Raw genomic sequence first — 57,671 nt, forward strand, 5'->3', positions numbered from 1 at the left:
CGAGGGCACTGATTTTCTTAAGGTTTTTCGTTTTTCTTTAACCTGGTAAAATCTTATAAAGATAAAAAAGCCAATTTCTGTCTATTATTAGAAAGAAATTGGCTTTATTTTTGTCTGAATCCCTTAATTTTGGACTATGTTGTCCATTTTCTTACTTTATTAACTTTAGAATTCGTTTTATATTTACCGCAAATATGGTGGTTGCCCCTTGAATTTGCATGCCAAATAAACCCGAGGATTTCGCTGTTTCATACTCGTGTGCATGTTTTAATTCGCTATTCTTAGCCTCAATCTTATATCGATTTCGAGATAGCTCTTTAAATTTAACCGTCTTTTGAAATGCTTCCTGATCTTTATGCTCTGTCGATTTTATTGTGACAGAATAGGATTTTGTTTTCGCTCCTTTTTTATAACAGCCCTCTTGTAAGGGACAAGTGTTGCATTTATTCGTATCAAATAAATATTTAATTCTTGGATTTCGATCTTGACCTTTTCTTTCTTCAAATTTCTTTTGGATCGCCAAATGGCCAGCCTTACACACATATATTCCTGCATCTTTATTAAACGTGAATTCGTCCTCTTTTTTTCGCGTACCATGCGTTACATGTGGATGCAATTTTGAAACAAGTTCCAAATTTTCTTCTTTTATATAACGAATATTTTCTTTCTCAGAATAGGCCGTATCTCCAATAACCGTTTTAATTTCCATTCCTGTTTTGATGCTTTTTTCAACTAATTCTTGAAGATATTTTCCATCACTTTTCTCTCCAGTTGTGATCACCGCTGCCGTAATAATCCGTTCGTTAGCCATTGCCAAATGTGTTTTGTATCCAAAAAAAGAGGAGTCTGCCGATTTATGTCCTACTTTGGCATCTGGATCCATGGAAAAACTCAACTGTTCTGTACAATCCTCAACGACTTCTTTTAATACATTTAACTTTTCTTTCACCGCAGGTAATTCTGAAATTCTTGGCTCTGATTCGATGGCGGTAATAAGATCTTCGCAGTACTGTAATTCATCTTCAACACTATTCGTTGTTGTTTTGGCCGGTAAATTCTCTTTCATCGATTCATCGATTTGGTAGACAGACCGACGTACATTCTTTGATTTTTCCTGTAAAAATTCTTTAACGGACTTTTGATTATAACGGGATTTTGTGTGAGTTGAGTCAACAATAATCGTTTTACTTTTAATGATGTCTTTCTCTAATGCGATTTCAACACTTTTATTTATAAGCATATCTAATAAATCCACATCTTTTAGACGAAGCCTACGAAACTTCGTTAGGGAACTGGGGTCAATAACAGGATCTTCTGGCGCCATTTCAAGGAAGTATTTAAAGGACATATCATACTTTGATCGTTCGACCACATCTACATCTGATAAATTAAAAATGGATTTAAGCAAGAGATATTTGAACATACGGATCGGGTGAACGGCATTACGACCGTTATCTAGACAGTACTTTGATTCTAACTCTTCTAGAATAAAGCTGAAGTCCACAAGATCATTGATTTGACGAAGCATATTATCTTGTGGAACAACAAGATCGTATATCTGTAAATAGGGGCTGAAACTAAGGGATTGTTGGTTGGAGATCATTTTATATACCACCTGCGATAAGTTAATACCTCTATTATAAAACAAAAAGCCAGTGAAACAGTAAATGTTTCACTGACTTAAATGGACTTTTTCAGTGCCCTCAGCGAAGGCGACGAGGAGGCTCAGCACCCGCCCCGCCGGAAAGCGAGTACCCTGGAGTGGAAATCATAAATGTAACAAAGTTTGCGAAAACACCGTTTAAAAGCCCAAACAAGTGAATAATCTGTTCTTAGCTCATGAAATAAGTGAAAATAGGGTAAAATGCTTTATTAGTAGCAATTCAAGGTGGTGAACGAGCCTTTTTTGTACTATACTAAAAAGGTTATCCAAGAAATATAAGCAAAGGAAGTGTAAGAATGGCGAATCTTCCTGCAGAGCAAATGCCGGTAAAAATAAACGTAAAGACGGTTATCCGAGACCGTGGCGAGAAGCAAACCTTTGATCTGACAGCCTTTGGCCGTTTTCATCAAAAAGGGGACGCTCACTTTCTTCAATATGATGAAAGCATGGAAGCTGGCACAGCAAAAACGATTATTAAAATGGGCGATCAAGATGGTGTCATTTTAAGAAGCGGTGCTGTCAAAATGCGCTTGCCATTTCGGCTTAACAAGAAAATGAGAGGCAGTTATGAACTGCCATATGGCACTCTCGAAATGCTAACTACAACGAAGAGATTTGACCATACATATAATGAAAGAACAAAGCAAGGCTCAATTGAGCTTCTATATGAGTTAAAAACACAAGGTGCGAATACAGGCACATACCATTTAAAGATTACGTTTGAGGAGGATGCAAAGTGAATATTGTCGAACAAGTTCAAAGCAAGCTAAAAGAAGAAATTGAAGCGGCGGTTGTGAAAGCAGGTCTGGCAGAAAAAGAGCAGATTCCCGCTGTTGTTTTAGAAATTCCAAAGGAAAAAGCTCATGGGGATTACTCCACGAATATGGCAATGCAGCTTGCACGTGTGGCCAAAAAAGCGCCTCGTGTGATCGCTGAAGAATTAATCAAAAGCTTTGATCAATCGAAGGCTTCTATTAAAAAAATGGAGATTGCGGGCCCTGGTTTTATTAATTTTTACATGGACAATAGCTATTTAACGAATCTCATTCCAACGGTTTTAGAAGCTGGAAGCAGCTATGGGGAAACAGCAACAGGCAATAGCCAGAAGGTTCAAGTCGAGTTCGTTTCTGCAAATCCGACGGGAGACCTGCACCTTGGACATGCCCGCGGTGCAGCAGTAGGTGACTCTCTATGCAACATCCTGCAAAAAGCAGGCTATGACGTATCAAGAGAATATTATATAAATGATGCCGGCAACCAAATCAACAACCTGGCACTATCTGTTGAAGCACGTTACTTCCAGGCTCTGGGCTTAGAAAAAGAAATGCCTGCGGATGGATATCACGGCGAAGACATCGTTGGCATTGGGAAAAAGCTTGCTGAAGAATACGGCGACAAATATGTTGAGGCCGATGAAAAAGAGCGTTTTGACTTCTTCCGCACATACGGCTTGAAATATGAGATGCAAAAATTAAAGAATGACCTTGAAGATTTCCGTGTTCCATTTGATGTTTGGTATTCAGAAACATCCTTATACCATAATGGAAAAATTGATGTTGGTCTGGATGCTCTGAAAGAGAACGGTCATATTTATGAAGAAGACGGTGCGACGTGGTTCCGCTCTACCACATTTGGTGACGATAAAGACCGCGTGTTAATTAAAAATGACGGCTCTTATACGTATTTAACACCAGATATTGCTTATCACAAAGACAAGCTTGAGCGCGGTTTTGAAAAGCTGATTAATATTTGGGGAGCAGACCACCATGGCTATATCCCTCGTATGAAAGCAGCGATCCAAGCATTAGGTTATGATAAAGATGCACTGGAAGTAGAAATCATTCAGCTTGTTCATTTATATAAAAACGGCGAAAAAATGAAAATGAGCAAACGTACAGGGAAGGCTGTTACAATGCGTGACCTGGTAGAAGAAGTTGGTTTAGATGCTACTCGTTACTTCTTTGCGATGAGAAGTGCTGATACTCATCTTGATTTTGATTTGGATCTTGCTGTATCACAATCAAATGAAAATCCAGTGTACTATGCGCAATATGCACACGCACGGATTTCAAGCATTTTGCGACAGGGCAGTGAGCAAGGTTTCGAATTCGATCGACAAGCTGACTTCTCATTAATTGAAGCGGAAAAAGAAATGGACGTATTGAAAAAGATCGGTGAATTCCCGCAAGCTGTTTCTGAGGCAGCGGTTAGACGCACACCGCACAGAATTACCAACTATATTTATGACTTAGCTTCTACTTTCCACAGCTTCTACAACGCTGAAAAAGTACTGGATCCTGAACAGCCGGAAAGAACAAAAGCTAGACTGGCTCTTATTAAAGCGGTCCAAACCACATTAAAAAATGCACTTGCATTAATCGGCGTTTCTGCACCGGAAAAAATGTAAGTACTGTCCCCCTGTGAGAGAGCAGGGGGATTTTTTTATGTACTAAAATAGCGATTTGATAGGAAAACCGTTTAGTTTGATAGGAAAATCATTGGATTTGATAGGAAAGCTGGAGAATTTAATAGGAAATTACTCAAATTTGATAGGAAAATCCTTATTTTTGATAGGAACACGATCCAGACCAAAAGGAGTATCTTCCGAAATCACTAAAATCAGGGGATTGATCGAAAAAACGGGCTAAATGGCCGAAAACAGGTTTGAAAAGACCGAAAAACAAACCAAATTGACCGAAAAACTGTGGGAAATGATCGAAAACCTCCGGGAAATGACCGACACCCCTGCCCATTTATGAAAAAAGGCAGATCTTAGTGAGACTTCATGTGCATAATGACCTCGTCTAAACCACTTAATAGTCATGCCAAGCATATCTAAGATTGTTACACCTCGCTGGCTCTTGTATAAAATCCCTCCATATATTATTTTCAATAAGGGAAATAATATCAAAAATGGTTGTTATTCGAGGAGGATACTGATGAAGATTGTTATTTTGGCTACACTTACTGGATTTTTAGTAGGATTTCTTTTTGCACTGTTAAAGCTGCCGATTCCAGCGCCGCCAGCTTTACCGGGTATCATGGGAATTGTCGGAATCTATTTAGGGTTTAAAGCGTTTGAAATGATTGCACCATGGTTTCAAGAGTTAATGAAATAGAAAAAGCGGCCCCAGGCCGCTTTTATTTCCATTCCACTGCTCCGCCTGATATTCTTTTTACCCCGCGAATTTTACTAATATCCTCAATGAGTTTTAATGCAGCCTGATCCTTCGCCTTTGCTTCAATCATAAAATCAACGTCAACGTTCAAATCATGCAAAACATTCAACAGCGGTTTTAAAAATTCCACATCAACAAAATCTGCATGAGAGCGAAAGGCTTTTTCATTTTTAGGAGAGGAAATATGGATCTTAGGAGGCTGTCCAGTATGTTCCCATGTAGCAAAGGTGCGCGGCAGGAATTCCTCCAGCTTCATTTCTCCGAGGTTGGCCATATGATGATGATAATCAAAGACAAACGGAACGCTTTCTTTCTCACAGGCCAGCAAAGTTTCATCTGTATTATAGGTTTTATCGTCATTTTCCAGGGTCATCTGCTTCTTAATGTGCAGAGGCAGCTCTTTAAGATTTTCATAAAAGCGGTCAATGGTTTTATCCTTGTCTCCATATGATCCGCCAATGTGAATATTGATATAGCTTTGCTGGGCCAATCCCATCGCTTCAAACATTTTATAATGATATTCCATGTCTTTGACCGCATTGGCTGTTACTTCTTCGCGCGGAGAAGTAAATAGCGTAAACTGGTTGGGGTGAAAGCTGACCCGCAATTGATGGTCCTTGACGAGCTGACCAATCTCTAACCAGCTGTCCCGAAAAGGCGTGGTAAAATCCCAAAGCACCTCAGGATGTGTAGCCAGCGGAACAATCGAACTGGACATTCGATATATTTCGAGCTGATGAGCAATATTATAATGCAGCATCCGTTTTGTATTGGCTAAATTGGCAGCCGTAACGGAAAGTAATTTTTCCTTCCGTTCTTCCTTGCCGAGCTGGGAGTAGCGGGCAAAGGTTAATGCCTTTGAAGGGGAAGAGTCCCAAAGACTAATGGCTGTTGATACATAGCCAAATCTTATTTTCATGATAAACACCTGCTTTTTCTATACAGCTATTGCCATGTGAACCATGGCCTCCGCTTTCTCTAAAGTAAACTGGCAACACTGCGTGCAATGGTCTCTTTAAATAGAGTAGCTGGATTGAGCGTATTAAGTTGTTTTAACGTTACCCGTTTTGAGTTGGCAATATCCTTCTTAAGGACTTCCTTCACCATTTTAATAAATGCTTCATCAAAAATATAGCAATTAATTTCTTCGTTTAGAAAGAGGCTTCTTCTATCCAAATTGGCAGTTCCAATATCACATATGCTCTCATCAACAACCATAACTTTTGCATGGTAAAAACCATGTAAATACTCGTAAACATAGGCGCCTTCTTTAATCAATTTTCGCAGATGCTGAAAAGAAGCTTCCTTTACAAGCAGATGATCTGTTTTTTTCGGAACAAGGATGTGAACATCGACGCCTCTTTTTAAAGCATGGCAAAGATCATCCATCAATCTTTTGCTCGGAATAAAATAAGGGGTGCCAATGATTATTGAAGATTGAGCTTTACGAATTAAAGCAGAAAAACTTCCTTCTAAATACACACCGTCTGTCGGAAGCAGCTGATGGCGAACCGATCCCTTAGATAATGGAGGAAAATAGATGGTATTGCTCAGTAAATTGGTTTTCGTTGCTTTATGCCAATCCTTTAGAAATCCTTGCTGCAGGTCCTGTACACCTTCATTTGTCATTTTCAGATGATAATCACGCCAAGGTGATAGCTTTGGATCATTGTTCATATATTCCTTGCCAATATTAAATCCGCCAATATAGCCTGTTTTTCCATCAATAACGGTAATTTTACGATGGTTGCGTGTTTGAGAAGAATAGAATAAGAAAGGAGGCTTAGGCGCGTTTGCGTAAGAAAACTGAATGCCTTGGCCTTTCAGCATAGGAATGATATTTTTACGAAGGGGGAAGCTGCCGACCCAGTCGAGTAGTACTCTGACCTCCACTCCCTCTTTCGCTTTGTCGCATAGTATTCCGAAGAACTCCTTGCTGATTTCATCATCCTTTACAATATAAAACATCACATGAATATGTTGCTTCGCCGTTCGCATTGCTGCAAAAAGATCACTGTAGAGATCAAGACCGGAAGTGAATAAAGTGATCTCACTTTCTCGTGTTACCGGTTCGAATCGCTTCGTCTTTTTTTTATGTGCTTTTTTACCGAGCTGAAAATCAATAACGATCCAGACGATTAAAACGAGGCAAACCAATAAAATCGTTTGAAGTATAGTCAATAGCATCAGCTCCTTAAGCGGTTTCTCCATAGTATCTCCGCAAATGACATTTCTATCATAGAGGAATTTTATAAAGAAAATCGTGTTTATGTATTGACTGAATGCTCATTCATTATATATGATAGAACTAAGTATAAATTCAGAAAATTATCTATTTTAGATGAAGAAAGGAAGGAGATTCACATCATGAACGGTTTGCTTTGGCTCAACTTAATTGCTTTTATTTTTGTAACCGCTTACGCTGTTGGGTTATTTGTGTATGTCATTCGCACAAGAATTCAGTACATCAAGCTCGGGAAAAAGGTAGAGTTCGACAACAATATAAAAGAGCGGATGAACAAGATCTGGGTCAATGTATTTGGCCAGAAAAAATTACTGAAGGATAAGAAGAGCGGCATCATCCATGTGATGTTTTTCTACGGGTTTATCCTTGTTCAATTCGGAGCCATTGATTTTATTATAAAAGGAATCAGCCCGGGTGCGCACTTGCCGCTTGGACCGCTTTATCCGGCTTTTACATTTTTCCAGGAGATCGTAACATTCATGATCCTGATTGCGGTTGTTTGGGCTTTTTACCGCAGATACATTGAAAAGCTTGTTCGTTTAAAAAGAGGGTTCAAGTCTGGGTTAGTGTTAATTTTTATTGGCGGACTGATGCTTTCGGTGCTATTAGGCAATGGGATGAGTTTGATCTGGCATGGACATGATCCGGCTTGGACAGAACCGCTTGCATCTTTATTTGCTATCGCGTTCTCATGGATAGGTGAAACTGCATCCATTGCTGTATTTTATGTTGCCTGGTGGGTTCACTTACTATTCTTGCTGGCATTCCTTGTATATGTGCCGCAATCTAAGCATGCCCATTTAATCGCAGGGCCTGCAAATGTTTATTTTAACCGTCTGGAAAACCCAGGAAAGCTGCAGAAAATTGATTTTGAAGATGAATCGCAAGAGAGTTTTGGCGTTGGGAAAATCGAGGATTTTACACAGCATCAAATGATTGATTTCTATGCCTGTGTAGAATGCGGACGCTGTACGAATATGTGTCCGGCCACCGGAACGGGAAAAATGCTGTCGCCGATGGATCTCATTTTAAAGCTGCGTGATCATCTGACAAATCACGGAGCAGCGGTTACGCAGAAGCAGCCGTGGGTGCCGACGTTTGCTTTTTCGAATACGAAAGGAAATCAGCTTGCACTTGCTGCAGCCGGACAAGGAGCAGAAGAAGCAGCGGCAGGCCTTGCATACAGCCCGAGCTTAATTGGCGAGGTTATTACAGAAGAAGAAATTTGGGCATGTACGACATGCCGCAACTGTGAAGATCAATGTCCTGTCATGAATGAGCACGTGGATAAGATCATTGATTTAAGACGCTATTTAGTATTAACTGAAGGAAAAATGGACGCAGATGCACAGCGTGCTATGACCAATATCGAACGCCAAGGCAATCCGTGGGGCTTAAACCGCAAGGAGAAAGAAGACTGGAGAGATGCGCGTGAGGATGTTCATGTGCCAACAGTCAAGGAAGTGAAAAAAGCGGGAGAAGAATTTGAATACTTATTCTGGGTTGGCTCGATGGGCTCGTATGACAACCGCAGTCAAAAAATTGCTCTATCATTTGCAAAGCTTTTAAACGAAGCTGGTGTGAAATTTGCCATTCTCGGCAACAAGGAAAAGAACTCTGGAGATACACCAAGAAGACTTGGAAATGAGTTTTTATTCCAAGAGATGGCTGTGAAAAATATAGAGGAATTTGAGAAAAATGAAGTGAAAAAAATTGTTACAATTGATCCGCATGCTTATAACATTTTTAAGAATGAATATCCGGATTTTGGTTTAGAGGCAGAGGTTTATCATCATACAGAACTGCTGGCAAAGCTTGTGGAAGAGGGAAGATTGCAGCCAATACATGAGGTGAATGAGACGATTACCTTCCATGATTCCTGCTACTTAGGACGATATAACGAGGTATACGATCCGCCGCGTGAGATCTTAAAAGCAATTCCTGGTGTTAAGCTCATTGAAATGGAAAGAAACCGTGATACTGGCATGTGCTGTGGAGCGGGCGGCGGTTTGATGTGGATGGAAGAGGAAACAGGCCATCGCGTCAATGTAGCCCGAACAGAACAGGCGCTTGCCGTAAATCCTTCCGTCATCAGCTCCGGGTGTCCTTATTGCCTGACGATGCTGTCTGACGGTACGAAAGCGAAGGAAGTAGAAGAGCAGGTTCACACATATGATGTGGCAGAGATTTTGGAGAAGGCTGTAATTGGTGAAAAGGAGAGTATTGCTTCATAAAAAATGTCTAAGCTATTCTGTGGTTCAAAATTAAGGATGTAAAGTGAAACGATCGGAATGGATTCCTGCATAAACCTTAATCGAAAATAAAGCTTATAAACAACTGTACAAAATTAAGCCCATTTTAGAACTGATAGAACAAGCACCCTGTCGTTCCTTCCTTGGTGGCATATTATGCCATCAAGGAGGTGAATACGCTATGAGTTTATGTCGTTGGTTAAAGCCGGACCCCGTTTGTAAAGGTTGTGTATGTAGCATTTTGGCAGATGCAAGACCGGGCTTCTATCGAATCCTTCAAAAAGGAGAGGATGATTTCCTGGAGCTCAATGGTGCAGAATATTTCTGGTTTGCTGGCTTTGTTGAAGATTGTTGTGCTTTATTCTATTTTTGGACAAGATCAGGGTGGCAAACAATTGTCTTAGACTGCAATTGTATTTGTGGGCTCCAAGCTTACTCTAGGTACTAGATTTTCCTCGATTGCAGCCATATCATATCCTCCGTATAGTTGTAGATATCAATAACTGACGGGAATATGAATGTATTTAAACATGGATATGATTCTGAATAATCCTTTCCTGCGAAAAACTATATTTCTTTTCAGCTCCAACAGGTAATGTTGGAGCTGAAAGGAATAAGGAAGTATGAAAGTTTTTTTAAGAGGCTGGGACATAAGTATTTAACACGACCATAGAACCGACTGGTTAGGAAGTGAATCTTTCTAATCATCGGTTTTTTATTTTTAAAAAAATAGATTTTTATAAACATAAGTGAAATGGAGCAAGGACACTCGACTCCTGTGGGCAATAGAGGAAAGTGCGAAACCCCTTAGGAGCAGCTTTGTTGCGACGAGGCTCAAGCTTCTGATCCCAGGAAAAAATAGGGTCCTCAGCGTAATGGAAGAGGCTGGTTTAAAACCAACCATGATTTTGAATTTTTGTGTTTTAGAATTATTAGTTTAGTTTTATCTCAGCCCCATTTATTTAGCTGGTAAAGAAACAAAACATTTTTAAGAAAATTAAGTAAAGTATTTCAATTCTAATAACTTTTAATGTAAAATAGAATAAAAATAAAGCGCTTTCAAAATTAAGGTTTTATCTTCTTAAAAAGGACAATGAGCATCCATTTTAGAAGAGATTTTTCAGTTAAAAATTGAGTGAGCGTTCAGTCATTGTGATGATTTGAGGAAACAGCCAAAATCAAATAAAAAAGGAGCGAACAAACATGGGGAAAACCGTTATTTTAGCAGGAGTTAGAACACCTTTTGGAAAGTTTGCCGGAGGTTTAAGCAGTTTAACGGCATCAGATTTAGGTGGAATTGCTGTCAGGGAGGCTCTTAAAAGGGCAGATGTGAGTCCAGCGGATGTCGGAGAAGTGATTCTTGGAACGGTGCTTCAAGGAGGACAGGGACAGATTCCTTCCCGCCAGGCTGCCAGAAAAGCCGGCTTGCCTTGGGATGTTAAGACGGAAACGATTAACAAGGTGTGCGCATCAGGTTTGAGAAGTGTGACACTCGGCGACCAGATCATTCGTGCTGGAGATGAGGAAGTTATCGTAGCTGGCGGAATGGAGTCCATGAGCAATGCGCCATACCTCCTCCCAAAAGCAAGATGGGGTTTACGAATGGGGGATGGAACTGTTCAGGATTCAATGATCAGTGACGGACTTAGCTGCAGTTTTACAGGTGCGCATATGGGCACGTATGGAAATAGTACAGCGGAAGAATTGGAAATCAGCCGTGAAGAGCAGGATCAGTGGGCTTTAAGAAGCCATGAGCGTGCGATCGAAGCGATATCATCAGGAAGACTTGCCGAGGAGATCGTTTCTGTTGAGGTACCGCAGCGTAAAGGCGAACCGGTTATGGTGGCAGAGGATGAATCGCCACGGAAGGATACTTCGATTGAACGGCTGTCTAAACTTGGATCTGCGTTTGGTCACGGAGGAACGATTACTGCTGGAAATGCACCGGGAGTCAATGACGGAGCAGCCGCTTTAGTGCTCATGAGCGAGGAAAGAGCACAAAAGGAAGGGAAAAAAATCGGCGCATACATTCTTGGACATACAGCATTGGCTGTTGAAGCAAAGGATTTTCCGCAAACACCAGGACTTGTAATCAATCAATTGCTTCAAAAGACAGGGCATAGTCTGGAAGATATTGATCTGTTTGAAATTAACGAGGCCTTTGCAGCCGTAGCATTGGCGAGCAAGAAGATAGCAGGTTTAGATGATAATAAGGTCAATGTCAACGGCGGAGCAGTTGCACTTGGACATCCGATTGGTGCGAGCGGGACGAGAATTATTTTAACACTCATGCATGAACTGCAGAGAAGAGGCGGCGGTATCGGGATCGCAGCCATTTGCAGCGGCGGCGGCCAAGGAGATGCCATCATGATCGAAGTTCCAAAATCGTAAAGATGGGGGAGTAAAGATGAAAATAGAAAAGATTATGGTCATTGGTGCAGGGCAAATGGGATCAGGTATTGCACAGGTGTGCGCTGCTGCTGGCTACGAGGTCATTTTAAATGATTTAACTGACGATCACTTAGACCGCGGCATGACAGGAATACAGAAGAATTTATCTCGTCAGGTCAGCAAAGGGAAACTGACCGAAGATGAATTGAACACCGTTTTAAACAAACTTACCGTTTCTACAGATATTGCAGATGCCAAGGAATGCCACCTGATTATTGAAGCGGCTGTTGAAAATATGGAGATTAAATCGCGTATTTTTAAACAGCTGGATGAATGGGCGCCACCACATGCTATATTAGCGAGCAATACATCCTCTTTGCCGATTACAGAAATTGCAGCAAGTACGAACCGCCCAGAAAAAGTTATTGGCATGCATTTTATGAATCCAGTGCCGGTCATGAAGCTGGTAGAAATTATCCGCGGATTGGCGACAGCTGACGAAGTATATGAAGAGATCGAAGCAGTAACACACAAGCTAAAAAAGGTGCCAGTTGAAGTAAATGACTTTCCAGGATTCGTCTCAAATCGTGTGCTTATGCCAATGATTAATGAAGCCATTTTTACACTTTACGAGGGAGTCGCTGAAAAAGAAGCTATTGATGAGGTGATGAAGCTCGGCATGAATCACCCGATGGGACCGCTCACACTCGCTGATTTTATCGGCTTAGATACTTGTCTTTATATTATGGAAACGCTTCATGAAGGCTTTGGAGACGGTAAATACCGGCCATGTCCGCTGCTGAGAAAATATGTGAAGGCGGGCTGGCTCGGCAAAAAAACGGGCCGCGGATTTTATGAGTACAATTAAATCAATGTAAGCACCTGGGAGGAACTATCAATGGATTTAAGATTCTCTGAAGAGCAAGAAATGATGAGAAAAATGGTGCGTGACTTTGCGCAAATGGAAATCGAACCGTTTATTGAGCAGATGGAGAGCGGAGTCTTTCCACGCAAGATCCTCAGTAAAATGGGTGAGCTGGGCTTAATGGGCATCCCCGTTCCTGAAAAATACGGCGGCTCCGAGATGGATTTTATTTCATATATAACGGCAATCCATGAAATCTCTAAGGTGAGCGCTACGGTTGGAGTTATTTTATCTGTTCATACGTCAGTAGGAACAAATCCAATCCTTTATTTTGGAACAGAAGAGCAGAAGCAAAAGTACGTCACAAAGCTAGCTGCCGGTCAATATTTAGGTGCGTTCTGTCTGACTGAGCCAAACGCAGGCTCTGATGCTGCTGCTTTGAAATCAAAAGCCGTTAAAAACGGAGATCATTATATCGTTAATGGTTCAAAAGTATTTATTACAAATGGCGGCGAAGCGGATGTCTATATTGTTTTCGCTTCTACAAACCCTGCACTCGGCAGTAAGGGCATATCGGCTTTTATTGTTGAAAAAAATACTCCAGGCTTTGTGATTGGCAAAGATGAGAAAAAAATGGGACTGCATGGTTCAAGGACCGTTCAAATAAGCTTTGAAGATATGAAAGTACCAGCGGAAAACCTGCTTGGCCTAGAAGGAGAAGGATTTAAAATCGCGCTTGCCAACCTCGATGCTGGCCGCATTGGAATTGCTGCGCAATCACTTGGTATTGCAGAAGCAGCCTTGGATGCTGCCACAGCATACGCCGCTGAACGCCAGCAATTCGGCAAACCTATTGCTGCACAGCAAGGGATTGGATTTAAGCTCGCCGATATGTCAACGAGTGTTGAAGCATCAAAACTATTAATCTATCGTGCTGCCCAGATGCGCCAAAATGGAGAAAAATGCGGGAAAGAAGCGTCCATGGCAAAGCTCTTCGCATCCAAAACAGCGATGGAAGTGACAACAGAGGCCATTCAAGTTTTTGGGGGCTATGGCTATACAGAGGACTATCCTGTTGAGCGTTACTTTCGGGATGCCAAAATAACAGAAATATATGAAGGGACTAGTGAGATTCAGCGGATTGTAATTAGTAAGAACCTTTAGAAAAAAGAAGGCAGGGGACAAGAATGAATTTCAAGTTATCAGAAGAGCATGAGATGATTCGAAAGATGGTTCGTGATTTTGCCCGCAATGAAGTGTCGCCTACCGCTGCTGAGCGTGATGAAGAGGAACGCTTTGATCGTGAGCTGTTCGATAAAATGGCTGAACTCGGATTAACGGGGATTCCTTGGCCGGAAGAGTATGGCGGCATCGGCAGTGATTACTTGGCCTATTGTATTGCAGTTGAGGAATTATCTCGAGTATGTGCTTCAACTGGCGTGACACTGTCCGCACACACGTCGCTTGCAGGCTGGCCGATTTATACATTTGGAAGTGAAGAGCAAAAGCAAAAATACTTAAAGCCAATGGCATTGGGAGAGAAAATCGGTGCCTACGGATTAACAGAGCCTGGCAGCGGGTCAGATGCAGGCGGAATGAAAACGACGGCCCGTTTAGAAGGAGATCATTATATATTAAATGGTTCTAAAATCTTTATTACAAACGGAGGAATTGCTGATACCTACGTGGTGTTTGCATTAACTAGTCCGGAGGACAAACAAAGGGGAACAACTGCATTCATTGTAGAGGCAGGATTTGAAGGCTTTTCTGTGGGCAAAAAGGAGAAGAAACTAGGTATACGCTCATCTCCAACAACTGAAATTATTTTTGAAGATTGCAAAGTGCCTATTGAGAATGTGTTAGGGCAAGTGGGAGAAGGTTTTAAGATTGCAATGAAAACCCTCGACGGAGGCAGAAATGGCATAGCAGCCCAAGCGGTCGGCATTGCTCAAGGCGCACTGGATGCGTCCAGTGATTATGCGAAAGAACGCCATCAATTCGGCAAGCCAATCTCAGCCCAGCAAGGCATCGGCTTTAAGCTGGCTGATATGGCAACAGCCACAGAGGCAGCTAGACTACTGACCTACCAGGCCGCATGGCTCGAATCAGCTGGGCTCCCGTATGGCAAAGAATCAGCCATGTCCAAACTATTTGCAGGAGACACTGCCATGAAAGTAACCACAGAAGCAGTCCAAATCTTCGGAGGCTATGGCTACACAAAAGACTATCCAGTCGAACGCTACATGCGCGACGCCAAAATCACCCAAATCTACGAAGGCACCCAAGAAATCCAACGCCTCGTCATCTCAAGAATGCTGGTGAAATAGAAAAGCGGAGGGCGCTTGCCCAGGGGCGACAAGCTTAAGACGAGCCAGGCGAAAGGTCGTACTTTGACCTTTGGACTGGATTGGCTTAAGACCTCGAGCCCCTAGCGCCCGCAGCTAGACAATAGAAAAGCGGAAACGGCTCGCCCAATCAAAGAACGCAGACTAAGTTCGCCACGTCCTGTGGCAACGTCTGCATGACCCACATCCTGTGGGCCGCAAGCTTAAGGCGAGCCGGCTGGAAGGTTGTACTTTAACCTTCTGGACGGATTGACTTAAGACCTCGAGCGGCTAGCCGTTGGAGCTGGACAATAGAAAAGCGGAGGGCGCTTGCTCAGGGGCGACAAGCTTAAGACGAGCCAGGCGAAAGGTCGTACTTTGACCTTTGGACTGGATTGGCTTTAGACCTCGAGCCCCTAGCGCTCGCAGCTGGACAATAGAAAAGCGGAAACGGCTCGCCCAATCAAAGAACGCAGACTAAGTTCGCCACGTCCTGTGGCAACGTCTGCATGACCCACATCCTGTGGGCCGCAAGCTTAAGGCGAGCCGGCTGGAAGGTTGTACTTTAACCTTCTGGACGGATTGACTTAAGACCTCGAGCGGCTAGCCGTTGGAGCTGGACAATAGAAAAGCGGAGGGCGCTTGCTCAGGGGCGACAAGCTTAAGACGAGCCAGGCGAAAGGTCGTACTTTGACCTTTGGACTGGATTGGCTTTAGACCTCGAGCCCCTAGCGCTCGCAGCTGGACAATAGAAAAGCGGAAACGGCTCGCCCAATCAAAGAACGCAGACTAAGTTCGCCACGTCCTGTGGCAACGTCTGCATGACCCACATCCTGTGGGCCGCAAGCTTAAGGCGAGCCGGCTGGAAGGTTGTACTTTAACCTTCTGGACGGATTGACTTAAGACCTCGAGCGGCTAGCCGTTGGAGCTGGACAATAGAAAAGCGGAGGGCGCTTGCTCAGGGGCGACAAGCTTAAGACGAGCCAGGCGAAAGGTCGTACTTTGACCTTTGGACTGGATTGGCTTTAGACCTCGAGCCCCTAGCGCTCGCAGCTGGACAATAGAAAAGCGGAAACGGCTCGCCCAATCAAAGAACGCAGACTAAGTTCGCCACGTCCTGTGGCAACGTCTGCATGACCCACATCCTGTGGGCCGCAAGCTTAAGGCGAGCCGGCTGGAAGGTTGTACTTTAACCTTCTGGACGGATTGACTTAAGACCTCGAGCGGCTAGCCGTTGGAGCTGGACAATAGAAAAGCGGAGGGCGCTTGCTCAGGGGCGACAAGCTTAAGACGAGCCAGGCGAAAGGTCGTACTTTGACCTTTGGACTGGATTGGCTTTAGACCTCGAGCCCCTAGCGCTCGCAGCTGGACAATAGAAAAGCGGAAACGGCTCGCCCAATCAAAGAACGCAGACTAAGTTCGCCACGTCCTGTGGCAACGTCTGCATGACCCACATCCTGTGGGCCGCAAGCTTAAGGCGAGCCGGCTGGAAGGTTGTACTTTAACCTTCTGGACGGATTGACTTAAGACCTCGAGCGGCTAGCCGTTGGAGCTGGACAATAGAAAAGCGGAGGGCGCTTGCTCAGGGGCGACAAGCTTAAGACGAGCCAGGCGAAAGGTCGTACTTTGACCTTTGGACTGGATTGGCTTTAGACCTCGAGCCCCTAGCGCTCGCAGCTGGACAATAGAAAAGCGGAAACGGCTCGCCCAATCAAAGAACGCAGACTAAGTTCGCCACGTCCTGTGGCAACGTCTGCATGACCCACATCCTGTGGGCCGCAAGCTTAAGGCGAGCCGGCTGGAAGGTTGTACTTTAACCTTCTGGACGGATTGACTTAAGACCTCGAGCGGCTAGCCGTTGGAGCTGGACAATAGAAAAGCGGAGGGCGCTTGCTCAGGGGCGACAAGCTTAAGACGAGCCAGGCGAAAGGTCGTACTTTGACCTTTGGACTGGATTGGCTTTAGACCTCGAGCCCCTAGCGCTCGCAGCTGGACAATAGAAAAGCGGAAACGGCTCGCCCAATCAAAGAACGCAGACTAAGTTCGCCACGTCCTGTGGCAACGTCTGCATGACCCACATCCTGTGGGCCGCAAGCTTAAGGCGAGCCGGCTGGAAGGTTGTACTTTAACCTTCTGGACGGATTGACTTAAGACCTCGAGCGGCTAGCCGTTGGAGCTGGACAATAGAAAAGCGGAGGGCGCTTGCTCAGGGGCGACAAGCTTAAGACGAGCCAGGCGAAAGGTCGTACTTTGACCTTTGGACTGGATTGGCTTTAGACCTCGAGCCCCTAGCGCTCGGAGCTGGACAATAGAAAAGCGGAAACGGCTCGCCCAATCAAAGAACGCAGACTAAGTTCGCCACGTCCTGTGGCAACGTCTGCATGACCCACATCCTGTGGGCCGCAAGCTTAAGGCGAGCCGGCTGGAAGGTTGTACTTTAACCTTCTGGACGGATTGACTTAAGACCTCGAGCGGCTAGCCGTTGGAGCTGGACAATAGAAAAGCGGAGGGCGCTTGCTCAGGGGCGACAAGCTTAAGACGAGCCAGGCGAAAGGTCGTACTTTGACCTTTGGACTGGATTGGCTTTAGACCTCGAGCCCCTAGCGCTCGGAGCTGGACAATAGAAAAGCGGAAACGGCTCGCCCAATCAAAGAACGCAGACTAAGTTCGCCACGTCCTGTGGCAACGTCTGCATGACCCACATCCTGTGGGCCGCAAGCTTAAGGCGAGCCGGCTGGAAGGTTGTACTTTAACCTTCTGGACGGATTGACTTAAGACCTCGAGCGGCTAGCCGTTGGAGCTGGACAATAGAAAAGCGGAGGGCGCTTGCTCAGGGGCGACAAGCTTAAGACGAGCCAGGCGAAAGGTCGTACTTTGACCTTTGGACTGGATTGGCTTTAGACCTCGAGCCCCTAGCGCTCGGAGCTGGACAATAGAAAAGCGGAAACGGCTCGCCCAATCAAAGAACGCAGACTAAGTTCGCCACGTCCTGTGGCAACGTCTGCATGACCCACATCCTGTGGGCCGCAAGCTTAAGGCGAGCCGGCTGGAAGGTTGTACTTTAACCTTCTGGACGGATTGACTTAAGACCTCGAGCGGCTAGCCGTTGGAGCTGGACAATAGAAAAGCGGAGGGCGCTTGCTCAGGGGCGACAAGCTTAAGACGAGCCAGGCGAAAGGTCGTACTTTGACCTTTGGACTGGATTGGCTTTAGACCTCGAGCCCCTAGCGCTCGGAGCTGGACAATAGAAAAGCGGAAACGGCTCGCCCAATCAAAGAACGCAGACTAAGTTCGCCACGTCCTGTGGCAACGTCTGCATGACCCACATCCTGTGGGCCGCAAGCTTAAGGCGAGCCGGCTGGAAGGTTGTACTTTAACCTTCTGGACGGATTGACTTAAGACCTCGAGCGGCTAGCCGTTGGAGCTGGACAATAGAAAAGCGGAGGGCGCTTGCTCAGGGGCGACAAGCTTAAGACGAGCCAGGCGAAAGGTCGTACTTTGACCTTTGGACTGGATTGGCTTTAGACCTCGAGCCCCTAGCGCTCGGAGCTGGACAATAGAAAAGCGGAAACGGCTCGCCCAATCAAAGAACGCAGACTAAGTTCGCCACGTCCTGTGGCAACGTCTGCATGACCCACATCCTGTGGGCCGCAAGCTTAAGGCGAGCCGGCTGGAAGGTTGTACTTTAACCTTCTGGACGGATTGACTTAAGACCTCGAGCGGCTAGCCGTTGGAGCTGGACAATAGAAAAGCGGAGGGCGCTTGCTCAGGGGCGACAAGCTTAAGACGAGCCAGGCGAAAGGTCGTACTTTGACCTTTGGACTGGATTGGCTTTAGACCTCGAGCCCCTAGCGCTCGGAGCTGGACAATAGAAAAGCGGAAACGGCTCGCCCAATCAAAGAACGCAGACTAAGTTCGCCACGTCCTGTGGCAACGTCTGCATGACCCACATCCTGTGGGCCGCAAGCTTAAGGCGAGCCGGCTGGAAGGTTGTACTTTAACCTTCTGGACGGATTGACTTAAGACCTCGAGCGGCTAGCCGTTGGAGCTGGACAATAGAAAAGCGGAGGGCGCTTGCTCAGGGGCGACAAGCTTAAGACGAGCCAGGCGAAAGGTCGTACTTTGACCTTTGGACTGGATTGGCTTTAGACCTCGAGCCCCTAGCGCTCGGAGCTGGACAATAGAAAAGCGGAAACGGCTCGCCCAATCAAAGAACGCAGACTAAGTTCGCCACGTCCTGTGGCAACGTCTGCATGACCCACATCCTGTGGGCCGCAAGCTTAAGGCGAGCCGGCTGGAAGGTTGTACTTTAACCTTCTGGACGGATTGACTTAAGACCTCGAGCGGCTAGCCGTTGGAGCTGGACAATAGAAAAGCGGAGGGCGCTTGCTCAGGGGCGACAAGCTTAAGACGAGCCAGGCGAAAGGTCGTACTTTGACCTTTGGACTGGATTGGCTTAAGACCTCGAGCCCCTAGCGCCCGCAGCTGGACAATAGAAAAGCGGAGGGCGCTTGCCCAGGGGCGACAAGCTTAAGACGAGCCAGGCGAAAGGTCGTACTTTGACCTTTGGACTGGATTGGCTTAAGACCTCGAGCCCCTAGCGCTCGGAGCTGGACAATAGAAAAGCGGAAACGGCTCGCCCAGTTTGCCAATAGAAGAAATAAGCATTATTAAGATTATATTGAAGTAGAAGTGCAGCCTAGATTTTATCTCTTACACAGTCAATATAGGAATTGGATGAAATAAAGGGTGTTGATAAAATGAAGAAAAGACAGGTGCAGGCTTCCGTAAAAGATGAGCGCCTAGTTAAGAAGCGGCGCGATCAGATGATTAAAGGGGCGGTTACCCTTTTTATCCAAAAAGGATTTCATCGAACGACAACACGGGAAATTGCAAAAGCAGCCGGATTTAGCATTGGTACTTTATACGAATATATTCGTACTAAGGAAGATGTCCTTTATCTTGTCTGTGATAGTATTTACGATCAAGTGCGGGAGAGGCTGTATGAAGGGCTCGATACAAAAAAAGGAACGCTTGAAAGCTTGAGGCAAGGAATATCGGATTATTTCAAAGTAGTGGACGAAATGCAGGATGAAGTACTCGTAATGTATCAGGAAGTGAAATCCTTATCAAAAGATGCTTTGCCATATGTTTTGAAAAAAGAGCTCGAAATGGTCGCTATGTTTGAGCATGTGGTCACACTTTGTGTGGAAAATGGCGAGCTGAACCTGAGCTCAGAGCAAGTTCAAATGATTGCTCATAACATTTTCGTTCAAGGACAGATGTGGGCATTCCGCAGGTGGACATTGCAGAAAACATATAGTTTAGAGGAATATATTCAGCTGCAGACTGAACTTCTTTTCCAAGGAATTCAAGGCACCATGATTCCTGCAGGTCCGGAGAACAAAGCGCCTAACTAACTGAAAAATGGCAGAATACACACTGTCGATTGCAAAAGGTCTGCGGCAGCCTGAACGCAGACCTTTCTCCATAATGGTGACTTTTCTGACAAATATTATTATACATTGGGATACAATATCCTTTATAATGAATTTGATTGAATTCTGGATTGAATTTCACGGATTTTGATATTCAGGATGTGAGCAGTTGAGACAGATTATTTGGTTTAGTGCGATTATATGTTTTATCATCTTCTTTACATTATTATATCGGTGGCAGCTAGGCGCAATCCCGTTTTTTATGTTAGCCATTTACTTTAGCCGGCTTGCCTATAAACAAATGAAGACAGGCGGAAATGGATAAGAACTGATCCTGGCCTGTCTTTTATTTTGTTTTCTAAAAGAGGTAATTTATGAAGGCTCTTTTCTAAGCGATTGTTGTTTTAATAATCACTTTTTAAAGGGACATTTAGTAATATGTCTGTTTGATTGAAACGAAAGAGTGAGAGACTCAGCACCCGCCCAGCCGGAAAGCGAGTACTTGAAGCGGAAATCTTTGTACATCAATATAAAAGCAACAAAGTTGGCGAAAACAGCCTTAATGAAAAAATAGCCAAAAAGAAGAAACGAAAAGATATAACTAGCATAAACCCTTAAAATTTGTTTATAATGAAGAATATGCCTTCACTGGCTATAAAAAGCAGTGAACAAAAGGGTTTACAGATATAATCGGCTTGCATAAAGCGTTACATAGTGAAAGGAAGTGCTAACATGGCTTTAAAGGGATTCACAAAAGAAAATTTGCAGGAAATGTCTTTAATTGAAATTGCCTATGAAATCTTAAAAGAAAAGAAAGAACCAGCTGCATTTAATGATATCATGAAAGAAGTGAAGGGACTTTTAGGACTGACAGATGAACAAGTTAGAACGAAAATCTCTCAGTTTTATACAGACATGAATATCGATGGCCGCTTTATTGGTCTGGGAGATAATCGCTGGGGACTTCGCACCTGGTATCCTGTTGATCAGTACGAAGAAGAAGTTGTCACAGTTATTAAGCCTAAGAAGAAAAAGGCGAAGAAAACAGCTGATGATGATCTTGAACTGGAAGATTATGATGAGCTGGATGAAGAAGATATTGATTATGATGATATCGAAGATTACGATGATCTCGATGATGACGATGACGATGATGATGACGACGATCTTCTTGATGATGACCTGGATGAATTTGAAGAAGAAGACGATGATCTCATTGAGGATCTTGATGAAGAAGAAGACGATGATGATGATGATGATCTTGAAGAAGAAGACGATGAGAATTTATAATCTTGACTTTTTTATACAAGGTATGTAGAATCATTTTTGGGCTCCTTAAAAAAGGAACGATAAATGATACGCATATAGCGCTCCCTTACTTGAAAATAGTAAGTGGAGCGTTTTTTGTTTTTTCTGCGGAAGTGTCTAATTCATTGATAATGGTTTGGCTGAAAGTGAGTGAGATACAAGACCACGCGTAAACACTAGATCGGGCAGTAAAATCTATACAGTCATCTCCCTCTAAAAGCAACAAAGTTTACAAAAACAGCCTTAAAGAAAGAAAAAATTGCACAAACTGTATTGAAGGGGGAAAAGTAAATGACAAAATATATTTTTGTTACAGGCGGAGTTGTATCATCATTAGGAAAGGGTATTGTAGCAGCTTCACTTGGCCGGCTATTGAAAAATAGAGGCATGAGCGTTACTATTCAAAAGTTTGACCCATACATTAACGTTGACCCGGGAACGATGAGTCCTTATCAGCACGGAGAAGTATATGTTACAGGTGATGGAGCTGAAACAGATCTAGACTTAGGACACTATGAGCGTTTTGTTGATATCAATTTGACAAAATACAGCTCTGTTACGACAGGAAAGATATATTCCACTGTTATAAGAAAAGAACGCCGTGGAGACTATAATGGCGGCACTGTACAAGTAATTCCACATATTACGAATGAAATTAAAGAAAAAGTGTTCCGAGCTGGCCATGAAACGAATTCAGATGTCGTTATTACTGAAATCGGCGGAACGGTAGGAGATATTGAATCTCTTCCTTTCCTTGAAGCAATTCGCCAAATTAAGAGCGATATTGGCCGTGATAATGTCATGTATATCCACTGTACGCTTGTTCCTTATATTAAAGCGGCGGGTGAAATGAAAACAAAGCCTACACAGCATAGTGTAAAGGAATTAAGAAGCCTTGGTATTCAGCCTAATGTCGTTGTAGTCAGAACGGAAATGCCTATTTCCCAAGAAATGAAGGACAAGCTTGCTCTGTTCTGTGATATTGATAAAGAAGCAGTTATTGAGTGCCAAGACGCGGAAACATTATATTCAGTACCGCTGGCATTGCAGGCACAGAATCTTGATCAAATCGTCTGTCAGCATCTTAAGCTTGATTGCAAGGAAGCAGATATGACGGAATGGAAGCAGCTCGTTGATAAAGTCCTGCATTTATCGAAAAAGACAAAGATTGCGCTTGTAGGAAAGTATGTTGAACTGCAGGATGCATATATTTCGGTTGTTGAAGCATTAAAGCACGCGGGTTATGCTCATGATGCAGATATTGATGTGAAATGGATTAACTCAGAAAATGTTACAGCTGAAAATGTTTCTGAGCTGTTAAGTGATGCTGATGGTATTTTAGTGCCGGGTGGATTTGGAGACCGGGGAATTGAAGGGAAGATTCACGCGATTCAATATGCCCGTGAACAAAAGAAGCCATTCTTAGGCATTTGTCTCGGCATGCAGCTTGCATCCATCGAATTTGCCCGTAACGTATTAGGACTTGAAGGGGCTCACTCTGCTGAAATTAATCCAGAGACAAAACATCCAATTATCGATCTATTGCCAGAACAAAAGGATATTGAAGATTTGGGCGGAACCTTGCGTCTTGGCCTGCAGGCTTGTAAGCTTGAGGAAGATACGCTTGCTTTTAATGCCTATCAAGATGAAGTTGTTTATGAGCGTCATCGCCATCGTTATGAGTTTAACAACCATTATCGCCAAGAGATGGAAAGAGCAGGTTTTGTCTTCTCTGGTACTAGCCCAGACGGAAGACTTGTTGAAATCATCGAAGTAAAAGATCACCCATGGTTTGTTGCTTCACAATTCCACCCTGAATTCATCTCAAGACCAACACGCCCTCAGCCGCTTTTCCGCGACTTTATTGGTGCGTCCCTTAAACTGGGTGAATAATTCTATAAAATGCGGAGAAAACATTACGTTTTCTCCGCATTTTTTGTCATTTAATAATCCGCCATGATTTCATCTAAAGTAAATTTAATTCCATGATAGGCAAATAGAGCGGCTATGGCAGAAGGATAGCCATAGCGATTTCCCTCATCATCCGGCAGAAGTCCTTTGGAAAGCTGTAGAGATATATATACATCAGCTAGATCCTTAAGCGTTTCACCTGTTCCGCCCTGAACATTGGCACATATAGCCACGAACGGGATGTACCGTTCCGATAGTGCCCGTGCAAGCTTCAATGCTTCTTCATCATTTCCGCTGCGCGCAGCGATTAAAAATCGGTCCGTATCATGAATATGACTAAGATCCATTTCAGAAGACCAAATCTTCGAATTCTGCAGAGGCTCTGCCCCTTCTGTCGCCTCATAAGCAATGGCTTTCATTTCGTGAGTGCTATATATATAGATGGTACCTGCTCCTGCAGCTGCTTGAGCCAGCAGCCTTGCACCGTCTTCAATGGTCTCAAGTTCTTTTTCCTGCAGACGGTTAAAGACACCTGTCAGCTGTGTAGAAAACATTTTTAACAAAAGAAATTCCTCCTTCTAAACGGTAAGATAAGTCTTAATTATAGTAAAACAAGTGGAAAAGGTGAAATTAAAGATGCGAAATTAAGATTAAGGCAGGAATTATCATTCAATAAGGAGAATTTTACAAGATAGATTGGGCGCATGCTACATTTTTACATAGTTTTTACAAGCTCTCAAAAAATATATTCAATGAGGTGGCTATTTTGAAAGGGAAGATATTAATTGTCGATGATCAGTTTGGCATCCGCATTTTGCTGAACGAAGTATTACAGAAAGAAGGCTATGAAACATTTCAAGCTGCCAATGGAGTTCAAGCTCTTGATATTGTAGCAAATCATTCACCTGACCTGGTTCTGTTAGATATGAAAATTCCAGGAATGGACGGGATTGAAATCTTAAAAAGAATGCGCGTAGATAACCAGGAAATCCGTGTGATCATCATGACAGCATATGGAGAATTGGACATGATTCAGGAGGCGAAGGATCTAGGAGCTCTTACACATTTTGCAAAGCCTTTTGACATTGATGACATAAGAGCAGCTGTAAAAAAATACCTTCCAGTTCCACGATAAGCATGTTTTTCCAATGGTAACGCTTGCTTTATGACAGTTTATAAAATTGCAATGGATTAATAGCAATTCCTTGTCCATTTTGGTATGATACAAATGAATTCCAAAGATCGCTTCAGGTTCTCTGCTACATAATCAGCAGCATGATAGGGTAAACTTAAATGCAGTTAACCTGTATGAACAAGCGATCATTATTAAGGAGGAAGTATAATGCCTTTAGTTTCTATGACTGACATGCTGAATAAAGCAAAAGCGGAAGGTTATGCAGTAGGTCAATTTAATTTAAACAATCTTGAGTTCACTCAAGCGATTCTTCAAGCAGCTGAAGAAGAAAAATCTCCTGTTATCTTAGGAGTATCGGAAGGCGCAGCACGTTATATGGGCGGCTTCAAAACAGTTGTAAAAATGGTAGAAGGACTTCTTGAGGATTATAAAGTTACTGTCCCAGTTGCCATTCATTTAGATCATGGTTCAAGCTTTGACAAGTGTAAAGAAGCAATTGATGCTGGTTTCACTTCTGTTATGATCGATGCATCACACCACCCATTCGAAGAAAACATTGAAACAACTACAAAAGTTGTTGAATATGCACATTCAAAAGGTGTTTCTGTAGAAGCAGAGCTTGGAACAGTAGGCGGACAGGAAGATGATGTCGTTGCTGACGGTGTTATTTATGCTGATGCTAAAGAATGTGACGAGCTTGTAAAGCGCACTGGCATTGATTGCCTTGCTCCAGCATTAGGTTCTGTACATGGCCCTTACAAAGGAGAACCAAACCTTGGTTTCGCTGAAATGGAAGAAATCGGTGCTATGACTGGTGTTCCTCTAGTATTACACGGTGGAACTGGAATTCCAACGAAGGACATCCAAAGATCCATCTCTCTTGGAACTGCAAAAATTAACGTAAACACAGAAAACCAAATTGCATCTGCAAAACGCGTTCGCGAAGTACTTGCTGCGGATAGTGAAGTATACGATCCACGCAAATACTTAGGACCTGCACGTGAAGCGATTAAAGAAACAGTAATCGGCAAAATGCGTGAATTTGGTTCATCTGCAAAAGCATAATTGAATCTTCAATGAAACCGCCTTTACGAAAAGGCGGTTTCCCTTCATTATAAAAAGGTTATCTTCCTTAATGCACAATCGTTTAGAACAGACAGAAACCTCTTCATCCTCTCTTTTCAATTCAATATACATAAGAAAAAAAGAGAGACGGAGAAAAGATCTTTACATGCAACAATCTTTTGTTCATAAAATGGGTACGGTATGAAAACAGGGAGGGATAGAAATGAAATTTTTTATTGATACAGCTAATATGGAAGAGATTAAAGAGGCACACGCTCTAGGGATTATTGCAGGGGTAACAACAAACCCTTCACTCGTAGCAAAGGAAAAAAATGTTTCTTTCCATGATCGCTTGAAGGAGATCACAGAGCTAGTAGACGGATCAGTCAGTGCAGAAGTAATTGCTCTTGATGCTGAAGGCATGATTAAAGAAGGAAAAGAGCTTGCAGCTATTGCTCCAAATATTACGGTTAAAGTTCCGATGACTCGAGAAGGCCTTAAAGCAGTCCATGCTTTTTCAAAAGAAGGCATTAAGACAAACGTAACGCTTATTTTTAGTGCTAATCAGGCATTACTTGCTGCAAGAGCAGGTGCTACATATGTTTCTCCATTCTTAGGAAGATTAGATGATATCGGTCATAATGGCCTTGATTTAATTTCTACCATCGCTGAAATATTTGCTATTCATGATATTGACTCTGAGATTATTGCAGCTTCTATACGACACCCTCAGCATGTAACTGATGCTGCTTTACGCGGAGCGCATATTGCCACAATTCCTTACAATGTGATTCAGCAGCTTTTCAAACACCCATTAACAGACAAAGGAATCGAAGCCTTTCTAGCAGACTGGAATACTCGCTCTGAATAACAGCTTTTCATATTTTCATTGTTTTAAGGCGCTTTTTTAAAAGCTAACTGTTCTTAAACGTAATATTTAAAAAAATGTGCCTGTAGATTGGAACGGAGTAGCGCAAGACTTCAGCTGGATAAGTGGAGAGATGAGACCACGCAGAAGCGTTGGCGACGAGGAGGCTCAGCAACCGCCTGAGGAAAGCGAGTACTCTGGATTACAAATCAGAACACTAAAGCAAAAAAACCTAAATTATACAAAAAGCATTATTTGTTGCTGAATAAAGTGATTTGATAATTTAGTCAGTAATTAACTCACTATTCGAAATATAACCACTTTTTTAATAGCGGTATATGACTGGTAAATTTTCGTGTAAACTGTAGTGTAAGGATAGGCCGGATTTGATATGGCTGCATATCATGAAAACTGTTTAAGTGAGGACATGCCTGTCCATAGAATAACTGCAATTGCATCTCTTGCATTGACATACCAGGCAAAAGAAGGGAGATCATAATGGAAAAGCTTATGATTGCAGGCGGTAGTCCATTAAAAGGAACGGTCAGAATTAGCGGAGCAAAAAATAGTGCCGTCGCCTTAATACCCGCAACGATTTTAGCAGAATCGCCTGTAACGATTGAAGGTTTGCCGGATATTTCTGATGTTCAGATTTTAAAAGGACTTCTTGAAGAAATTGGCGGGGAAGTCAGTTTTGAGAATAACGATATGACTGTTGATCCATCTTCAATGATTTCCATGCCATTGCCAAATGGAAAGGTGAAAAAATTAAGAGCTTCCTATTATTTAATGGGAGCAATGCTCGGACGCTTTAAAAAAGCAGTAATAGGCCTGCCAGGAGGCTGCCATCTTGGTCCGCGTCCAATTGATCAGCATATCAAAGGTTTTGAAGCTTTAGGTGCACATGTGACCAACGAACAAGGTGCGATCTACTTGCGTGCTGACGAACTGCGTGGTGCAAGGATCTATTTGGACGTAGTTAGTGTAGGAGCGACCATCAATATTATGCTTGCTGCAGTTCGGGCTAAGGGAAGAACGGTTATTGAAAATGCCGCAAAAGAGCCAGAGATTATTGATGTAGCAACACTTCTAACCAATATGGGCGCCAAAATTAAGGGAGCAGGTACAGATGTCATCCGAATTGACGGAGTCGACAATCTCAATGGCTGCAGACATACAATCATTCCGGACCGGATTGAAGCAGGCACTTATATGATTCTTGGTGCAGCGGCTGGAGATGGAGTGCTCATTGATAATGTGATTCCGCATCACTTAGAGTCTTTGATCGCAAAGCTCAGAGAAATGGGCGTTCAAATTGAAGCAAATGATGAGCAAGTATTCGTGGGACCAGCAGAAAAAATGAAAGCGGTTGATATAAAAACGCTTGTTTATCCTGGTTTCCCAACAGATTTGCAGCAGCCATTTACGTCTCTTTTAACGGCGGCAGATGGAACGAGCATGGTGACAGATACTATTTATGGAGCTCGCTTTAAACATATTGATGAACTACGAAGAATGAATGCAAATATCAAGGTTGAAGGACGCTCAGCCATCATTAATGGCTCTGTAAAGCTTCAGGGAGCAAAAGTGAAGGCTAGTGATCTAAGGGCTGGCGCATCTTTAGTCATTGCTGGACTTATGGCAGAAGGTGTAACAGAGGTAACGGGACTTGAGCATATTGATCGTGGTTATAGTCATCTTGTGGACAAGCTGTGTGGACTTGGAGCAACGATTTGGCGTGAGAAACTAACAAAAGAAGAGATTGAGCAGCTTAATAATGCGTGAATAAAAAGAGAAATGTCTTGAACTGGGGAGGAACAAGGGATGGAAAGAAGCTTATCAATGGAACTGGTCCGAGTTACTGAAGGTGCTGCACTTGCATCAGCACGCTGGATGGGAAGAGGCAAAAAGGATGAAGCCGATGATGCGGCTACATCTGCTATGAGAGACGTGTTTGATACCGTGCCAATGAAAGGGACGGTCGTAATCGGTGAAGGGGAAATGGACGAAGCTCCAATGCTTTATATTGGTGAAAAGCTTGGAACTGGCTATGGTCCCCGTGTAGATGTGGCAGTTGATCCGTTGGAAGGAACAAATATCGTAGCTTCTGGCGGCTGGAATGCCCTTGCTGTTTTAGCTGTTGCAGACCATGGGAATTTGCTGCATGCCCCTGACATGTATATGGATAAGATTGCTGTTGGCCCAGAAGCAGTTGGCCAAATTGATATTAATGCTTCCGTTCTAGATAACTTAAAGGCTGTTGCCAGGGCGAAAAATAAAGACATTGAGGATGTTGTAGCAACGGTTTTAAACAGAGAACGCCACGCTCACATTATTAACGAACTGCGGGAAGCTGGTGCAAGAATCAAGTTAATCAATGACGGCGATGTGGCTGGTGCCATTAATACAGCCTTTGATCATACAGGTGTTGATATTTTATTCGGATCCGGCGGTGCGCCAGAAGGTGTTATAGCCGCAGTCGCATTGAAAAGCTTAGGCGGAGAAATTCAAGGCAAGCTGCTTCCTCAGAATGATGCGGAATTGGAACGCTGTTTAAAAATGGGACTTGATGTAAATAATGTACTTTTAATGGAGGACCTTGTAAGAGGGGATGACGCCATTTTTGCTGCTACAGGTGTAACAGATGGAGAATTGCTTCGAGGAGTCCAATTTAAAGGCTCATACGGTTCTACTCATTCCGTTGTCATGCGGGCTAAATCAGGAACAGTCCGTTTTATTGAAGGTCAGCATAGTTTGAAAAAGAAGCCAAACCTGGTTATTAGATAATAAAGTTTATATCACTTTTATTGGGGAACTGGACATATACAGTTTCCCCTGCTTTTTCTCTTACATTCAGAAGAAATGAGCAACGCAGAAGAATACCCGACTGTAGCTCATTTTGGTATGTATTAAAAATACAACTAAGGCTCAGTCTGTGTCCTTTTAGGACTTACTATTCGGCAAGTTTCTTTACTTTTCAAAAAAGAAATCCTTAATAAATAGCACAAAGCCTCTGTTTAAAAATATTGTCAGGATCGCCAATCAGCTCGGTCCTTCAATCCTTCAATAATAAATACAAAAAAATACAGTTGATTAACAATGAACGTAAAGGGTAAAATAGAGATTGTTTTACGGGAACCCTCCAATGCAGTCCGTGCTGCGGTGAACTCTCAAATAGAATCAAGGATTCTTCAATAACTTCTAGAAACCTCATGCTTACTTATCTTTCCTTATTTAAAATGATTCAGTCCATAAAACCGTATAGGGAAAATGATTGAAAATTCAAAAGAGTGGTGTTGTTTGATGGGATTAAATATATCGAGTTTAGAGAATATGAAATTAAAAGAGCTTTATGAGCTTGCCCGTGAATATAAAGTTTCTTATTATAGCAAATTATCAAAGAAAGAGCTGATTTTTGCCATTTTAAAAGCAAGAGCAGAGCAAGAAGGCTATTTCTTCATGGAAGGTATTCTGGAAATTATCCAATCGGAAGGCTTCGGTTTTTTAAGACCAATTAATTATTCTCCGAGTTCAGAGGATATCTACATTTCTGCATCTCAAATTCGTCGTTTTGACTTGAGAAATGGAGATAAAGTTTCAGGAAAGGTGCGTCCGCCAAAGGAAAATGAGCGTTATTTTGGTCTGCTGCAAGTAGAAGCAGTTAATGATGACGATCCAGAGACGGCAAAGGAGCGCGTGCATTTTCCAGGTCTGACACCATTGTATCCAAATCGTCTAATGAATCTGGAAACGACGACAAGACATACTTCTACACGTATTATGGACCTTTTGGCTCCAGTGGGCTTTGGACAGCGTGGATTAATCGTTGCCCCGCCTAAAGCTGGTAAAACAATGCTGTTAAAAGAGATTGCCAACAGCATTACAACAAATCATCCGGAAGCAGAATTAATTGTTCTTTTAATAGACGAGCGTCCAGAGGAAGTAACCGATATCGAACGCTCTGTTGCAGGTGACGTTGTCAGCTCCACTTTCGATGAAGTCCCGGAAAATCATATTAAAGTGGCAGAACTAGTGCTTGAGCGTGCGATGCGTCTAGTTGAACATAAGCGTGATGTGGTCATTCTCATGGACAGTATTACAAGGCTTGCTCGTGCTTATAACCTTGTTATTCCGCCAAGCGGAAGAACCTTATCAGGTGGTATTGACCCGGCTGCTTTCCATCGTCCTAAACGGTTCTTCGGTGCAGCCCGTAATATTGAAGAAGGTGGAAGTTTAACCATTTTAGCTACAGCACTTGTAGATACAGGCTCACGTATGGATGATGTTATTTATGAGGAATTTAAGGGAACAGGAAATATGGAACTGCATCTGGATCGTGCCCTTGCAGAAAGAAGAATTTTCCCTGCCATCGATATTCGCCGTTCAGGTACAAGAAAAGAAGAGCTGCTTATTAAAAAAGAACATCTTGATATGCTTTGGGCGATCCGCAAGTCAATGTCCGACGCACCAGATTTTGCCGATAAATTCATGCGCAAGCTAAAGCAGACAAAATCCAACGAAGAGTTTTATGCAAATCTTGCTGAAGAAATGAAGGCCAAGCGTTCGCAGTCATAAGACCTGTTTATCATTTGTTTGGTCTTATTTAAAAAATGGTTTTGGACAAGTTTCCGGTTTGACAAAAGGTTAGTTGATTGGAGCAGAAGCTGCGGGAGTGGATAGGTGGACCCCGCAGAAGCGTAAGCGACGAGAAGGCTTAGCACCCACCCCGCGGAAAGCGAGCATCCTGGAGTGTAAATCAACTTCTACTAAGAGCATGTAATCAGTTTTTGAAATTAGTTGTAAAATGACATTTGCAAAAATGGATTGTACTTGTTATAATAATTCCAGTGCGTTTTTAATTTACGGTTTATCCGTAACATATAACTCTGTCTCAGCATGATTCAGGGCGGAAGGAGATGAAAAGAATGAAATCAGGAATTCATCCTAACTATAAAAAAGCAATGGTGAAATGTGCATGCGGTAATGAATTCGAAACGGGTTCTGTAAATGAAGAAATCCGCGTAGAAACTTGCTCTGAGTGCCACCCATTCTATACTGGACGTCAAAAATTCGCTGAAGCTGGCGGACGTGTTGATCGTTTCAATAAAAAATACGGCATTAAGAAATAATAAACATAACAACACAAAAACAGGCAAGTTTTCTTTCTTGCCTGTTTTTTATTGCAATAATACTACTTATAACTACTTATAAGACTGATTTTACCTTGTCATCGCTGTATTTGGCATGCAGATGAGGCTGTAGGAAGGAGATGCCGTTTGTGTATGTAATGAAACATCATGGGTGGGTGGAAGTAATTTGCGGCAGTATGTTTTCTGGTAAATCTGAGGAATTAATCAGCCGTGTCAGACGCTCTCAGTTTGCAAAACAAAAAATTGCTGTCTTCAAACCGCAAATAGATAACAGGTATAGTGAGGAAGCTGTTGTATCACATGACGGCTCATCCGTTATTGCAAAACCGATTGCTCATTCAACTGAAATTTTTCAAAACATCACTTCTGATATTGAAGTGATTGCTATAGATGAAGTTCAATTTTTTGACGATGAGATTGTCAATGTCATTCAGCATCTGGCTAATAGTGGACATCGAGTGATTGCTGCAGGTTTAGATCAAGATTTCCGCGGCGAGCCTTTTGGAGTGATGCCGCACTTGATGTCTATTGCTGAGCTAGTCACAAAGCTTCAAGCTGTTTGTGCCGTTTGTGGTTCACCAGCCAGCAGAACACAGCGGCTCATCAACGGCGAACCAGCTTCATATGATGACCCAATTATTCTTGTTGGCGCATCTGAAGCGTATGAGCCTCGCTGCAGACATCATCATCAAGTGCCGAAATCGCCTAATACGTTAAAAAATTCAGCTGAAACCAAAACATTATCTTAAAGCCAAACTGTCTGGACATGTCCCAGACAGTTTTTTTATACTTTTAGAAAGTAGTAAAAGGCACCATTCCTAATTTTGGATTGAGCAAGAATAGTCTCAAGGGACATCCTAATAGCAGGAGGTGTTAGCATGAGAGGGTTCTTCATTATACTTTCTGCTGCTTTTTTTATGGCAGGATGTGCTCAAAATGGGACACAAAATGAGGTTCAAAATACACGCAGCCTTTATGGTGAAAATGAGACCAGAAATGGAACAACATTTCTTTCGAATTCCCCAAATGAATGGGAAGAACAAATCCATCGTACACGGGAGCACACGATGTACGAACAAAATCCCAACTTTTTAAATTTAGATGGCAATGCAGTGGATCAGCCTGATGATATCAACCATGCCAAAGAAACGGTTGAAGCAGAAGGCTTCCAAGCGGGACGAGTGTGGATAAATGGGGAAAAGCTGTGGGTAACCGCTTATCGTAATAACAGGATGAATCAGCAAGGGAAAATAGATGCAGAAGCACATTTGCATAAAGCACTTGTAAAGGCCCTGCCGCGATATGACATAGAAGTCCAAGTGCAAGAAGAGCGGTAAGAAGGTTTTAACTAGAATAAAAAGAGGATGGGACATAAGTAGTTAACACACTCATAGAACCGAATGGTTAGGAAGTTATCTTTCTAATCATTCGGTTTTTTTATTTATGATTATAATATATTTTATTAACAGGAGTGAAATGGAGCGGAGGACCCTCGACTCCTGTGGGCAATAGAGGAAAAGGTGAGACCCCGCAGAAGCTTTGCTTCGAGGAGGCTCAGCTTCCTCCCTACGGAAAGCGAGGGTCCGAAGCGCAATGGAACGGGCTTGTTTAAACACCCAAACTAAGATAGTGAATATTCGTGTATTAGAAATATTAATTTCGTTTTGTCCCAGCCTTCTTTAAATTATGCGGCTTTCTTTTTTAATGATGGTTTAGAAACAGATACATAGCTTTGCAGGGCCATACCAATCATTACGAGCAGCATGCCGGATAGGGAAATCGGTGTTGGAAAGGCTGCGGATAAAAACAGGATTTCCCCTGCAAGAGCAAACATGACTTCCATAGACTGGGTAGCTTCGACAGCTCCTAGCTTTTGCATATCATGTTTAACAAGATCTGTTGCAGCAAAAAATAGAACTGTTGCAAATACTCCAGAAAATAGCGCAACAAGACCTGATTGCGTTACTTGAGCAGTACTTGGAATTCCGGATGTGACAAAGCCAATAACCGCCAGGATAATCCATAGAGGCATACTTGCGATTGTCATGCCAAGCACACGCTGATAGGCGTTCAATCTGTCTTCGCTAACTTCCATCATTTTTCGATTACCAAGCGGGTAAGCAAAAGAGGCAATCACAATTGGAATAATGCAGAGCAGCATTTCTTCAATAGAAATACTTGAAGCGTGATCCCATTGCATAATCGCGACACCCGCCAAAATAATGAGACTCATGGATAGGGCGCGATACGGAATCCTGCCTTGCACCTGTATCGTTCCATTGGGTGTTGTGACCTTTTCATAAAAAAGCGGAGCAAGGAGAGAACCGGAAATAATCGTAATTTGCCATGTGCTTGCAATAAGCCAGCCAGGACCATAGGCTGCTGCAAAACAGAGGGGAGCATAGAATAATCCAAAGCCGATGGTGCTCCAGAGCATCCATTTTCCTGGAGCTTTTTTTAATTCAGTGAAAATCGGTTTAAACTTCCCTCGAAAAGAAACAATAATAACAAGAAGCGGAATCATAAAAAAATAGCGGAGTGACGCACTCCAGAGCCAACTCCCTCCATCCATTTCCATTGAGCGATTCAGCACAAATGTAAAAGCAAAGAAAAAAGCTGACAATACCCCAAGCAGTAAAGCCTTCATTGTAAAACCTCCTTAACCATTTACAGTATTAAAGTGAAAGAGAGCAAGGAACCTGTTTTAAGAAAAAAGCAGTGGATACAAACCGATGAAGTAAGAAAACTTCCCATTCTTTCCATTTACTATAAGGGATAAAGGAAGGGCGGGCAAGACCTTATTTTGATTTCATTTTGACTGTAGAATACGGCTATACTATAATTAGAATGTTATCCATAAGGCTGGTTCCGTAAGCTAGCCAGAGTCCCGCTTTATTTTTAAGTAAGATCATACAAAAAAATTTATGAGTACATAAAGTTTGTCTTCAAGCATTTTGAAGCGTAACTTTTCTTAATAACAATTGAGGTGAAGAACTATGTTTGATCGTCTCCAAGCAGTCGAAGACCGCTATGAGCGGCTGAATGAGCTTTTAAGTGATCCGGAAATCGTCAACGATCCGAAAAAGCTTCGCGAATATTCTAAAGAACAATCAGGCATTCAAGAAACAGTAGAAGTTTATAGAGAATACAAAAGTGTAAAAGAGCAGCTTCAAGACGCAAAAGCCATGCTGGAAGAAAAGCTTGATGCAGACATGCGTGAAATGGTAAAAGAAGAACTTTCTGAGCTGGAAGATACCAATGAAGAGCTCCAAGCACGTCTTAAAATTCTGCTGATACCGAAGGATCCGAATGACGACAAAAACGTTATTATGGAAATTAGAGGAGCAGCAGGCGGAGATGAAGCCGCTTTATTTGCCGGTGATTTATACCGCATGTACAGCCGCTATGCGGAGGTACAGGGCTGGAAAATTGATGTCATTGAAGCAAGCTCCACTGGAGTGGGCGGCTACAAAGAGATCATTTTTATGATCAACGGAAATGGAGCTTACTCAAAGCTTAAATTTGAAAATGGTGCACACCGTGTTCAGCGTGTCCCTGAAACAGAATCAGGCGGCCGTATTCACACGTCGACAGCCACGGTTGCTGTTCTGCCAGAAGCAGAAGAAGTGGAAATCGATATTCATGATAAAGATATTCGTGTGGATACTTTTGCTTCAAGTGGTCCTGGCGGGCAAAGTGTTAACACTACGATGTCAGCAGTGCGTTTGACTCATTTGCCGACTGGTGTGGTTGTATCATGCCAGGATGAAAAATCCCAAATTAAAAACAAAGAAAAAGCGATGAAGGTTCTTCGTGCGCGTGTCTATGATAAATTCCAGCAAGAAGCACAAGCGGAATACGATCAGCAGCGTAAATCTGCGGTAGGTTCAGGGGATCGTTCCGAGCGAATTCGCACGTACAACTTCCCGCAAAACCGTGTTACCGATCACCGTATCGGCTTAACGATTCAAAAGCTGGATCAAATCCTGCAAGGAAAGCTTGATGAAGTGATTGATACACTTATTATGGAAGAGCAATCTGCTAAGCTGGAAGCGGCTTCGAATGAGTAATAGCATGAGAGTATTTGAAGCCCTTAATTGGGCTTCTTCCTTTTTAAAGGATAAAGGAAGAGATGAAAATGCGGGAGACATTTTGCTGAGGCATTTTTTAGAGATGAGTTATGCTCAAATGCTTGCTTCTTTTCAGGATGAGTTGAAGGAAGAGCAGCTTGCTCAATTCCAAAGCGCCGTGAAGCTTCATGGTGAAGGAAGACCTGTTCAATACATTATGGGGTATGAGTCATTTTATGGGCGCACTTTTCGAGTGAATGAGGATACTCTTATCCCAAGACCGGAAACAGAAGAACTGGTTTTGGAAGCGATCAAAAGGATAGAGCGCAAATTTGATCTGCATGAGATCACTGCAGCGGATATTGGCACAGGCAGCGGCGCCATTGCCGTAACCTTGAAGCTTGAAAGGCCCAAACTTCGAGTAACGGCAACAGACATTTATGCTCCGACAATTCAAATGGCTGCACATAATGCTGAGGAACTTCGTGCTGATATTGAATTCATTGAAGGAAATCTGCTCGAACCTTTCATTAGAGAAGGCCGAACCTTTGATGTCATTCTTTCGAATCCTCCTTATATTCCGGACAGCGACAAAAGCTGGATGTCAGAGGTGGTAACAGCGCATGAACCGCATCGGGCCTTGTTTGCAGGGGTGGATGGTCTGGAAATATACCGCAATCTCATAAAGCAGCTGCCTGCGGTCTTAAATTCATCTGCAATCGTGGGCTTCGAAGTCGGAGCAGGACAAAGTGAAGCAGTCAGGCAGCTGCTGCAAAACACATTCCCTGAAGCTGCCGTCGAAGTTGTATTTGATATCAACGGCAAAGATCGTATGGTTTTTGCGGAAATGTAAAAAACTATCTCCGGGTGGAGATAGTTTTTTTGCATACAGTGTGGGGTCTTTGTTTGTTCGGGTTCGGATTTAGCAGGAAGATGGGAGATTTATGAGGAAAAAGGCAGTTTGATAGGAAAAGTCGATATTTTGATAGGAAAACTAGAAAATTTGATAGGATAGTCACCAATTTTGATAGGAAAGTTAAAAATTTTGATAGGAAAGCCAGAAAATGAACCGAAAAGCTCAATAAAAAGAGCGGAAATCCATTCAAATGATTCAAAATTGCAGAGGGGAAACCGCAATCTGCACATTTCATACAAAAAATAGATCCTAATTAAGACTAAAAATCGAGTTTGATCGAAAATCCAAAGGAATTGATCGAAAAATCCAGCAAAAAGACCGAAAAACCGGTTCAATTGAACGAAATGTCCTGGGAAATGAACGAAAAATTATGGAAATGACTAAAATCCGCATTTGTCCTTACAAATATAAACTCCTAAATAAGAGCAGAAGCTTAGCTGCTCGAAAAACTCATGGATATAACCGAAATCGACTATTTTTCATTCGAAAATAGATCCTTTATAAACACAAATCACAGTTTAATAGACAACCAATAAATTAATTAAAAAACAATCGATTAAGTTTACTCAAATAACCTAAAAATTAACTGAAAATGTCTGCGAATTAATCCAAATCACTTACTCTCCATCCGATCTCTCGAAACTACATATATATATACTGCCAACCAACCTCAATCGCTTATAAAATCACTAGTTCACGGAAATAATCTTAAAGATAGTTGAGATTGACATATAACCAAAAGGTGTTATATTATAAAAAGCGAAACCAAATGGTTCTATATAAGGAGGATCTCCAATGGAAGCAGTACAAGATATTAAACAAACGGTCATGATTGAAGCACCAATTCAAAAAGTATGGGACAAAGTTTCAACTTCAGAAGGAATTGAATTATGGTTCATGCCTAATGATTTTAAACCTGAGGAGGGTTATGAGTTTCATATACAATCTCCTTTTGGTCCATCACCATGCACAGTTTTAGAAGTTGATGAGCCCAGCAAAATTTCATTTTCATGGGATACAGATGGATGGGTTGTTACCTTTCTATTAAAAGAGGTGGGGAACCAAACGGAATTCACTCTTATCCATAGCGGATGGAAGGCTCCTGATGAAATTCTTCCAAAGCCGAATGAAAAAAGTTCTGTTATCCGAGATCGAATGGATCACGGCTGGGCAGGTATCGTTCAAAACCTTCGCAAGGCTGTTGAAGGGTAAATGTCAGCAGTTAAACATGATGTCTTTCAGGCTATTGCAGACCCTACGAGAAGAGAAGTCCTTCGTCTGCTGGCTAACAAGGAACTGCCGATCTCAAAAATATCAAATCATTTTCCGATCAGCCGCACAGCTGTTGCCAAACATCTTCATATTCTGTCAGAAGCAAATTTGGTTACTGGAAAAAAGGTAGGTAGAGAAAAAATATACACGCTTCATCCTGAACCGCTGACAGAGGTCCAGCAATGGCTGTCTTATTACGAACAATTCTGGCATAATAAACTGTCAATTCTAAAACATGTCGTTGAAAGCGACAGCGAACAGAATAGATAACTTTCTGAAGCTGCTTAATTTTAAGCAGTTTTTCATTTTATATTGAACAAATAATTTTTTTCCATTTTACTAGTTTAAGAATTTCCGAATCTGTCCACAATGAGGATATCGAAGGGATGGTGCCGGAAATGAAAACAAAATGGACTGTGAACTTATACATCTTATTATTATCAATTGGAACGATTTTTAGTTTATATATACCGCAAACAGAGGTAACGGCCGATGAAGAATTGGTCATTCCAAGTGAAGCGATTCGGCTGCGGATTCTAGCTAATAGCGATTCAGAAGCAGATCAAAACGTAAAAAGAATGGTAAGAGATGCTGTGAATGAAAAAATAACAGAATGGGTGTCTGATTTAACATCTGTTGAAGAATCGCGCAAGCTGCTTCAATCCCGTCTGCCGGAAATTCAAGCCATTGCTGAGAGAGTGGTAGAAGAGCAGAATGTCCCGCAATCAGTCAAAGCGGAGTTTGGAAGTGTTGAGTTTCCTACCAAGTTATACGGACAGTTTCTATATCCAGCCGGTGAATATGAAGCTATTTTAATCACGCTGGGAGATGGCGACGGAGCAAACTGGTGGTGTGTCCTGTTTCCTCCTCTATGCTTCCTTGATTTTTCAAACGGAGTAGCTGTTGGTGAAGGTTTTGAGGAAGATGCAAAAGAAGCTTCTGCAGAAGAAGTGAAACCTGAGCAAAAAATAGAAAAGGAAGAAAAGAAAGAACAGGAAGAACCCGTATACACAGGGGAAAAGGATGAAGAAGAGGTAGAAGTTAAGTTTTTCCTAGTGGAAATTTGGAATAAGATTTTTGGATAAGTTTTAATGGTGTAGAGATCATATTTCTTTGCGCCATTTCTTTTTTATGAAAAATCAATGGCAAATAATAGTAACTTTTAAAGAAGTGTTTCAATCTATCAAAATCGGATATTTATATGAATGTAACATCAAACAACAAAGGAGATGGATAACATGGCTAACAACAATAATAACGGTAAAATGTCTCGTGAGGAAAGAGGCCGTAAAGGCGGAGAGGCAACTAGCAATAATCACGATAAAGAATTCTACCAGGAAATCGGCCGCAAAGGCGGAGAAGCAACAAGCGATAATCATGATAAAGAATTCTACCAGGAAATCGGCCGCAAAGGCGGAGAAGCAACGAGTGAAAATCATGATAAAGAATTCTATCAGGAAATTGGCAGCAAGGGCGGAGAAGCAACAAGTCAAAATCATGATAAAGAGTTCTATCAGGAAATTGGCCGCAAAGGCGGGGAAGCAACAAGTGAAAACCATGATAAAGACTTTTATCGCGAAATTGGCCGTAAAGGCGGCAACTCTAACGATTAATAGATTTTTAAATATAAGGGATGACAAAATGTTATCAACTTAGCACGGCAGTCTAAAATGAGACTGCCGTGTTTTCTTTCTTATACTCAAATAGAAACAATCTCCTTTTCTATCATTTTTTCAGTTCTATTTCTGCTCCTATCAATCATATTCATAGAATAAGTTTATTAATAGATGGGGTGAAAGAATGGAAAAGGGAGCTATTCGTTGTGCAAGTATGGAGGATGTTGAAAAGTTATCATTATTTTTACAGAATGCAAAGGTAAGCTCAGATGGGATTGAGGACTCTATTGATTATTTTTTAGTATCTGAGAATGAGTTTGGTCAAATTCAGGCATCATTAGGGATAGAGCCTCATGGGCAGATTGGTTTGCTGCGATCATTGGTGCTTAGTCCGAACTCAACTGAAAAGGATATGTTCATTTTACTGGAACAAATTTTAATGCTGGCTAGAGATAAAGGGTTAAAAGAGCTATATTTAGCTTCAAATAAGCAAAGTGCAGCAATTTTCTTTTCGCTGATGGGGTTTCAGCCTCAAGATTCAACTAAGCTGCCTGCAGACTTATACGAATCTGAACATGTTAAACATATCCTTTCTGTGGATAACTCATATTTCTTGAGGTTTACCATATGAAATGTGGATAAAATGACAAAGTTATACACAAAAAGGTCTTTTTTATACACAATTTGTGGATAAAAGCTTGAGTTATCCTCTGACTTCTTTTATACTTTCAAAAGTGATTCATAGAAAAGTGAGTAATATAGGCATTTATAAGAAGAAATATTGAAGGTGTGTTTAGATGGATACAAAAAGATGGTCAGTGGATAAAAATGTGGATAATTTAACTGGTTACCCACAAATAACACAGGCAGCAGATCTTTTATTAAATAATGAAGTGGTTGCTTTCCCAACTGAAACCGTATATGGACTGGGCGCTAATGCCTACAGTGATCAGGCGGTTGCAAAAATTTTCGAAGCAAAAGGCAGACCTGCGGATAATCCACTTATTATCCACATTGCTGATGAAGCGATGATCTCTGACTTTGTAGAGGAAATTCCTGAAAACGCGAAGAAATTAATGAAGGCATATTGGCCAGGACCGCTTACGATTTTATTAAAAATGAAGCAAGGAGTACTCTCGGAGATGGCAACGCCTGGTTTATCTACAGTAGGAGTCCGTATGCCAGATCATCCGGTGGCACTGGCTTTATTGCAGAAAACCAAACTGCCTATCGCTGCTCCCAGTGCCAATTCTTCTGGGAGGCCAAGTCCCACAGCAGCAGAACATGTGTGGGATGACTTGCAGGGGAAAATTGCTGGTATTGTGGATGGGGGTACAACAGGTGTAGGACTGGAATCAACTGTTCTTGATTGTACAGAGGATGTTCCTGTCATATTGCGTCCAGGCGGGATTACTGCTCAGCAAATTCAAGAAGTCATTGGAGAGATTGCTGTTGATCCAGCTTTAACGGATGTTGAGCAGCAGCCCAAATCCCCTGGAATGAAGTATCGCCATTATGCTCCAGATGCAACTCTTGTATTAGTAGATGGAGATCGCTCCGAAATCCAGCGGCTTATTTTAGACAAGCAGAAAGAAGGACTAAAGGTTGGTGTCCTTACAACCTCTGAAAATGCCTCCTTCTATCAGGCAGACAAAGTGATTGCATGCGGAAGCAGAGACAATCTGAATTCAGTTGCAGGATCTTTATATGAGACGTTAAGAAATTTTAATAACGCAGAGCTTGATCTTATTTTTAGCGAAATGTTTCCGGACGAAGGTGTTGGACAGGCCATTATGAATCGTCTTATTAAAGCTGCTGGATATCGTGTTATTTCCTTTTAACTTTTTAGCCGTCTCAGTATGAGGCGGTTTTTGTGTTTGCTATGCCTAGAAAAAATGGACATTGTGAAAAACATCGTCTAAATGATCTTGGACTTGCATATCTTGAATTAGCAAGTCCAAGGGGGCGATATACAACATGGCAGAAATATTTGGCGAATTACTCACAATCGGCTTAATGGCATTCGCGCTAGGAATGGATGCCTTCTCAATAGGATTGGGAATGGGAATGTTTAAGCTCCGTTTGCGGCAAATTGTGAAGATTGGATTGACCGTAGGACTGTTTCACGTCCTCATGCCCATGTTAGGGATGATCACCGGCAGGTTCCTGTCGGACAAGTTTGGGGAAATTGCCGCTTATATTGGCGGAGGATTGCTGATTTTACTCGGAATTCAAATGGTGTTATCAAGCTTCAAAAAAGAAGAGAATAGCTTAATTTCACCTGTTGGATTTGGCTTATTGCTTTTTGCGGTGAGTGTGAGTCTGGATAGTTTTTCAGTCGGCTTATCGTTAGGGATATTCGGAGCTAAAACAGCGGTTGTTTTAACCATGTTCGGCGCTGCAGCAGCTATATTAACATGGGCCGGACTTTTCATTGGCCGGAAAGTGCAAGGGTGGCTAGGCTCTTACAGTGTAACCCTGGGTGGAGCTATCCTGCTCGCCTTTGGAATTAAATTGCTGTTTATGTAAGATTATATAGAAAAAGTTGGGAGAAAAGGTGTGACTTTTCTCTCTTTTTTTTGATATCTGCTCTATTGAATTTAGGTGTTTTGTCTTATAATGTAGGGGAGGGGGCAGCAAATATGAAGAATATTTTATTTGTTTGTACAGGCAATACTTGTAGAAGCCCAATGGCGGAGGCTATTTTAAAAAGCAAAAAAATATCAGGGATTTCAGTGAAATCTGCTGGTGTATATGCAGGTGCTGGAAGCCGTGCTTCTCTACATGCACAGCAAGTTCTGCAAGAACATGGCATTCATTTTGAACATCAATCTTCCCCATTAACAGCTGAGCTTCTGCAGTGGTCCGATTATGTGCTTACCATGACTTCTGATCATAAGCGGCTTATTTTAGACCGTTTTAATGGGGTTGAAGGAAAGGTCTTTACGCTAAAGGAATTTGCAGGGGATGCAGCAATAGATATTATTGACCCTTACGGAGGATCTCTTGAGATTTACAGAGCCACCTTCAATGATTTGAGAGAAGCTATTGATCAGGTAGAGAAATCTTGGAAAAAGCAGGAACGAAACTAAATCGGCTTGCAGGGGGAAGTTATGGAAGAGAAAACGAAATATAAATTTGGTCTGCGTAAAAAGCTTGTTGTTTTTATAATGACTTTAGCAATTATTACATATACGACAAGTGCTTTGTTTTTATATGTGGTATATCCGTTTATTAAGGATTTATTGCCAGTCGGACAGGTTATTTTTACGATTATTACGCTAAGTCTTGGTGCGGTGTGGTCTGGTATTTTAGCTTATTTTGCAGCTGGATTCCTTATTAATCCGCTGAAAAAATTAGAAAAAACCGCTCTAAAGGCAGCTCATGGTGATATCAATACGGATGTAGAGCTTTCTAAATCGGATGATGAAATTCGTTCATTGGGATTGGCGTTTAATCACATGCTTTACAATCTGAAGGATATGGTTCAGAAAATAGAAGAAAACTTTCAAGAAACAAATGATAAGGTGATCTCAATTTCACGCGAATCAACAGCAGCTGCTGAGCAAGCTGAAGTTATTTCCAGAACGATTGCAGAAATTTCAGCTGGTGCAGATCATTCAGCTGTTTCCATTCAGTCGACAGCTGAGTCAGTTGAGAGTGTTATAGAAATTGCGCAAATCGTACAGAAGAAGGCCGAAGATTCTGAAAGCGTTTCAAAGGAGTTAATTGATGATCTCGTTGATTCCAAAAAGGTGATTCACTCTTTAATCTCAGGAATTGAAAAGCTTGCCGCAGGAAATGAACAGTCACTCGAGACGGTTAAACGATTAGAAGATAATGCTTCTAAGGTAGAGCAGATCATCAAGCTTGTTGGCGATATTGCAGCTCAAACCAATCTTCTTGCATTAAATGCTTCCATTGAGGCGGCGCGTGCAGGCGAGCATGGGAAAGGCTTTGCGGTTGTTGCAGATGAAGTGCGCAAGCTTGCGGACGAAAGTGCAACGGCTGTGCAGGGTATTTCCGAACTGATTAAAAACATTCAGCAAGAAGTAAAAAATGTGGTGAGCCAAATCAGTCAGCAAGTACAATCAGCAAACATGGAAGCGAAAAAAGGAACTGAAACGAATGCGGTGATTGAAGAAATGACGAAAACAGTTAATGAAATGGCCTCGTCTGTCTCTGAAATCACAGGACTTGTTGGCAAACAGATGGAAAGCATTCATCATACGTCCCAGCAATCCCAAGAGGTGGCTGCCATCGCAGAAGAAACCTCGGCCGGTGCAGAAGAAGTTGCCGCGTCTTCTCAGCAGCAAACAAGTGTCATTGAAAACGTGGAAGTTCTGGCTAACGAACTAAAAACGCAAGCAGAAAAATTAAAAAGCACCATCACCAGATTTCATACTTCTTAAAGGGCCAGCCGGCTCTTTTTTTGTGCAGTCGAATGGGAGATTCGACCCGTTGCTGGGACGCCTCGAACTGCCCCGAATTTTGTTGAATTCAGGTTGACTATAAACTTTATAATTAAGCGCTTTTATGTAAGAATAAGAGTAGAAATTAGAGGAGGCTGTTAACATGAAGGTAGCAATTGCATCAGATCACGGCGGAGTTAACATTAGAGAAGAAATTAAAAGCTTAATGGATGAAATGGGTATACAGTATGAAGATTTTGGCTGTGAATGTGATACATCTGTTGACTATCCGGATTATGCTTTGCCGGTAGCGGAAAAGGTAGCCAGCGGAGAATTTGATCGTGGCATCTTAATCTGCGGGACAGGCATTGGCATGAGTATTGCAGCTAATAAGGTAAAGGGCATTCGCTGTGCGCTTGTACACGATACGTTTAGTGCAAAGGCGACGCGGGCACATAATGACAGCAATATGCTGGCAATGGGCGAGCGGGTAATTGGCCCTGGTCTTGCACGGGAAATCGCAAGCATCTGGCTGGGGACAGACTTTGAAGGCGGCCGTCATGAAACGCGAGTTGGTAAAGTTAAAGCTTATGAAAATAAATAATCTACCTGTCTTAGGAGTGTGAAGACAATGGCAGAAGAGTTGCAGACATGGAAACAAGAGCTGGATGAAATTGTTGAGCAATTTCTACAAGCGGTTTCTCTAAATGAGAAGAGTGTGGTTGTCATCGGCTGCAGTACAAGTGAGGTTGCTGGAAGCAGGATTGGAACGGCTGGTACAGAGCAGGTGGCAGAAATGATTTATCATTCGCTGCAGAAATTGACCAGTGAGACGGGAGCTTCCCTGGCATTTCAATGCTGCGAACACCTGAATCGGGCGCTTGTAGTCGAGAGACAGACCGCGGAGTCTAAAGGCTGGGAAGAGGTCAGTGTGATCCCCGTTCGAACAGCGGGTGGAGCAATGGCCACCTATGCTTACGGTTCAATGAGCAATCCTGTTGTTGTGGAGTTTATAAAAGCTGATGCAGGCATTGACATAGGTGACACATTCATCGGCATGCATTTAAAACATGTAGCTGTCCCTATTAGAACCACACAGAAAAATGTTGGAGCAGCACATGTCACACTGGCAACAACACGGCCTAAATTAATCGGCGGTATTCGTGCTGTTTATGAAAAAAAGAAAGAAAATGAATCCTGCTAACCTTTGCGTATGCAAAGGTTTTTTTATGAGCTGCATGCGGTTAGGATGGTTGCGATGGCGAATATCTTTGTTGTTTGGGCGAATATATTTCTTTTACAGCGAAAAAAATATAATTACGGCGAATAAATTTATTTTACGGCGAATAAATCCAAATCACGGCGAATATTCAACCTGCACCCCTTTTTGAAGACAGTCACATGACCCTCAATTGGTCGAAAAAATACCAACCATCGCTTTAACTATGCATCCTCCTAAAAAAACAGATTGCTTCCAATATCCAATAGCCCCAGAAACGATTCAATTTTTATAAAGATTAAAACAGAAAAACATGTTAAAATGAAAGAGATTTTTGGTACATAGGACGCGTTTTAACAAGCAGAAAAAGGTTCTTTCACGGCCGCACGGCGGGATGACTTGCCTTTTTATAAACAAGATCGCTTGTAAAGAACGCGATAATAAGCTGTTGGACAAGGGGAGGATATAAATGAAGCATTTAGCACAGCAGGATGAGCAGGTTTTTCAGTCGATTCAAGATGAGCTTAAGAGGCAGCGAACAAAAATTGAGTTAATTGCGTCCGAAAACTTTGTCAGCGAAGCCGTAATGGAAGCGCAAGGCTCTGTACTGACCAATAAATACGCAGAAGGCTACCCGGGGCGCCGTTATTATGGCGGCTGTGAACACGTGGATGTAGCTGAGGATCTTGCCCGTGACCGCGCGAAGCAAATTTTTGGAGCGGAGCATGCCAATGTGCAGCCGCATTCTGGTGCACAGGCAAACATGGCTGTTTATTATACTGTACTTCAGCATGGCGATACCGTTCTTGGAATGAATCTTTCACATGGTGGACACTTAACACATGGAAGTCCAGTAAACTTTAGCGGAATTCAATATAATTTTGTTGAATACGGTGTTGATGAGAAAACGCAATACATTAACTATGATGATGTCCTTGAAAAAGCGCGTGAGCATAAGCCGAAGCTGATCGTTGCGGGTGCAAGTGCATATCCTCGTGCCATTGACTTCAAGCGCTTCCGTGAAATTGCTGATGAAGTCGGTGCTTATTTAATGGTAGACATGGCTCATATTGCAGGTTTAGTTGCTGCCGGTCTTCACGAAAATCCAGTTCCTTATGCTGACTTTGTCACAACAACAACACATAAAACTTTACGCGGCCCTCGCGGCGGCATGATCCTTTGCAAAGAGGAATTTGCTAAAAAGATTGATAAATCTATCTTCCCTGGTCTTCAAGGAGGACCGCTTATGCATGTGATCGCTGCCAAAGCAGTTGCATTTGGTGAGGCATTGCAGGATAGCTTCAAGGAATACGCGGGCAGCATCATTCAAAATGCTCACCGTCTCGCGGCTGCACTTGCGAAGGAAGAAATTAACCTCGTTTCAGGCGGAACTGATAATCACCTTTTACTTATTGATTTAAGCTCTTTAGATCTAACTGGAAAAGTAGCGGAAAAAGTCCTGGATGAGATCGGAATTACTGTCAACAAAAACACAATCCCATTCGATCCGCAAAGCCCGTTTGTGACTAGCGGTATCCGTATTGGAACCGCTGCTGTTACTTCTCGCGGCTTTGGCGAAAAAGAAATGGACGAAATTGCAGCTATCATCGCATTAACATTGAAAAATCATGAGAACGAAGAAAAACTTTCAGAGGCTAAACAGCGTGTTGAAGCTTTAACAAGCCAATTTACGCTTTATCCTGAGAGATAAGATTAGAATATATCGAAAGAGGCTAGGACATAAGTATTTAACACAACCACAGAACCGAATGATTAGGAAGAATCTTTCTAATCATTCGGTTTTTTATTTGTTTAAAATTTAATATTTAAACATGAGTGAAATGGAGCGGAGGACCCTCGACTCCTGCGGGCTGAAGAGCAAAGGGTGAGACCCCGCAGGAACGGATGCTCCGAGGAGGCTCAGCTTCCTCCCCATGGAAAGCGAGGGTTTGGAGCGCAGGTGGAACGGGCTTGTGTAAACACGTAAACCTTGAAAATGAACATTCGTGTTTTACAAATTGTATTTTCGTTTTGTCCCAGTCTCTTTTGTTTGCTGTTCAAAACCGACTGTGGGCAAATTTGTAGCAGCAGTTCTTTCTTTCACGGGTGTGCTTCTTTCATGACACTTCCTTAACAATTTGCTTTGATAGTTGCCCTCGTATTTATTTTTCTGTAAAATTAGACGAAGTGCAAACAGAACTATTTTAAACAAAAAAGGAGAGATTTCGATGGCAAAGGTATATGTATTTGATCATCCATTAATTCAGCATAAACTAACATACATACGTGAAAAAAATACGGGGACGAAAGAGTTCAGGGAGCTTGTTGATGAAGTTGCTACGTTAATGGCATTTGAAATAACGAGAGACATGCCTTTGGAAGAAATCGAAATTGAAACACCTGTAAAATCCACTAAGTCAAAAGTGTTATCCGGAAAAAAACTTGGTATTATTCCGATCTTACGTGCGGGTATTGGGATGGTTGATGGCATTCTGAAGCTGATTCCAGCTGCAAAGGTTGGACATATCGGTCTTTACCGTGATCCAGAAACATTAATGCCAGTTGAATATTATGCAAAGCTTCCGAGTGATGTGGAAGAAAGAGACTTTATCGTTGTAGACCCAATGCTAGCAACTGGGGGATCTGCGATTGAGGCGATTAATTCTCTGAAAAAGCGTGGCGGAAAACATATTAAATTTATGTGTCTGATTGCTGCTCCAGAAGGGGTAGAAGCCGTGAAGGAAGCACATCCGGATGTAGATATTTATATTGCTGCTCTTGATGAGAAATTAAATGACCATGGTTATATAGTTCCGGGTCTTGGCGATGCCGGTGACCGATTATTCGGTACTAAATAAGGGAGGAGACGATGAACATGGATCGTCCAATTAAAGTAATGACGATTTTTGGGACAAGACCAGAAGCGATTAAAATGGCTCCGCTTGTTCTTGAACTTCAAAAATATCCAGAGCACTTTGAATCAATTGTGACTGTTACAGCTCAGCACCGTGAAATGCTAGACCAAGTGCTGACAATCTTTGGCATAACACCTGACCATGATTTAAATATTATGAAGAATCGCCAAACCCTGATTGATGTAACAACAAGAGGTTTGGAAGGCTTGGATGCTATTATGAAGGAAGTGAAGCCTGACATTGTTCTTGTCCACGGTGATACAACCACGACATTTATTGCAGGGCTTGCCGCATTTTATAATCAGATTCCAGTTGGACATGTTGAAGCGGGGCTGCGGACATGGAATAAGTACTCTCCATTCCCAGAAGAAATGAACCGTCAGCTTACAGGGGTAATGGCGGATCTGCATTTCTCTCCAACTCTGCAGTCAGCACAAAATTTAGTTCGTGAAAATAAACAGGAAGAAAGCATTTTTGTAACTGGCAATACAGCGATTGATGCCTTAAAAACAACGGTTAAAGATGAATACCATCATGAAGTGCTGGACAAGGTTGGTTCTGATCGCCTTGTATTATTAACAGCACACCGCCGTGAAAATCTTGGTGAGCCGATGCGAAATATGTTTAAAGCAATTAAACGGCTTGTGGACGAGCAGTCAGATATCCAAGTCGTCTATCCTGTTCATATGAATCCGGCTGTCAGAGAAATTGCCGGGGAAATTCTAGGAAATGATGACCGCATACACTTAATTGAGCCTCTTGATGTCATTGATTTCCATAATTTCGCTTCTCGTGCATATCTTATTTTGACAGATTCAGGCGGTGTGCAAGAGGAAGCTCCTTCTCTTGGTGTTCCAGTTCTTGTGCTGCGTGATACAACCGAACGTCCAGAAGGTATTCAGGCTGGCACACTAAAGTTAGCGGGAATTGAAGAACAGCCGATCTACGAAATGGCAACGGAATTACTGTCAGATGAAGAAGCTTACAAAAAAATGGCTCATGCTGTCAATCCATACGGTGATGGACATGCTTCATATAGAATTTGCGAAGCAATTCGCTACTATTTTAAACAGCTGGAAGACCGTCCCGAGGAATATAATCCGCAATAAGCAGCATAGACAAGCTGGCTTTAGCTTAAGGGTTTGGATTCAAGGGCGCATTTATGAGGCTGGGGCATAAGAATTTAACACGATTGTAAAAGCGAGTGGTTAGGAAGTGGATCTTCCTAATCATTCGTTTTTTTAGTTTTTATTTTAACAAAAATGAGTGAAATGGAGCGGAGGACACTCGACTCCGCAGCAAATGTGGAACGGGCTTGTGTAAGTATCCAAACATGACATTTAAATTATTTGCATAAAATACCTGGACCGAGCATTCTTGCTTCTCCCCAATCCTAACCTGCCACAACCAACGACATTTCAGTAAAAGATGCATACTCCCCTCTTAAAAAGAAAACGATAAGCAGTAAAAAGAGGTGCATCCCTATGAGATATTTTCTTCTTCTGTTTCTTGTTTTTATATGTATTTTTCCTTTATCTGCATACAGCACCACACTTGAAATACCGCCAATTCCAAGCATGGAGGATGATGGTGAAGAGGTCGCAATTATTGTCTTAAAGGACGGACAAAAGATTCAAAATGTGAAAAGGAGGGCTAGTGAGGCAGGGCTTGAGGTGCGACGTACATATCAAATTGCCTTAAATGCCATCTCTGTTAAAGGTGACTCATCCGCTATACAGACGCTGCAGGCTGAGTCAGGTGTTTCCTTTATCTCTCCTGTTAATACGTATTCTGTCCATTCTGAAAACAATATTGAATTAATTGGCGGCGATTTAATTCGCGGCTATTTTGACAATGAAGATCACCGATTAACAGGGAAGGGAGTAAGGGTAGGGATTATTGATACAGGAATTGATTATCAACATCCAGACTTGGCCAGGAATTATGGCGGCGGACATGATGTTGTGGACGAGGATGAAGATCCAATGGAAACAAGAGCAGCCGCTGGGAAATCTACTCTTCATGGAACGCATGTGGCAGGCATTATTGCTGCCAACGGAAGATTAAAGGGGGTTGCGCCTGAAGCAACCATAATTGCTTATCGTGCATTGGGACCCGGTGGAAGCGGCACAACAGAGCAAGTCATTGCAGCGATTGAAGAAGCAATCAAAGATCGGGTAGATGTATTAAACTTATCACTCGGAAACAATGTCAATGGACCGGATCTGCCAATTAGCATTGCCCTGAATAAAGCCGTTGATGAAGGAATCACTGCTGTGGCGTCATCAGGAAATTCTGGTCCAAATATGTGGAGTGTCGGTTCGCCTGGTACGGCTTCGAAAGCGATCTCTGTTGGTGCTTCTACACCTTCGCTCATGATTCCATATTTAAAAATTGAAGGAAAGAACACCCGTCTTCAGCTCTTGCAGGGTTCTCCCCCCTGGAAACTGGATAAATCCTATCCCGTTGCCGATGGAGGAATAGGCACAAAAGCAGATTTAAAGGATGCGAAAGGGAAAATTGTGCTGATTGAACGAGGAGAACTGACATTTTCCGAAAAAAGTCAAAATGCCTATGAAGCTGGTGCTGAAGCAGTTGTGATCTATAACAATACAAATGGTAATTTCCAAGGAAATCTTGAAGGCAAACATCATATCCCGGTTGCCGCTCTTTCAAAAAAAGATGGCAGCCGTCTTATTAAGAACCTTAAGAAAAAGACATTGCTGGCACAAACCAATATAATAGAAGAAAAAGATTTATTAGCTGATTTTAGCTCGCGCGGTCCTGTAACATCTACGTGGGAAATTAAGCCGGATGTAGTTGCGCCGGGAGTGGCAATTAAAAGCACAATACCTGGGGGTTACCTTCCGCTGCAAGGTACAAGTATGGCAGCGCCGCATGTTGCTGGGGCATGTGCTCTTTTGAAGCAAGCGCACCCTGAATGGGGGCCGGAGCAAATAAAGGCAGCACTAATGAATACATCGAAACAGCTTGTAAATAACACTGGCCTTCCATATAAAACATATGAACAAGGCGCTGGAAGAATCCAGCTGGAACAAGCCTTGAAAACTGAATCTCTAGTGATGCCGGGTTCATTGCAGTTTGGAAAATTTAAGCTGGCCGATCAGCAGCATAAACACACTGCGTATATTGAGATTGAAAACACAAGCACATCAAGCAAGACATACTCATTCAATATTCCCCATAAAGTGGAGGGTATTGAATGGGAACTGCCTCTATCTTTTCAAATAGCACCTGGTAAAAGAGAAAAGGTTGAAATTAAAATGTCTGCAGATCCAAGGAAACTCACTGAAAAATTATACGATGGAAGCCTAACGTTAAATGCAGGATCAGAACAAATTAGAATTCCTTATTTGTATGTCTTGGAGGAACCAAACTATCCAAGGGTCATGGGCTTTGCGATCGGAAAGGGAGATAAGCCGGGAGTATATCGCTATGAAGCATATTTGCCGGGTGGAGCAGAAGAGTTTGGGATTGCGCTGTTTGACCCGGAAAGCCTGCGATTTGTCGGATTCCTCGATTGGAAGCGGAAGGTCAAGAAAGGACAGCTGGAACAAGAAATTGAAGAAACAATATTACCTGACTCTGGCCTTTACTTAGCCAAAATATTCGCAAAGAAAGCAGGTAAAGAGGACTGGATTGAAACCTATTTAGTTGTGGGACCTCATGGAGAATTAATACAGCAAGAGTATAAAGGTGAAAAGAGCCACATTAACAATTAATGAGAAGCATCCATCTAAAAATCCATTATCTGATTAAGTTCAGATGATGGATTTTTAACGATGATGGGTTTTGCTGCTACAAGACACCTGTAAGAATGTGAAAATAAGATTTTAATACTGAGAAAAGGAAGGAAGTTAAAATGAGAGAATCATAGGTATAGGGAGCATGCAATAGGATAAAATGAAAAAATATGAACAAAGTGTGAACTCTGATTTTTCCCAAGTTTAGGTTGTCAACTTTTTGGTCTTAAACGCATTGACATTGACAAGCCCCTATTGTATGCTTACAAAGGGTATAATTGATAGGGTTTACAAAGCAACATAGGCATGTTGTTAAGGGTAAAAACCTTCCGCTGTTTTTGGTTTTATACATAAAATCACATCGGTTTAAAACGGAAGAAATAGAGCCTGCTGTAAACGGATCAGTTCATACGCTTTTTCTGTTGCTCTTTTCTAAGTGTTTTTAGCGCGGAACTTCTCCCTCTTTTAAAATGAAATTCCATACATACTATTAATAAGAGGATGAATACGGCCGTTGGAAAATGGTTCACTTCGGCGGACAGGAGAAAAGGGATATGCCAGAATTTAAATTAATGTTTAACAGGCAAAGAAAGTACATGTTTTATCTTCTAGCGATCTATGTTCTTGGCTGGGGATTTACCTCACATCAGCATATATACTTAGGTTTGGTTATCGGAACAAGCTTAAGCATGTATATCTTATGGTCAATGGTCAGAAAAATAGATCAATTCGGAGAAGCGGTTGCCACTGGCCGAAAAGTGTACTCACTTGGAATGATCTCTAGAATGGCAGTAGCTGCATTAGCGGTGTTAATTGCGACGAGATATCCAGAACATGTGCATTTTATCAGTGTAATTATAGGATTAATGACAGCTTATATTGTCATTATGATAGATTTTGCCATCCAGACATTACAATCAGCACTCAGCAAGGGAGAGAGGTGAAAAAAATTTGGGAAATCATGTTGCTCCTGCAGTAGAGATATTTGGTATATGGTTTAACCTATCAAATATTCTCATGATAACTGTAGCTAGTATTATTGTATTTATTATTGCGTATGTCTGTACCCGTAACTTATCTATGAAACCAACAGGTAAGCAAAACTTTATTGAGTGGGTAATGGACTTCGTTAAAAACATTATTAACAGTTCAATGGATTGGAAAACAGGTGGCAGATTCCATGTGTTAGGAATCACGCTTATTATGTTCATCTTTGTTTCCAATATGCTAGGTCTTCCGTTTGCTGTAGTCCTCGACCATGAACTATGGTGGAAATCACCTACCGCTGACCCAATTGTTACATTAACCCTTGCGGCGATGGTGATCGCATTATCACACTACTATGGTGTTAAAATGAAAGGGTTAAAAGAATATGGAAAAGACTTCTTCAGGCCAAAGGCGTTTATGTTTCCGCTGAAGATTGTAGAAGAATTTTCAAACACACTTACACTAGGTCTTCGTTTATATGGAAATATATATGCAGGTGAAATTTTACTTTCTCTACTCTCTACTTCCCTCGCATACTCAACCTGGTGGGGAACCATACTAGCAATTCCATTAACGGTAGTATGGCAAGGATTCTCCGTATTTATCGGTTCTATCCAAGCATTTATCTTTACTCTGTTAGCAATGGTCTATATGTCTCATAAAGTAAATCATGACCATTAATATATTATATGTTCAGCTTATTGAACAAACAAAAAATAAACTATATACAATTCAAGGAGGAAATACAAAATGGGTGCAATAGCAGCAGCAATCGCAATTGGTTTAGCAGCATTAGGTGCAGGTTTAGGTAACGGAATGATCGTTTCTCGTACAGTTGAAGGGATCGCTCGTCAGCCAGAAGCTCGTGGTATGCTTCAATCTACAATGTTCATCGGGGTAGCTTTCGTAGAGGCGATTCCAATCATGGCGGTTGTTATCGCGTTTATGGTAATGGGTCAATAATCGGTATATAAAATTAGAAATGGCGAAGTTGATCGATAAGAACCTTCGCCATTCCTTTATGCCTAATATTTGGATTAGTGAATCAATTATCACAACGAAATATGGATCATAGATTCCAGATGAAGATTTCTGAAGGGAGTGAACTCGTCCGTGCTATTAAATGGTTTTGCCTTAGGGGCATCTTCTGGTGTATTTACCGGTGGAGATATCATTTTTACAATCTTCACATTTATTATATTGCTATTCTTAATAAAGAAGTTTGCATGGGGTCCGTTAATGGGCATGATGCAGCAGCGTGAAGAATACATTGCAAATGAAATTACTGCAGCCGAAACTAGCCGTGTTGAGGCGAAAAAGTATCTGGACGAACAGCGTCAGTTATTAACAGAAGCTCGTACAGAAGCACAAACTTTAATTGACAATGCAAAGAAACAAGCCGATATTCAAGGTCAGGAAATTACTGAACTGGCTCAAAAAGAAGCACAGCGCTTAAAGGACTCTGCTGTATTAGAAATTGAACAGCAGAAAGAGCAAGCTGTAGCAGCAATTCGTGATCAAGTTGCATCACTTTCAGTATTAATTGCTTCTAAAGTTATCGAAAAAGAATTAACTGCAGAAGACCAACAGCAGTTAATTGATGAATATATTAAAGAGGCAGGGGAAAAACGATGAAGAGCTCTGCGGTATCAAAACGCTATGCAATTGCTCTTTTTGACCTTGCCAAAGAACACCAGCTGATCGACAGCATGGAGCAAGAGTTACTCGTAGTAAAAGATGTTATTCAAAATAGCGAAGAATTCCACACGCTATTTCAGTCTCCAAAGCTTTCTATTCAAAAGAAAAAAGAGATTGTTAAGGACGCTTTTGCTTCGTTAAACGCTTTCGTTGTAAATACATTAATGATACTAATTGAACGTCACCGTGAAGATATTATTGTTGAAGTGGCGGAACAATTTATCAATCTTGCAAATGATGCCAGAGGAATTGCCGAAGCAAAGGTTTATACAACAAGACCTTTAACTGACGCAGAAAGAGAAGCCTTATCTGTATCATTTGCTGCTAAAGTAGGAAAAAAATCACTTCGTATTGACAATATTATAGATGCTAGTCTGCTGGGCGGCATTAAGCTTCGAATCGGAAACACGATTTTCGATGGAAGCCTGCGCGGTAAATTAGATCGTCTTGAGCGTCAACTGTTAGGATAAGATTCGTAGATAGGGGTGAAACTCATGAGCATCAAAGCTGAAGAAATCAGTGCACTGATAAAAAAGCAAATTGAAAACTATCAGTCGGAAATTCAAGTAAGTGATGTAGGTACAGTTATCTCTGTTGGGGATGGTATCGCACGTGTTCATGGCCTCGACAATGTCATGGCTGGAGAACTTGTTGAATTTTCAAACGGCGTTATGGGTATGGCACAAAACCTGGAAGAAAATAACGTTGGTATTATTATTTTAGGACCATTCACTGAAATCCGTGAAGGTGGCGAAGTGCGCCGCACAGGCCGCATCATGGAAGTACCGGTTGGTGAAGAACTAATTGGCCGTGTCGTGAATCCACTTGGACAGCCTGTTGATGGTATGGGTCCAATTAACACAACTAAATCTCGTCCAATCGAGAGCGCTGCACCTGGTGTAATGGATCGTAAATCCGTACATGAGCCATTACAAACAGGAATTAAAGCGATCGATGCTCTAGTGCCAATTGGCCGCGGACAGCGTGAGCTTATTATCGGTGACCGTCAAACGGGTAAAACTTCCGTTGCAATCGATACAATTTTGAACCAAAGAGATCAAGATATGATCTGTATCTATGTAGCAATTGGACAAAAGGAATCTACTGTCCGTAATGCCGTAGAAACATTGCGTAAAACAGGCGCTTTAGACTACACAATTGTTGTTACAGCATCTGCTTCTCAGCCTGCTCCAATGCTATACCTAGCTCCTTACGCTGGTGTAACAATGGCTGAAGAATTTATGTTCAATGGCAAACACGTGTTAGTTGTATATGATGACTTAACAAAACAAGCATCTGCATATCGTGAGCTTTCCCTATTATTGCGCCGTCCTCCGGGCCGTGAAGCATATCCAGGGGATGTTTTCTACTTGCACAGCCGTTTACTTGAGCGTGCAGCTAAATTAAGCGATGCAAAAGGAGCAGGTTCCATTACAGCTCTTCCATTTATTGAAACACAAGCAGGAGACGTATCTGCTTATATCCCAACAAACGTTATTTCCATTACTGATGGGCAAATTTTCCTTCAGTCTGACCTTTTCTTCTCCGGTGTTCGTCCGGCGATTAACGCAGGTCTTTCTGTATCACGTGTAGGTGGATCTGCACAGATTAAAGCAATGAAAAAGGTTGCAGGTACACTGCGTCTTGACCTTGCTTCTTACCGTGAGCTTGAATCTTTCGCACAGTTTGGATCTGACCTTGATAAAGCGACACAAGCGAAATTGAATCGTGGTGCTCGTACGGTAGAGGTCTTAAAACAAGACTTAAACAAGCCGTTAAAGGTTGAAAAGCAAGTTGCGATCCTTTATGCACTTACACGCGGATTCCTAGATGATATCCCAGTACATGATATCCGCCGTTTCGAAGATGAGTACTTAACATGGTTAGACCACAACCGCAAAGAGCTGCTTGATCATATCGTTACGACGAAAGAGCTTCCTTCCGATGAAGATATGGCTGCTGCGATCAATGATTTCAAGAAATCATTCGCAGTTTCTGAATAATAGGGCTTAGAGAGTATTGGAGAGGGAAGCCTCTCCAAAATCCTATTAGGCGTCTATTTTGATCAACAAACTTTGAATGAGGGTGGTGAGAACCTGTGGCATCATTACGCGATATAAAATCTCGTATTACTTCTACAAAGAAGACGAGTCAAATAACAAAAGCCATGCAGATGGTATCTGCGGCTAAAATGAACCGTGCAGAAATGAATGCGAAGTCATTTGTTCCTTACATGGAAAAAATTCAAGAGGTTACGGCCTCAATCGCTAAAGGCAGCATGGATGCAAACCATCCGATGCTCACTAGCCGTCCTGTCAAGAAGACTGGATATGTAGTGATTACATCAGACCGTGGCTTAGCCGGTGCGTACAATAGCAATATTTTGCGGACTGTTTATCAAACCATTCAAAATCGCCATAAATCAACTGATGAATATGCGATTATTGCAATCGGCAGAACAGGCCGTGATTTCTTCAAAAAACGTGGCATGAATGTCATTCTTGATATTGTTGCTGTATCTGATCAGCCGTCGTTTACGGATATTAAAGATATCGCAAGCAAAACAGTCGGAATGTTCTTAGATGAAACGTTTGATGAGCTTTACTTATATTACAGTCATTATGTCAGCGCGATCCAGCAGGATGTAACGGAAAGAAAGCTTCTTCCGCTTACAGATATCTCATCTTCTGGCACATTGACTTCATATGAATTTGAACCAAACGCTGAAGAGATTTTGGAAGTACTTCTTCCGCAATACGCTGAAAGTCTCATCTATGGTTCATTATTAGATAGTAAAGCAAGTGAGCATGCAGCACGTATGACGGCAATGAAGAATGCAACGGATAACGCTAATGATTTAATCAATTCGCTTAGCCTTGTATACAACCGTGCTCGACAAGCTGCGATTACCCAGGAAATTACGGAAATCGTTGGCGGAGCAGCTGCATTAGAATAGTACCGATAAATCAGATGATGAAGCTGGAGATTGCTCTGGCTTCTATGTCTGA

The 57,671-nt window shown here is 42.2% G+C and carries 50 protein-coding genes; 45 read left to right on the plus strand and 5 right to left on the minus strand.

Features of this window, described 5'->3' with window-relative positions:
* Nucleotides 1-151: 151 nt before the first annotated feature.
* Nucleotides 152-1,603 carry an IS1182 family transposase gene (locus tag B7E07_RS01900; protein WP_080843532.1) on the minus strand — a complete coding sequence of 484 codons (1,452 nt, stop codon included), beginning with the start codon at nucleotides 1,601-1,603 and terminating at the stop codon, nucleotides 152-154.
* Nucleotides 1,604-1,959: 356 nt separating this feature from the next.
* Here B7E07_RS01900 and B7E07_RS01905 point away from each other — a divergent pair, with 356 nt between their 5' ends.
* From B7E07_RS01905 to B7E07_RS01915, 3 genes are all read left to right on the plus strand, one after another.
* Nucleotides 1,960-2,403 (plus strand): YwiB family protein, encoded by a 444-nt coding sequence (locus B7E07_RS01905; RefSeq protein WP_080843801.1) that lies wholly within the window; start codon nucleotides 1,960-1,962, stop codon nucleotides 2,401-2,403.
* A complete protein-coding gene (gene argS / locus B7E07_RS01910; RefSeq protein WP_080843802.1) occupies nucleotides 2,400-4,070 on the plus strand; it encodes an arginine--tRNA ligase in 1,671 nt (556 codons plus the stop codon). The genes B7E07_RS01905 and argS overlap by 4 nt, the downstream gene beginning before the upstream one ends.
* Before the next feature lie 532 nt (nucleotides 4,071-4,602).
* On the plus strand, nucleotides 4,603-4,782 hold the full coding sequence (locus B7E07_RS01915) for a XapX domain-containing protein (RefSeq protein WP_080843803.1): 180 nt from the start codon (nucleotides 4,603-4,605) through the stop codon (nucleotides 4,780-4,782).
* 22 nt (nucleotides 4,783-4,804) lie between these two features.
* On the opposite strand, the gene uvsE is transcribed toward B7E07_RS01915, so the two are convergent.
* Nucleotides 4,805-5,761, minus strand: coding sequence for a UV DNA damage repair endonuclease UvsE (gene uvsE, locus B7E07_RS01920; protein ID WP_080843804.1), 957 nt, complete (start codon nucleotides 5,759-5,761; stop codon nucleotides 4,805-4,807).
* Nucleotides 5,762-5,820: 59 nt separating this feature from the next.
* Entirely contained in the window at nucleotides 5,821-7,029 is a 1,209-nt protein-coding gene (cls, locus tag B7E07_RS01925) for a cardiolipin synthase (protein WP_080849076.1), read from the minus strand.
* A 180-nt stretch (nucleotides 7,030-7,209) separates the two neighbouring features.
* Between cls and B7E07_RS01930 the strand changes: the two genes are divergently transcribed.
* The 9 genes from B7E07_RS01930 (at nucleotide 7,210) to B7E07_RS01970 (ending at nucleotide 23,558) form a co-directional block, all read left to right on the plus strand.
* On the plus strand, nucleotides 7,210-9,321 hold the full coding sequence (locus B7E07_RS01930; RefSeq protein WP_080843805.1) for a 4Fe-4S dicluster domain-containing protein: 2,112 nt from the start codon (nucleotides 7,210-7,212) through the stop codon (nucleotides 9,319-9,321).
* A 1,221-nt stretch (nucleotides 9,322-10,542) separates the two neighbouring features.
* Nucleotides 10,543-11,730 carry an acetyl-CoA C-acetyltransferase gene (locus B7E07_RS01940; protein WP_080843807.1) on the plus strand — a complete coding sequence of 396 codons (1,188 nt, stop codon included), beginning with the start codon at nucleotides 10,543-10,545 and terminating at the stop codon, nucleotides 11,728-11,730.
* A 16-nt stretch (nucleotides 11,731-11,746) separates the two neighbouring features.
* Nucleotides 11,747-12,598, plus strand: coding sequence for a 3-hydroxybutyryl-CoA dehydrogenase (locus B7E07_RS01945; protein ID WP_080843808.1), 852 nt, complete (start codon nucleotides 11,747-11,749; stop codon nucleotides 12,596-12,598).
* Nucleotides 12,599-12,628: 30 nt separating this feature from the next.
* On the plus strand, nucleotides 12,629-13,759 hold the full coding sequence (locus B7E07_RS01950; protein WP_080843809.1) for an acyl-CoA dehydrogenase: 1,131 nt from the start codon (nucleotides 12,629-12,631) through the stop codon (nucleotides 13,757-13,759).
* 23 nt (nucleotides 13,760-13,782) lie between these two features.
* Nucleotides 13,783-14,922 carry an acyl-CoA dehydrogenase gene (locus B7E07_RS01955; RefSeq protein ID WP_080843810.1) on the plus strand — a complete coding sequence of 380 codons (1,140 nt, stop codon included), beginning with the start codon at nucleotides 13,783-13,785 and terminating at the stop codon, nucleotides 14,920-14,922.
* Nucleotides 14,923-19,679: 4,757 nt separating this feature from the next.
* The gene (locus B7E07_RS01960; protein WP_080843811.1) at nucleotides 19,680-20,339 is read left to right on the plus strand and encodes a TetR/AcrR family transcriptional regulator; all 660 of its coding nucleotides are present in this window, start codon (nucleotides 19,680-19,682) and stop codon (nucleotides 20,337-20,339) included.
* Nucleotides 20,340-20,526: 187 nt separating this feature from the next.
* The gene (locus B7E07_RS23435) at nucleotides 20,527-20,682 is read left to right on the plus strand and encodes a hypothetical protein (RefSeq protein WP_176215087.1); all 156 of its coding nucleotides are present in this window, start codon (nucleotides 20,527-20,529) and stop codon (nucleotides 20,680-20,682) included.
* Nucleotides 20,683-21,089: 407 nt separating this feature from the next.
* Nucleotides 21,090-21,647: a DNA-directed RNA polymerase subunit delta gene (gene rpoE, locus B7E07_RS01965; protein ID WP_080843812.1), complete on the plus strand. Its 558-nt coding sequence runs from the start codon at nucleotides 21,090-21,092 to the stop codon at nucleotides 21,645-21,647.
* A gap of 309 nt (nucleotides 21,648-21,956) precedes the next feature.
* Entirely contained in the window at nucleotides 21,957-23,558 is a 1,602-nt protein-coding gene (locus B7E07_RS01970; RefSeq protein ID WP_080843813.1) for a CTP synthase, read from the plus strand.
* 50 nt (nucleotides 23,559-23,608) lie between these two features.
* Here the strand turns inward: B7E07_RS01970 and B7E07_RS01975 are convergent, their stop codons facing one another.
* Nucleotides 23,609-24,139 carry a DUF2529 family protein gene (locus B7E07_RS01975; RefSeq protein WP_080843814.1) on the minus strand — a complete coding sequence of 177 codons (531 nt, stop codon included), beginning with the start codon at nucleotides 24,137-24,139 and terminating at the stop codon, nucleotides 23,609-23,611.
* A 203-nt stretch (nucleotides 24,140-24,342) separates the two neighbouring features.
* On the opposite strand from B7E07_RS01975, the gene B7E07_RS01980 reads away from it, so the two are divergent.
* The 9 genes from B7E07_RS01980 to B7E07_RS02020 all read left to right on the plus strand — a co-directional run bounded on the left by B7E07_RS01980 (nucleotide 24,343) and on the right by B7E07_RS02020 (nucleotide 33,131).
* Nucleotides 24,343-24,711: a response regulator gene (locus tag B7E07_RS01980; protein ID WP_080843815.1), complete on the plus strand. Its 369-nt coding sequence runs from the start codon at nucleotides 24,343-24,345 to the stop codon at nucleotides 24,709-24,711.
* A gap of 207 nt (nucleotides 24,712-24,918) precedes the next feature.
* Complete coding sequence (locus tag B7E07_RS01985) at nucleotides 24,919-25,776, plus strand: class II fructose-bisphosphate aldolase (protein ID WP_080843816.1); 858 nt, start codon at nucleotides 24,919-24,921, stop codon at nucleotides 25,774-25,776.
* A gap of 223 nt (nucleotides 25,777-25,999) precedes the next feature.
* Complete coding sequence (gene fsa, locus B7E07_RS01990) at nucleotides 26,000-26,647, plus strand: fructose-6-phosphate aldolase (protein ID WP_080843817.1); 648 nt, start codon at nucleotides 26,000-26,002, stop codon at nucleotides 26,645-26,647.
* 495 nt (nucleotides 26,648-27,142) lie between these two features.
* On the plus strand, nucleotides 27,143-28,429 hold the full coding sequence (locus B7E07_RS01995; protein WP_080843818.1) for a UDP-N-acetylglucosamine 1-carboxyvinyltransferase: 1,287 nt from the start codon (nucleotides 27,143-27,145) through the stop codon (nucleotides 28,427-28,429).
* Nucleotides 28,430-28,468: 39 nt separating this feature from the next.
* Nucleotides 28,469-29,431: a class II fructose-bisphosphatase gene (gene glpX, locus B7E07_RS02000; RefSeq protein WP_080843819.1), complete on the plus strand. Its 963-nt coding sequence runs from the start codon at nucleotides 28,469-28,471 to the stop codon at nucleotides 29,429-29,431.
* A 516-nt stretch (nucleotides 29,432-29,947) separates the two neighbouring features.
* Complete coding sequence (rho, locus tag B7E07_RS02005; protein WP_080843820.1) at nucleotides 29,948-31,219, plus strand: transcription termination factor Rho; 1,272 nt, start codon at nucleotides 29,948-29,950, stop codon at nucleotides 31,217-31,219.
* 350 nt (nucleotides 31,220-31,569) lie between these two features.
* Nucleotides 31,570-31,773 carry a 50S ribosomal protein L31 gene (gene rpmE, locus B7E07_RS02010; protein ID WP_080843821.1) on the plus strand — a complete coding sequence of 68 codons (204 nt, stop codon included), beginning with the start codon at nucleotides 31,570-31,572 and terminating at the stop codon, nucleotides 31,771-31,773.
* 149 nt (nucleotides 31,774-31,922) lie between these two features.
* Nucleotides 31,923-32,543 carry a thymidine kinase gene (locus B7E07_RS02015; RefSeq protein WP_080843822.1) on the plus strand — a complete coding sequence of 207 codons (621 nt, stop codon included), beginning with the start codon at nucleotides 31,923-31,925 and terminating at the stop codon, nucleotides 32,541-32,543.
* Between the two features lie 168 nt (nucleotides 32,544-32,711).
* A complete protein-coding gene (locus B7E07_RS02020) occupies nucleotides 32,712-33,131 on the plus strand; it encodes a hypothetical protein (RefSeq protein WP_257391374.1) in 420 nt (139 codons plus the stop codon).
* 347 nt (nucleotides 33,132-33,478) lie between these two features.
* Here the strand turns inward: B7E07_RS02020 and B7E07_RS02025 are convergent, their stop codons facing one another.
* Nucleotides 33,479-34,441 (minus strand): DMT family transporter, encoded by a 963-nt coding sequence (locus tag B7E07_RS02025; RefSeq protein WP_080843824.1) that lies wholly within the window; start codon nucleotides 34,439-34,441, stop codon nucleotides 33,479-33,481.
* Nucleotides 34,442-34,790: 349 nt separating this feature from the next.
* On the opposite strand from B7E07_RS02025, the gene prfA reads away from it, so the two are divergent.
* From prfA to B7E07_RS02145, 24 genes are all read left to right on the plus strand, one after another.
* Nucleotides 34,791-35,864, plus strand: coding sequence for a peptide chain release factor 1 (gene prfA, locus B7E07_RS02030; protein WP_080843825.1), 1,074 nt, complete (start codon nucleotides 34,791-34,793; stop codon nucleotides 35,862-35,864).
* Nucleotides 35,865-35,868: 4 nt separating this feature from the next.
* Nucleotides 35,869-36,717 (plus strand): peptide chain release factor N(5)-glutamine methyltransferase, encoded by an 849-nt coding sequence (gene prmC, locus B7E07_RS02035; protein ID WP_080849077.1) that lies wholly within the window; start codon nucleotides 35,869-35,871, stop codon nucleotides 36,715-36,717.
* A gap of 858 nt (nucleotides 36,718-37,575) precedes the next feature.
* Complete coding sequence (locus tag B7E07_RS02040; protein WP_080843826.1) at nucleotides 37,576-37,992, plus strand: SRPBCC family protein; 417 nt, start codon at nucleotides 37,576-37,578, stop codon at nucleotides 37,990-37,992.
* Nucleotides 37,993-38,322, plus strand: coding sequence for an ArsR/SmtB family transcription factor (locus B7E07_RS02045; protein WP_080843827.1), 330 nt, complete (start codon nucleotides 37,993-37,995; stop codon nucleotides 38,320-38,322). It begins immediately after the preceding gene.
* 128 nt (nucleotides 38,323-38,450) lie between these two features.
* The gene (spoIIR, locus tag B7E07_RS02050) at nucleotides 38,451-39,137 is read left to right on the plus strand and encodes a stage II sporulation protein R (protein WP_176215089.1); all 687 of its coding nucleotides are present in this window, start codon (nucleotides 38,451-38,453) and stop codon (nucleotides 39,135-39,137) included.
* Between the two features lie 153 nt (nucleotides 39,138-39,290).
* Nucleotides 39,291-39,665: a glucose starvation-inducible protein GsiB gene (gene gsiB / locus B7E07_RS02055; protein ID WP_080843829.1), complete on the plus strand. Its 375-nt coding sequence runs from the start codon at nucleotides 39,291-39,293 to the stop codon at nucleotides 39,663-39,665.
* 187 nt (nucleotides 39,666-39,852) lie between these two features.
* Nucleotides 39,853-40,299 carry a GNAT family N-acetyltransferase gene (locus tag B7E07_RS02060; protein ID WP_080843830.1) on the plus strand — a complete coding sequence of 149 codons (447 nt, stop codon included), beginning with the start codon at nucleotides 39,853-39,855 and terminating at the stop codon, nucleotides 40,297-40,299.
* Between the two features lie 166 nt (nucleotides 40,300-40,465).
* Nucleotides 40,466-41,509: an L-threonylcarbamoyladenylate synthase gene (locus B7E07_RS02065; RefSeq protein ID WP_080843831.1), complete on the plus strand. Its 1,044-nt coding sequence runs from the start codon at nucleotides 40,466-40,468 to the stop codon at nucleotides 41,507-41,509.
* 136 nt (nucleotides 41,510-41,645) lie between these two features.
* Nucleotides 41,646-42,197, plus strand: a complete 552-nt coding sequence (locus B7E07_RS02070) for a manganese efflux pump MntP (RefSeq protein ID WP_080843832.1) — start codon at nucleotides 41,646-41,648, stop codon at nucleotides 42,195-42,197.
* A 113-nt stretch (nucleotides 42,198-42,310) separates the two neighbouring features.
* Nucleotides 42,311-42,760: a low molecular weight protein arginine phosphatase gene (locus B7E07_RS02075; protein ID WP_080843833.1), complete on the plus strand. Its 450-nt coding sequence runs from the start codon at nucleotides 42,311-42,313 to the stop codon at nucleotides 42,758-42,760.
* Between the two features lie 21 nt (nucleotides 42,761-42,781).
* A complete protein-coding gene (locus B7E07_RS02080) occupies nucleotides 42,782-44,080 on the plus strand; it encodes a methyl-accepting chemotaxis protein (RefSeq protein ID WP_080843834.1) in 1,299 nt (432 codons plus the stop codon).
* A gap of 163 nt (nucleotides 44,081-44,243) precedes the next feature.
* On the plus strand, nucleotides 44,244-44,684 hold the full coding sequence (gene rpiB, locus B7E07_RS02085) for a ribose 5-phosphate isomerase B (RefSeq protein ID WP_080843835.1): 441 nt from the start codon (nucleotides 44,244-44,246) through the stop codon (nucleotides 44,682-44,684).
* Between the two features lie 27 nt (nucleotides 44,685-44,711).
* Entirely contained in the window at nucleotides 44,712-45,284 is a 573-nt protein-coding gene (locus tag B7E07_RS02090; RefSeq protein WP_080843836.1) for a TIGR01440 family protein, read from the plus strand.
* Nucleotides 45,285-45,768: 484 nt separating this feature from the next.
* Nucleotides 45,769-47,010: a serine hydroxymethyltransferase gene (gene glyA, locus B7E07_RS02095; RefSeq protein ID WP_080843837.1), complete on the plus strand. Its 1,242-nt coding sequence runs from the start codon at nucleotides 45,769-45,771 to the stop codon at nucleotides 47,008-47,010.
* Between the two features lie 517 nt (nucleotides 47,011-47,527).
* Nucleotides 47,528-48,157, plus strand: coding sequence for a uracil phosphoribosyltransferase (upp, locus tag B7E07_RS02100; RefSeq protein ID WP_066442348.1), 630 nt, complete (start codon nucleotides 47,528-47,530; stop codon nucleotides 48,155-48,157).
* A 17-nt stretch (nucleotides 48,158-48,174) separates the two neighbouring features.
* Complete coding sequence (gene wecB / locus B7E07_RS02105) at nucleotides 48,175-49,323, plus strand: non-hydrolyzing UDP-N-acetylglucosamine 2-epimerase (RefSeq protein ID WP_080843838.1); 1,149 nt, start codon at nucleotides 48,175-48,177, stop codon at nucleotides 49,321-49,323.
* 375 nt (nucleotides 49,324-49,698) lie between these two features.
* On the plus strand, nucleotides 49,699-51,957 hold the full coding sequence (locus tag B7E07_RS02110; RefSeq protein WP_080843839.1) for a S8 family serine peptidase: 2,259 nt from the start codon (nucleotides 49,699-49,701) through the stop codon (nucleotides 51,955-51,957).
* 575 nt (nucleotides 51,958-52,532) lie between these two features.
* A complete protein-coding gene (locus B7E07_RS02115) occupies nucleotides 52,533-52,922 on the plus strand; it encodes an ATP synthase subunit I (RefSeq protein ID WP_080843840.1) in 390 nt (129 codons plus the stop codon).
* 7 nt (nucleotides 52,923-52,929) lie between these two features.
* Nucleotides 52,930-53,646: a F0F1 ATP synthase subunit A gene (gene atpB, locus B7E07_RS02120; RefSeq protein ID WP_080843841.1), complete on the plus strand. Its 717-nt coding sequence runs from the start codon at nucleotides 52,930-52,932 to the stop codon at nucleotides 53,644-53,646.
* 69 nt (nucleotides 53,647-53,715) lie between these two features.
* Nucleotides 53,716-53,928 carry a F0F1 ATP synthase subunit C gene (atpE, locus tag B7E07_RS02125; protein ID WP_066442353.1) on the plus strand — a complete coding sequence of 71 codons (213 nt, stop codon included), beginning with the start codon at nucleotides 53,716-53,718 and terminating at the stop codon, nucleotides 53,926-53,928.
* A gap of 150 nt (nucleotides 53,929-54,078) precedes the next feature.
* Nucleotides 54,079-54,600, plus strand: a complete 522-nt coding sequence (gene atpF, locus B7E07_RS02130; RefSeq protein ID WP_080843842.1) for a F0F1 ATP synthase subunit B — start codon at nucleotides 54,079-54,081, stop codon at nucleotides 54,598-54,600.
* Entirely contained in the window at nucleotides 54,597-55,133 is a 537-nt protein-coding gene (locus B7E07_RS02135; protein ID WP_080843843.1) for a F0F1 ATP synthase subunit delta, read from the plus strand. Before atpF ends, B7E07_RS02135 begins: the two co-directional genes overlap by 4 nt.
* 24 nt (nucleotides 55,134-55,157) lie before the next feature.
* Nucleotides 55,158-56,666: a F0F1 ATP synthase subunit alpha gene (atpA, locus tag B7E07_RS02140; protein ID WP_080843844.1), complete on the plus strand. Its 1,509-nt coding sequence runs from the start codon at nucleotides 55,158-55,160 to the stop codon at nucleotides 56,664-56,666.
* Nucleotides 56,667-56,761: 95 nt separating this feature from the next.
* Entirely contained in the window at nucleotides 56,762-57,619 is an 858-nt protein-coding gene (locus tag B7E07_RS02145; protein ID WP_080843845.1) for a F0F1 ATP synthase subunit gamma, read from the plus strand.
* Nucleotides 57,620-57,671 lie beyond the last annotated feature (52 nt).

Source organism: Cytobacillus gottheilii, from assembly GCF_900166665.1.
Lineage (GTDB): Bacteria > Bacillota > Bacilli > Bacillales > Cytobacillaceae > Cytobacillus > Cytobacillus gottheilii_A.

Coding starts and splice junctions, on each gene's coding strand:
- B7E07_RS01900 (WP_080843532.1), bottom strand. CDS start 1,603: ATGATCTCCAACCAACAATCCCTTAGTTTCAGCCCCTATTTACAGATA.
- B7E07_RS01905 (WP_080843801.1), top strand. CDS start 1,960: ATGGCGAATCTTCCTGCAGAGCAAATGCCGGTAAAAATAAACGTAAAG.
- B7E07_RS01915 (WP_080843803.1), top strand. CDS start 4,603: ATGAAGATTGTTATTTTGGCTACACTTACTGGATTTTTAGTAGGATTT.
- uvsE (WP_080843804.1), bottom strand. CDS start 5,761: ATGAAAATAAGATTTGGCTATGTATCAACAGCCATTAGTCTTTGGGAC.
- cls (WP_080849076.1), bottom strand. CDS start 7,029: ATGCTATTGACTATACTTCAAACGATTTTATTGGTTTGCCTCGTTTTA.
- B7E07_RS01930 (WP_080843805.1), top strand. CDS start 7,210: ATGAACGGTTTGCTTTGGCTCAACTTAATTGCTTTTATTTTTGTAACC.
- B7E07_RS01940 (WP_080843807.1), top strand. CDS start 10,543: ATGGGGAAAACCGTTATTTTAGCAGGAGTTAGAACACCTTTTGGAAAG.
- B7E07_RS01945 (WP_080843808.1), top strand. CDS start 11,747: ATGAAAATAGAAAAGATTATGGTCATTGGTGCAGGGCAAATGGGATCA.
- B7E07_RS01950 (WP_080843809.1), top strand. CDS start 12,629: ATGGATTTAAGATTCTCTGAAGAGCAAGAAATGATGAGAAAAATGGTG.
- B7E07_RS01955 (WP_080843810.1), top strand. CDS start 13,783: ATGAATTTCAAGTTATCAGAAGAGCATGAGATGATTCGAAAGATGGTT.
- B7E07_RS01960 (WP_080843811.1), top strand. CDS start 19,680: ATGAAGAAAAGACAGGTGCAGGCTTCCGTAAAAGATGAGCGCCTAGTT.
- rpoE (WP_080843812.1), top strand. CDS start 21,090: ATGGCTTTAAAGGGATTCACAAAAGAAAATTTGCAGGAAATGTCTTTA.
- B7E07_RS01970 (WP_080843813.1), top strand. CDS start 21,957: ATGACAAAATATATTTTTGTTACAGGCGGAGTTGTATCATCATTAGGA.
- B7E07_RS01985 (WP_080843816.1), top strand. CDS start 24,919: ATGCCTTTAGTTTCTATGACTGACATGCTGAATAAAGCAAAAGCGGAA.
- fsa (WP_080843817.1), top strand. CDS start 26,000: ATGAAATTTTTTATTGATACAGCTAATATGGAAGAGATTAAAGAGGCA.
- B7E07_RS01995 (WP_080843818.1), top strand. CDS start 27,143: ATGGAAAAGCTTATGATTGCAGGCGGTAGTCCATTAAAAGGAACGGTC.
- glpX (WP_080843819.1), top strand. CDS start 28,469: ATGGAAAGAAGCTTATCAATGGAACTGGTCCGAGTTACTGAAGGTGCT.
- rho (WP_080843820.1), top strand. CDS start 29,948: ATGGGATTAAATATATCGAGTTTAGAGAATATGAAATTAAAAGAGCTT.
- rpmE (WP_080843821.1), top strand. CDS start 31,570: ATGAAATCAGGAATTCATCCTAACTATAAAAAAGCAATGGTGAAATGT.
- B7E07_RS02020 (WP_257391374.1), top strand. CDS start 32,712: ATGGCAGGATGTGCTCAAAATGGGACACAAAATGAGGTTCAAAATACA.
- B7E07_RS02025 (WP_080843824.1), bottom strand. CDS start 34,441: ATGAAGGCTTTACTGCTTGGGGTATTGTCAGCTTTTTTCTTTGCTTTT.
- prfA (WP_080843825.1), top strand. CDS start 34,791: ATGTTTGATCGTCTCCAAGCAGTCGAAGACCGCTATGAGCGGCTGAAT.
- prmC (WP_080849077.1), top strand. CDS start 35,869: ATGAGAGTATTTGAAGCCCTTAATTGGGCTTCTTCCTTTTTAAAGGAT.
- B7E07_RS02040 (WP_080843826.1), top strand. CDS start 37,576: ATGGAAGCAGTACAAGATATTAAACAAACGGTCATGATTGAAGCACCA.
- B7E07_RS02045 (WP_080843827.1), top strand. CDS start 37,993: ATGTCAGCAGTTAAACATGATGTCTTTCAGGCTATTGCAGACCCTACG.
- spoIIR (WP_176215089.1), top strand. CDS start 38,451: ATGAAAACAAAATGGACTGTGAACTTATACATCTTATTATTATCAATT.
- gsiB (WP_080843829.1), top strand. CDS start 39,291: ATGGCTAACAACAATAATAACGGTAAAATGTCTCGTGAGGAAAGAGGC.
- B7E07_RS02060 (WP_080843830.1), top strand. CDS start 39,853: ATGGAAAAGGGAGCTATTCGTTGTGCAAGTATGGAGGATGTTGAAAAG.
- B7E07_RS02065 (WP_080843831.1), top strand. CDS start 40,466: ATGGATACAAAAAGATGGTCAGTGGATAAAAATGTGGATAATTTAACT.
- B7E07_RS02070 (WP_080843832.1), top strand. CDS start 41,646: ATGGCAGAAATATTTGGCGAATTACTCACAATCGGCTTAATGGCATTC.
- B7E07_RS02075 (WP_080843833.1), top strand. CDS start 42,311: ATGAAGAATATTTTATTTGTTTGTACAGGCAATACTTGTAGAAGCCCA.
- B7E07_RS02080 (WP_080843834.1), top strand. CDS start 42,782: ATGGAAGAGAAAACGAAATATAAATTTGGTCTGCGTAAAAAGCTTGTT.
- rpiB (WP_080843835.1), top strand. CDS start 44,244: ATGAAGGTAGCAATTGCATCAGATCACGGCGGAGTTAACATTAGAGAA.
- B7E07_RS02090 (WP_080843836.1), top strand. CDS start 44,712: ATGGCAGAAGAGTTGCAGACATGGAAACAAGAGCTGGATGAAATTGTT.
- glyA (WP_080843837.1), top strand. CDS start 45,769: ATGAAGCATTTAGCACAGCAGGATGAGCAGGTTTTTCAGTCGATTCAA.
- upp (WP_066442348.1), top strand. CDS start 47,528: ATGGCAAAGGTATATGTATTTGATCATCCATTAATTCAGCATAAACTA.
- wecB (WP_080843838.1), top strand. CDS start 48,175: ATGGATCGTCCAATTAAAGTAATGACGATTTTTGGGACAAGACCAGAA.
- B7E07_RS02110 (WP_080843839.1), top strand. CDS start 49,699: ATGAGATATTTTCTTCTTCTGTTTCTTGTTTTTATATGTATTTTTCCT.
- B7E07_RS02115 (WP_080843840.1), top strand. CDS start 52,533: ATGCCAGAATTTAAATTAATGTTTAACAGGCAAAGAAAGTACATGTTT.
- atpE (WP_066442353.1), top strand. CDS start 53,716: ATGGGTGCAATAGCAGCAGCAATCGCAATTGGTTTAGCAGCATTAGGT.
- B7E07_RS02135 (WP_080843843.1), top strand. CDS start 54,597: ATGAAGAGCTCTGCGGTATCAAAACGCTATGCAATTGCTCTTTTTGAC.
- atpA (WP_080843844.1), top strand. CDS start 55,158: ATGAGCATCAAAGCTGAAGAAATCAGTGCACTGATAAAAAAGCAAATT.